General features: G+C 65.2%; 54 protein-coding genes (2 of these 54 running past the window's edge). 15 read left to right on the plus strand and 39 right to left on the minus strand.

The window, feature by feature from the left end; genetic code table 11:
- On the minus strand, positions 1 to 96 hold the start of the coding sequence (locus CH305_RS22335; protein ID WP_032377844.1) for an ABC-F family ATP-binding cassette domain-containing protein. 1,536 nt of this gene lie to the left of the window's left edge; only the first 96 of its 1,632 coding nucleotides appear in the window; the start codon lies at positions 94 to 96; its stop codon lies beyond the left edge, outside the window.
- 155 nt (positions 97 to 251) lie between these two features.
- Here CH305_RS22335 and CH305_RS22340 point away from each other — a divergent pair, with 155 nt between their 5' ends.
- Genes CH305_RS22340 through CH305_RS22350 form a run of 3 tightly spaced genes read left to right on the plus strand, consistent with a single transcriptional unit; the run spans position 252 to position 3,178 of the window.
- On the plus strand, positions 252 to 1,040 hold the full coding sequence (locus CH305_RS22340; protein ID WP_032377843.1) for an SDR family oxidoreductase: 789 nt from the start codon (positions 252 to 254) through the stop codon (positions 1,038 to 1,040).
- Positions 1,037 to 2,182 (plus strand): lycopene cyclase family protein, encoded by a 1,146-nt coding sequence (locus CH305_RS22345; RefSeq protein WP_094704917.1) that lies wholly within the window; start codon positions 1,037 to 1,039, stop codon positions 2,180 to 2,182. Before CH305_RS22340 ends, CH305_RS22345 begins: the two co-directional genes overlap by 4 nt.
- Positions 2,183 to 2,233: 51 nt before the next feature.
- On the plus strand, positions 2,234 to 3,178 hold the full coding sequence (locus CH305_RS22350; protein ID WP_094704918.1) for a Ku protein: 945 nt from the start codon (positions 2,234 to 2,236) through the stop codon (positions 3,176 to 3,178).
- A 21-nt stretch (positions 3,179 to 3,199) separates the two neighbouring features.
- Here CH305_RS22350 and CH305_RS22355 read toward each other — a convergent pair whose 3' ends face one another.
- The 7 genes from CH305_RS22355 to CH305_RS22385 are packed head-to-tail and all read right to left on the minus strand — an operon-like array spanning position 3,200 to position 9,544.
- Complete coding sequence (locus CH305_RS22355; protein ID WP_032403382.1) at positions 3,200 to 3,577, minus strand: metal-sulfur cluster assembly factor; 378 nt, start codon at positions 3,575 to 3,577, stop codon at positions 3,200 to 3,202.
- On the minus strand, positions 3,574 to 4,071 hold the full coding sequence (gene sufU / locus CH305_RS22360; RefSeq protein WP_094618362.1) for a Fe-S cluster assembly sulfur transfer protein SufU: 498 nt from the start codon (positions 4,069 to 4,071) through the stop codon (positions 3,574 to 3,576). The genes CH305_RS22355 and sufU overlap by 4 nt, the downstream gene beginning before the upstream one ends.
- Entirely contained in the window at positions 4,072 to 5,364 is a 1,293-nt protein-coding gene (locus CH305_RS22365) for a cysteine desulfurase (RefSeq protein WP_094704919.1), read from the minus strand.
- Between the two features lie 2 nt (positions 5,365 to 5,366).
- Positions 5,367 to 6,143, minus strand: coding sequence for a Fe-S cluster assembly ATPase SufC (sufC, locus tag CH305_RS22370; protein WP_032403380.1), 777 nt, complete (start codon positions 6,141 to 6,143; stop codon positions 5,367 to 5,369).
- Between the two features lie 39 nt (positions 6,144 to 6,182).
- Positions 6,183 to 7,373, minus strand: coding sequence for a Fe-S cluster assembly protein SufD (sufD, locus tag CH305_RS22375; RefSeq protein ID WP_094610433.1), 1,191 nt, complete (start codon positions 7,371 to 7,373; stop codon positions 6,183 to 6,185).
- Between the two features lie 24 nt (positions 7,374 to 7,397).
- Positions 7,398 to 8,843 (minus strand): Fe-S cluster assembly protein SufB, encoded by a 1,446-nt coding sequence (gene sufB / locus CH305_RS22380; RefSeq protein WP_032398021.1) that lies wholly within the window; start codon positions 8,841 to 8,843, stop codon positions 7,398 to 7,400.
- Positions 8,840 to 9,544, minus strand: coding sequence for a helix-turn-helix transcriptional regulator (locus CH305_RS22385; protein WP_371828268.1), 705 nt, complete (start codon positions 9,542 to 9,544; stop codon positions 8,840 to 8,842). Before CH305_RS22385 ends, sufB begins: the two co-directional genes overlap by 4 nt.
- A 346-nt stretch (positions 9,545 to 9,890) precedes the next feature.
- On the opposite strand from CH305_RS22385, the gene mptB reads away from it, so the two are divergent.
- The 4 genes from mptB to CH305_RS22405 are packed head-to-tail and all read left to right on the plus strand — an operon-like array spanning position 9,891 to position 14,341.
- Positions 9,891 to 11,561: a polyprenol phosphomannose-dependent alpha 1,6 mannosyltransferase MptB gene (gene mptB / locus CH305_RS22390; protein WP_373454582.1), complete on the plus strand. Its 1,671-nt coding sequence runs from the start codon at positions 9,891 to 9,893 to the stop codon at positions 11,559 to 11,561.
- Positions 11,558 to 12,502 carry an ABC transporter ATP-binding protein gene (locus CH305_RS22395; RefSeq protein WP_094704921.1) on the plus strand — a complete coding sequence of 315 codons (945 nt, stop codon included), beginning with the start codon at positions 11,558 to 11,560 and terminating at the stop codon, positions 12,500 to 12,502. The genes mptB and CH305_RS22395 overlap by 4 nt, the downstream gene beginning before the upstream one ends.
- Complete coding sequence (locus tag CH305_RS22400; RefSeq protein ID WP_094704922.1) at positions 12,499 to 13,299, plus strand: ABC transporter permease; 801 nt, start codon at positions 12,499 to 12,501, stop codon at positions 13,297 to 13,299. Before CH305_RS22395 ends, CH305_RS22400 begins: the two co-directional genes overlap by 4 nt.
- 55 nt (positions 13,300 to 13,354) lie before the next feature.
- Positions 13,355 to 14,341 (plus strand): heme A synthase, encoded by a 987-nt coding sequence (locus CH305_RS22405; protein ID WP_094704923.1) that lies wholly within the window; start codon positions 13,355 to 13,357, stop codon positions 14,339 to 14,341.
- A 138-nt stretch (positions 14,342 to 14,479) separates the two neighbouring features.
- Here the strand turns inward: CH305_RS22405 and CH305_RS22410 are convergent, their stop codons facing one another.
- Positions 14,480 to 14,851 (minus strand): hypothetical protein, encoded by a 372-nt coding sequence (locus CH305_RS22410; RefSeq protein WP_094705266.1) that lies wholly within the window; start codon positions 14,849 to 14,851, stop codon positions 14,480 to 14,482.
- Positions 14,852 to 14,987: 136 nt separating this feature from the next.
- Here CH305_RS22410 and CH305_RS22415 point away from each other — a divergent pair, with 136 nt between their 5' ends.
- Positions 14,988 to 15,953 carry a quinone oxidoreductase gene (locus tag CH305_RS22415; RefSeq protein WP_094704924.1) on the plus strand — a complete coding sequence of 322 codons (966 nt, stop codon included), beginning with the start codon at positions 14,988 to 14,990 and terminating at the stop codon, positions 15,951 to 15,953.
- Positions 15,954 to 15,976: 23 nt separating this feature from the next.
- On the opposite strand, the gene CH305_RS22420 is transcribed toward CH305_RS22415, so the two are convergent.
- Positions 15,977 to 16,984 carry a heme o synthase gene (locus CH305_RS22420; protein WP_094705268.1) on the minus strand — a complete coding sequence of 336 codons (1,008 nt, stop codon included), beginning with the start codon at positions 16,982 to 16,984 and terminating at the stop codon, positions 15,977 to 15,979.
- Positions 16,985 to 17,402: 418 nt separating this feature from the next.
- On the opposite strand from CH305_RS22420, the gene tkt reads away from it, so the two are divergent.
- From tkt to pgl, 5 genes are read left to right on the plus strand one after another with little or no spacing between them, the layout of a single operon-like run.
- The gene (gene tkt, locus CH305_RS22425; RefSeq protein WP_032377829.1) at positions 17,403 to 19,502 is read left to right on the plus strand and encodes a transketolase; all 2,100 of its coding nucleotides are present in this window, start codon (positions 17,403 to 17,405) and stop codon (positions 19,500 to 19,502) included.
- 3 nt (positions 19,503 to 19,505) lie between these two features.
- The gene (tal, locus tag CH305_RS22430) at positions 19,506 to 20,630 is read left to right on the plus strand and encodes a transaldolase (RefSeq protein ID WP_032403373.1); all 1,125 of its coding nucleotides are present in this window, start codon (positions 19,506 to 19,508) and stop codon (positions 20,628 to 20,630) included.
- Between the two features lie 6 nt (positions 20,631 to 20,636).
- Entirely contained in the window at positions 20,637 to 22,193 is a 1,557-nt protein-coding gene (zwf, locus tag CH305_RS22435) for a glucose-6-phosphate dehydrogenase (RefSeq protein WP_032377827.1), read from the plus strand.
- Positions 22,190 to 23,098, plus strand: coding sequence for a glucose-6-phosphate dehydrogenase assembly protein OpcA (gene opcA, locus CH305_RS22440; RefSeq protein ID WP_373454577.1), 909 nt, complete (start codon positions 22,190 to 22,192; stop codon positions 23,096 to 23,098). The genes zwf and opcA overlap by 4 nt, the downstream gene beginning before the upstream one ends.
- A complete protein-coding gene (pgl, locus tag CH305_RS22445) occupies positions 23,091 to 23,837 on the plus strand; it encodes a 6-phosphogluconolactonase (RefSeq protein ID WP_032403371.1) in 747 nt (248 codons plus the stop codon). Before opcA ends, pgl begins: the two co-directional genes overlap by 8 nt.
- Before the next feature lie 10 nt (positions 23,838 to 23,847).
- On the opposite strand, the gene CH305_RS29180 is transcribed toward pgl, so the two are convergent.
- The 17 genes from CH305_RS29180 to rpe all read right to left on the minus strand — a co-directional run bounded on the left by CH305_RS29180 (position 23,848) and on the right by rpe (position 40,706).
- The gene (locus CH305_RS29180; RefSeq protein WP_155289296.1) at positions 23,848 to 24,009 is read right to left on the minus strand and encodes a hypothetical protein; all 162 of its coding nucleotides are present in this window, start codon (positions 24,007 to 24,009) and stop codon (positions 23,848 to 23,850) included.
- A 61-nt stretch (positions 24,010 to 24,070) separates the two neighbouring features.
- Positions 24,071 to 24,460, minus strand: coding sequence for a hypothetical protein (locus CH305_RS22450; RefSeq protein ID WP_143545327.1), 390 nt, complete (start codon positions 24,458 to 24,460; stop codon positions 24,071 to 24,073).
- Positions 24,461 to 24,538: 78 nt separating this feature from the next.
- Positions 24,539 to 27,370 carry a phosphoenolpyruvate carboxylase gene (ppc, locus tag CH305_RS22455; protein WP_094704926.1) on the minus strand — a complete coding sequence of 944 codons (2,832 nt, stop codon included), beginning with the start codon at positions 27,368 to 27,370 and terminating at the stop codon, positions 24,539 to 24,541.
- A gap of 51 nt (positions 27,371 to 27,421) precedes the next feature.
- A complete protein-coding gene (secG, locus tag CH305_RS22460; protein WP_027497008.1) occupies positions 27,422 to 27,655 on the minus strand; it encodes a preprotein translocase subunit SecG in 234 nt (77 codons plus the stop codon).
- Positions 27,656 to 27,773: 118 nt separating this feature from the next.
- Positions 27,774 to 28,559 (minus strand): triose-phosphate isomerase, encoded by a 786-nt coding sequence (gene tpiA / locus CH305_RS22465; protein ID WP_032403368.1) that lies wholly within the window; start codon positions 28,557 to 28,559, stop codon positions 27,774 to 27,776.
- 3 nt (positions 28,560 to 28,562) lie between these two features.
- Entirely contained in the window at positions 28,563 to 29,774 is a 1,212-nt protein-coding gene (gene pgk, locus CH305_RS22470) for a phosphoglycerate kinase (RefSeq protein ID WP_032377823.1), read from the minus strand.
- 5 nt (positions 29,775 to 29,779) lie between these two features.
- Complete coding sequence (gap, locus tag CH305_RS22475) at positions 29,780 to 30,799, minus strand: type I glyceraldehyde-3-phosphate dehydrogenase (protein ID WP_094704927.1); 1,020 nt, start codon at positions 30,797 to 30,799, stop codon at positions 29,780 to 29,782.
- A 120-nt stretch (positions 30,800 to 30,919) separates the two neighbouring features.
- Positions 30,920 to 31,903, minus strand: a complete 984-nt coding sequence (whiA, locus tag CH305_RS22480; protein ID WP_032377822.1) for a DNA-binding protein WhiA — start codon at positions 31,901 to 31,903, stop codon at positions 30,920 to 30,922.
- Positions 31,894 to 32,919, minus strand: a complete 1,026-nt coding sequence (gene yvcK / locus CH305_RS22485) for a uridine diphosphate-N-acetylglucosamine-binding protein YvcK (protein ID WP_094704928.1) — start codon at positions 32,917 to 32,919, stop codon at positions 31,894 to 31,896. The genes whiA and yvcK overlap by 10 nt, the downstream gene beginning before the upstream one ends.
- Positions 32,916 to 33,782, minus strand: coding sequence for an RNase adapter RapZ (gene rapZ, locus CH305_RS22490; protein ID WP_094610452.1), 867 nt, complete (start codon positions 33,780 to 33,782; stop codon positions 32,916 to 32,918). Before rapZ ends, yvcK begins: the two co-directional genes overlap by 4 nt.
- Positions 33,783 to 33,865: 83 nt before the next feature.
- Positions 33,866 to 35,956 carry an excinuclease ABC subunit UvrC gene (gene uvrC, locus CH305_RS22495; protein WP_094610451.1) on the minus strand — a complete coding sequence of 697 codons (2,091 nt, stop codon included), beginning with the start codon at positions 35,954 to 35,956 and terminating at the stop codon, positions 33,866 to 33,868.
- A gap of 86 nt (positions 35,957 to 36,042) precedes the next feature.
- Positions 36,043 to 36,501, minus strand: coding sequence for a PH domain-containing protein (locus tag CH305_RS22500; protein ID WP_032403661.1), 459 nt, complete (start codon positions 36,499 to 36,501; stop codon positions 36,043 to 36,045).
- Positions 36,502 to 36,530: 29 nt separating this feature from the next.
- Complete coding sequence (gene ribH, locus CH305_RS22505; RefSeq protein ID WP_032377819.1) at positions 36,531 to 37,028, minus strand: 6,7-dimethyl-8-ribityllumazine synthase; 498 nt, start codon at positions 37,026 to 37,028, stop codon at positions 36,531 to 36,533.
- Positions 37,025 to 38,278, minus strand: coding sequence for a bifunctional 3,4-dihydroxy-2-butanone-4-phosphate synthase/GTP cyclohydrolase II (locus CH305_RS22510; protein WP_032378466.1), 1,254 nt, complete (start codon positions 38,276 to 38,278; stop codon positions 37,025 to 37,027). Before CH305_RS22510 ends, ribH begins: the two co-directional genes overlap by 4 nt.
- A gap of 87 nt (positions 38,279 to 38,365) precedes the next feature.
- On the minus strand, positions 38,366 to 38,977 hold the full coding sequence (locus tag CH305_RS22515) for a riboflavin synthase (protein ID WP_037150514.1): 612 nt from the start codon (positions 38,975 to 38,977) through the stop codon (positions 38,366 to 38,368).
- Positions 38,978 to 40,009, minus strand: a complete 1,032-nt coding sequence (gene ribD, locus CH305_RS22520) for a bifunctional diaminohydroxyphosphoribosylaminopyrimidine deaminase/5-amino-6-(5-phosphoribosylamino)uracil reductase RibD (protein ID WP_032403365.1) — start codon at positions 40,007 to 40,009, stop codon at positions 38,978 to 38,980. It abuts the gene before it with no gap.
- A 22-nt stretch (positions 40,010 to 40,031) separates the two neighbouring features.
- Positions 40,032 to 40,706 carry a ribulose-phosphate 3-epimerase gene (gene rpe / locus CH305_RS22525; RefSeq protein ID WP_032377816.1) on the minus strand — a complete coding sequence of 225 codons (675 nt, stop codon included), beginning with the start codon at positions 40,704 to 40,706 and terminating at the stop codon, positions 40,032 to 40,034.
- Between the two features lie 35 nt (positions 40,707 to 40,741).
- Between rpe and CH305_RS22530 the strand changes: the two genes are divergently transcribed.
- On the plus strand, positions 40,742 to 41,131 hold the full coding sequence (locus tag CH305_RS22530; RefSeq protein ID WP_094704929.1) for an MmcQ/YjbR family DNA-binding protein: 390 nt from the start codon (positions 40,742 to 40,744) through the stop codon (positions 41,129 to 41,131).
- Positions 41,132 to 41,147: 16 nt separating this feature from the next.
- Here the strand turns inward: CH305_RS22530 and CH305_RS22535 are convergent, their stop codons facing one another.
- The 3 genes from CH305_RS22535 to CH305_RS22545 form a co-directional block, all read right to left on the minus strand.
- Positions 41,148 to 42,617, minus strand: a complete 1,470-nt coding sequence (locus CH305_RS22535) for an RsmB/NOP family class I SAM-dependent RNA methyltransferase (protein ID WP_094704930.1) — start codon at positions 42,615 to 42,617, stop codon at positions 41,148 to 41,150.
- Positions 42,614 to 43,537 (minus strand): methionyl-tRNA formyltransferase, encoded by a 924-nt coding sequence (fmt, locus tag CH305_RS22540; RefSeq protein WP_094704931.1) that lies wholly within the window; start codon positions 43,535 to 43,537, stop codon positions 42,614 to 42,616. The genes CH305_RS22535 and fmt overlap by 4 nt, the downstream gene beginning before the upstream one ends.
- Before the next feature lie 88 nt (positions 43,538 to 43,625).
- A complete protein-coding gene (locus CH305_RS22545) occupies positions 43,626 to 44,459 on the minus strand; it encodes a PadR family transcriptional regulator (protein WP_371828261.1) in 834 nt (277 codons plus the stop codon).
- Positions 44,460 to 44,660: 201 nt separating this feature from the next.
- Between CH305_RS22545 and CH305_RS22550 the strand changes: the two genes are divergently transcribed.
- Entirely contained in the window at positions 44,661 to 46,391 is a 1,731-nt protein-coding gene (locus CH305_RS22550) for a GGDEF domain-containing protein (protein WP_094704932.1), read from the plus strand.
- On the opposite strand, the gene CH305_RS22555 is transcribed toward CH305_RS22550, so the two are convergent.
- The 9 genes from CH305_RS22555 to carB form a co-directional block, all read right to left on the minus strand.
- Positions 46,307 to 47,158 carry a cyclase family protein gene (locus tag CH305_RS22555; protein WP_032403360.1) on the minus strand — a complete coding sequence of 284 codons (852 nt, stop codon included), beginning with the start codon at positions 47,156 to 47,158 and terminating at the stop codon, positions 46,307 to 46,309. The genes CH305_RS22550 and CH305_RS22555 overlap by 85 nt on opposite strands.
- 79 nt (positions 47,159 to 47,237) lie before the next feature.
- Entirely contained in the window at positions 47,238 to 49,205 is a 1,968-nt protein-coding gene (locus CH305_RS22560) for a primosomal protein N' (RefSeq protein WP_179278393.1), read from the minus strand.
- Between the two features lie 150 nt (positions 49,206 to 49,355).
- Positions 49,356 to 50,570: a methionine adenosyltransferase gene (metK, locus tag CH305_RS22565; protein ID WP_032377810.1), complete on the minus strand. Its 1,215-nt coding sequence runs from the start codon at positions 50,568 to 50,570 to the stop codon at positions 49,356 to 49,358.
- Between the two features lie 184 nt (positions 50,571 to 50,754).
- Positions 50,755 to 52,008: a bifunctional phosphopantothenoylcysteine decarboxylase/phosphopantothenate--cysteine ligase CoaBC gene (coaBC, locus tag CH305_RS22570; protein ID WP_094704933.1), complete on the minus strand. Its 1,254-nt coding sequence runs from the start codon at positions 52,006 to 52,008 to the stop codon at positions 50,755 to 50,757.
- A gap of 23 nt (positions 52,009 to 52,031) precedes the next feature.
- On the minus strand, positions 52,032 to 52,337 hold the full coding sequence (rpoZ, locus tag CH305_RS22575; protein ID WP_032377808.1) for a DNA-directed RNA polymerase subunit omega: 306 nt from the start codon (positions 52,335 to 52,337) through the stop codon (positions 52,032 to 52,034).
- Between the two features lie 72 nt (positions 52,338 to 52,409).
- Positions 52,410 to 53,021, minus strand: a complete 612-nt coding sequence (gene gmk, locus CH305_RS22580; RefSeq protein ID WP_052058391.1) for a guanylate kinase — start codon at positions 53,019 to 53,021, stop codon at positions 52,410 to 52,412.
- 5 nt (positions 53,022 to 53,026) lie between these two features.
- On the minus strand, positions 53,027 to 53,347 hold the full coding sequence (mihF, locus tag CH305_RS22585) for an integration host factor, actinobacterial type (protein ID WP_094705272.1): 321 nt from the start codon (positions 53,345 to 53,347) through the stop codon (positions 53,027 to 53,029).
- A gap of 194 nt (positions 53,348 to 53,541) precedes the next feature.
- Positions 53,542 to 54,369 carry an orotidine-5'-phosphate decarboxylase gene (gene pyrF / locus CH305_RS22590; protein ID WP_094704934.1) on the minus strand — a complete coding sequence of 276 codons (828 nt, stop codon included), beginning with the start codon at positions 54,367 to 54,369 and terminating at the stop codon, positions 53,542 to 53,544.
- Positions 54,366 to 57,671, minus strand: the 3' portion of a protein-coding gene (gene carB, locus CH305_RS22595; RefSeq protein ID WP_032403357.1) for a carbamoyl-phosphate synthase large subunit. It continues 36 nt past the right edge of the window; only the last 3,306 of its 3,342 coding nucleotides appear in the window; its start codon lies beyond the right edge, outside the window; the stop codon is at positions 54,366 to 54,368. Before carB ends, pyrF begins: the two co-directional genes overlap by 4 nt.

The following is a 57,671-nucleotide window of genomic DNA, read 5'->3' on the forward strand; positions in this document are numbered from 1 at the left end:
GATGCGGTCGCCTGCCTGTACACGGAGCGCGGGCCCCTCGGTGGACAGAAGGGTCCGCACACCGGCACGAACTTCCAGGTCGGTGGCGGTGATCACGCGTGAGCTCCTAGCGATTGCCGAACAAGATCGTTGCCCGTCGACCGACGAGCGAACACAGGTGCGCCGAACGACGGCACAGCAAACTCCCATTTTAGCTCAGCATTCACGTGCCCTCACCCAGGAACGACGGTGACACCGGTAACGTCTGGTCGATGACCGACGCCTCCGAAACAGTCACCCAACGCAGCGCACCGATTCCCGACCTCACCGGGCGTACCGCACTCGTCACCGGCGGCAGCCGGGGCATCGGCAAGGCAATCGCCGCAGAGCTGCTCGCTCGCGGCGCGAATGTCGCCATCACCGCACGTAAGCGCGAACCTCTCGTGGCGGCAGCAGCAGAACTGGGTGACTCCGTGCTTGCACTGGACGGCAATGCAGGCGATCCGGACCATCGACGCGACGCCGTGGCGCAGACCGTGGAGACCTTCGGTTCGCTGGACATCCTGGTGAACAACACCGGTATCAATCCCGTCTACGGCTCGCTGATGGATGCCGATCTGACCGGCGTGAGCAAGATCTTCGATACGAACGTCGTCGGCACCCTCGGCTTCGTCCAGCAGGCATTTCACGCCTGGATGGGACAGCACGGCGGCGCGATCGTCAACATTGCCAGCGTGGCAGGCATTCGCTCCACCGGCGTGATCGCGGCTTACGGTGCGTCCAAAGCCGCCCTGATACGGCTCACCGAGGAGCTTGCCTGGCAACTGGGTCCCAAGATCCGAGTGAATGCCGTGGCACCGGGCGTCGTGAAGACCAAATTCGCCGAGGCCCTCGTCGCCAACGGCGAAGACGCGGCGGCCGCCGGCTACCCGATGAAGCGTCTCGGAAACCCGGAGGATGTGGCGGCGCTTGTCGCCTTCCTGGTGTCGGATGCGTCGTCCTGGATCACCGGCGAAACCGTGCGGGTGGACGGTGGTCTGCTCGCCACCGGCGGAATGTGAACGATTTCTCGGCCGACGTCGCGGTGGTGGGTCTGGGTCCCGCAGGAAGAGCAGTCGCTCACCGCTGTTCCGCGGCGGGCCTGGACGTGCTGGCCCTCGATCCACACCCGTCGCGTACGTGGACGCCGACGTACTCGGCCTGGGCGGACGAACTGCCATCGTGGCTACCCGAGACCGCAGTCGCCTCGACCGCGCTCGAGCCCGCGGTGTGGACCGACCGCCATCGGACCATCGATCGCACGTACTGCGTGCTGGATACATCTGCGCTGCAGAGCACTCTGGCTCTCGATCGAGTGCAGGTGCTCGCTGGAACGGCCGTCGACGTCACCGGTTCCCGCGTGACCACGTCCGACGGGACGATCATCGACGCTGGTCACGTCGTCGATGCCCGAGGGACGTTCGATTCGCGTGACCTCGCGCAGCAGACCGCATACGGCATCGTCGTCGAACGTCGACGCGCCGAACCGATCCTCGAGGGCACCGACGCCTGGTTCATGGATTGGCGCACCGACAACGGCGCGTCGCCCGGCGAAGCTCCCAGCTTTCTGTATGCCGTGGCGCTCGATGACGATCGTGTCCTGCTCGAGGAGACCTGTCTCGTCGGTCGACCTGCGCTCGGCTTGGATGTTCTCCGTACGCGATTGCACCACCGGCTGTCTCAGCGCAATCTCGAACCCACTGGGCACGAGGCCGTCGAGCGAGTCCGCTTCTCGGTCGAACCGCCGCCGCGTTCGCGAGTACACACCGGACGAGGAGGTCCTGTGCTCTTCGGATCCCGGTCCAACCTGATGCACCCTGCCACTGGGTACAGCGTCGCGGCATCGCTGGCTTCCGCGGACCACTTGGTAGAGAGGTTCCGCGACGGCGGTCATCCGCGACGAAGCCGTGCGGTGCACATCTGGACGGTCCAGAAGCTGCGCAATCTCGGCCTCCGCACCGCGCTCGGTCTGGAACCGGAGATGGTGCCCCAGTTCTTCTCCAGTTTCTTCTCGCTCCCGGTCGAACTCCAGCGTTCTTATCTCTCCGGACACGACGACGCAATCGGCACGATGACCGCAATGCTGAAGATGTTTCCCACGCTTCCGGCCTCGGCCAGGGTCGCAATCGCGCGCACGATAGCTCGACCGCTGCACAGAGCCTGACTTTCCTGCCAACGGTCGACACGCGGGTGCTCGGTCGGCGATCATGGACAGATGCGCAGCATATGGAAGGGCTCGATCGCCTTCGGACTGGTCAATGTTCCGGTGAAGGTCTACTCGGCCACCGAGCAGCACGATATTCGGTTCCATCAGGTGCACGCGAAGGACGGCGGTCGGATCAAGTACGACCGCATCTGTCAGGAATGCGGAAAGTCGGTACAGTTCGCCGACATCGACAAGGCCTACGACTCCCCCGACGGCGAACGTGTGATTCTCACCGACGACGACTTCGACAAACTTCCGGCGGCCGAGAAGCACGAGATTCCGGTTCTCGAATTCGTACCGACCGAGCAGATCGATCCGATTCTCTACGACAAGAGCTACTTCCTCGAGCCGGACTCCGCGTCACCGAAGGCGTACGTTCTGCTGCGAGAGACGCTGGAAGAAACCGAACGCACTGCGCTCGTTCATTTCACGCTGCGGCAGAAGACCCGATTGGCCGCGCTGCGGGTGCGTGACGACGTGTTGGTGATTCAGACGCTGCTGTGGCCGGATGAAGTCAGAGCAGCCGAGTTCCCGTCACTCGAGGATGCACCGTCGGCGCGTCCGCAAGAGGTGAAAATGGCCACGTCACTGGTGGAGAGCATGTCCTCGGAGTTCGACCCCACCGAGTACACCGACGACTACCAGATCGAGCTGCGCAAGCTGATCGACGAGACCCTCGCCAACGGGGGCGAGAAGGTCGTCCACACCGAGGCCGAGAAAGACGACGACGGTGAGGACGCCGAGGTCGTCGATCTGGTCGCAGCGCTACAGCGCAGTGTCGAGGCGGCCGGAAAGAATGCGAAGTCGGGATCGTCGTCGACCTCGACTCCCGCCAAGAAGGCACCCGCAAAGAAAGCGGCAGCGAAGAAGGCCCCGGCCAAGAAAACTGCAGCGAAGAAGTCTGCACCCGCCAAGTCCGCGGAGTCGAAAACCGACGAAGCGAAAGGTGCCTGACCGAGCGGAACCGTCGTGGGATCAGACGGTGAAGCCGAGTGCCCTGAGCTGCTCGCGGCCGTCGTCGGTGATCTTGTCCGGACCCCACGGCGGCATCCACACCCAGTTGATCTTCAAGTCCGCGGCCAGTCCGCTGCGCACAAGAGCGCCGCGGGCCTGATCCTCGATGACATCGGTCAGCGGGCACGCCGCCGAGGTCAACGTCATGTCGACCGTGACGATGTCGTCGGCGTCGATCTTGATGTCGTACACCAGACCCAGATCGACGACATTGATTCCGAGCTCGGGATCGACGACGTCACGCATGGCCTCTTCGAGGTCTTCGAGCACCTTGATCTCGTCGGCGGTCAATGCCACCGGCGTGGCTTCGGCCGGCGTCGTCTCTGTTGCATCGGTCATGATTGTTGTCCTCCGGAAAGTGCCGACTGGGCGGTCTCGCCCGTCGTAGCTGTCGAATCTGCGTCCACTACTTGAACAACCGCATCCTTGAAAGCCATCCAACCCAGCAACGCGCACTTCACGCGAGCCGGATACTTGGCCACACCGGCGAACGCAATGCCATCGCCGATGACGTCCTCGTCACCCTCGACGGTACCTCTGCTGCCGACCATGTCGCTGAACGCGTCGACCGTCTTCAGCGCATCGACCACACTCAGACCGACGACCTGATCGGTGAGAACCGACGTCGCTGCCTGACTGATCGAGCATCCCTGGCCGTCGTACGAGACGTCCGCAACGGTGCCGTTGTCCACGTGAACCCGCAGAGTGACCTCGTCGCCACACGTGGGGTTGACGTGGTGTACCTCTGCACCGAACGGCTCGCGCAGTCCGCGACCGTGCGGGTGCTTGTAGTGATCGAGGATCACTTCCTGATACATCTGTTCCATCCGCATCTAGAGTTCCCCTCCCCCGCCCTGGTCGGTGGTTCCGAAGAACGATTGCGCGCGGCGGATCGCCTGTGCGAGAACCTGTACTTCCTCGAGCGTGTTGTACAACGCGAACGAGGCGCGCGCTGTCGCGGCCACACCGAACCGTCGATGCAGCGGCCACGCGCAGTGATGACCGACGCGAATGGCGACACCCTCGTCGTCCAGGATCTGTCCGAGGTCGTGGGCGTGGATACCGTCGACGACGAACGACACCGCGGAACCACGGTCGACATTCTCTGTCGGGCCGATCACGCGTACCCCGTCGATCTTCGCGAACTCGGCGAGAGTTGCTGCGACCAAGGCCTTCTCGTGCGCGGCGATGACGTCGATACCGATGTTCTCCAGATACCGCACGGCTGCGCCCAGTCCGACGACCTGCGAGGTCATCGGCACCCCGGCCTCGAATCGTTGCGGAGGCGCGGCGAACGTCGTCTTCTCCATGGTGACGGTCTCGATCATCGAGCCGCCGGTGATGAAGGGAGGCATCGCCTCGAGGAGTGCAGCCTTGCCGTACAACACGCCGACTCCCGAGGGACCGAGCATCTTGTGACCCGAGAACGCGGCGTAGTCGACGTCGAGATGGTGGAAATCGACCTTCATGTGCGGCACCGACTGGCACGCGTCGAGAACGACGAGCGCGCCCACAGCCCTGGCCCGACGCACCAATTCCTCGACCGGAGCAACGGCACCGGTCACATTGGACTGGTGCGTGAACGCGAGAACCTTGACGGCCGAGGACAATTCGAGTGAATCGAGGTCGATACGGCCGTCGTCGGTCACGCCGTACCACCGCAGCGTTGCACCGGTGCGGGCCGCAAGCTCTTGCCACGGAACGAGATTGGCGTGATGTTCGAGTTCGGTGACGACGATCTCGTCCCCGGGTCCGAGGTGGCGATCGAAGCGTTGATCGGCCAGGACGTACGTCACGAGGTTGAGCGACTCGGTCGCGTTCTTGGTGAAGACGATCTCGTCGACGTCTGCACCGACGAACGTGGCGATGGCCGCCCTGGCTCCCTCGTACGCGTCGGTGGCTTCCTCGGCCAGCTGATGCGCCCCGCGGTGCACAGCGGCATTGCACGTGGTGAGGAACTCGCGTTCGGCGTCGAGTACCTGCACCGGCCGCTGCGAGGTGGCACCGGAATCCAGGTACACCAACGGCTTTCCGTCACGGACGGTGCGCGAAAGGATGGGGAAATCGCGGCGAACGGCAGCGACATCGAACGATGCCGCCACCGCTACAGCTGCCGGCGCAGCCATGCTCATGCTCCGGTAGTCGCGGCCTGGGTGTAGCCGGCGTATCCGTTGGCTTCGAGCTCGTCTGCCAGCTCGGCACCGCCGGACTTCACGATCTCACCGTTGACGAAGACGTGCACGAAATCGGGCTTGATGTAGCGCAGGATGCGGGTGTAGTGCGTGATCAGCAGCACTCCGCCGTCCTCGCGTTCCTTGTACTTGTTGACGCCCTCGGACACCACGCGCAGCGCGTCGACGTCGAGACCGGAATCGGTCTCGTCCAGGATCGCAATCTTGGGCTTGAGCAGTCCCAGCTGCAGGATCTCGTGACGCTTCTTCTCGCCACCGGAGAACCCTTCGTTGACGTTGCGCTCGAGGAAGTTGGCCTCGATCTCCAGTTCGCTCATGGCGGTCTTGGCTTCCTTGACCCAGTGCCGCAACTTGGGAGCTTCGCCGCGTACTGCGGTGGCGGCGGTGCGCAGGAAGTTCGACATCGAGACTCCCGGCACCTCCACCGGGTACTGCATAGCCAGGAACAGGCCGGCGCGGGCGCGCTCGTCGACGCTCATCTCCAGGACGTCTTCACCGTCGAGGGTGATCGTGCCGGAGGTGACGGTGTATTTCGGATGGCCTGCAATGGCGTACGACAAGGTGGACTTGCCGGAACCGTTGGGCCCCATGATCGCGTGCGTCTCGCCGGACTTCACGGTCAGATCGACACCCTTGAGGATGTTGATCGGCTCGGCGGACGAGTCGGTGTTGGCGACGCTGACGTGCAGGTCGCGGATTTCGAGTGTGGACATCACAGTTCCTTTGTGCAGTCGAGAGTAGTTCGGGTGGACCTACGCGCCGGCGACGGCGAGTTCGGTCTCGATGGCGGCGTCGAGACGCTCGCGTACGGCGGGGACCGGAATCTTGTCGATGATCTCGTGGAAGAAACCGCGGACGACGAGTCGACGAGCGACCTCCTCCGAGATGCCGCGAGCACGCAGGTAGAACAGCTGCTCGTCGTCGAAGCGACCGGTCGCACTCGCGTGCCCGGCTCCGACGATCTCGCCGGTTTCGATTTCCAGGTTCGGCACCGAGTCGGCGCGAGCGCCGTCGGTGAGCACCAGGTTTCGGTTCAGCTCGTACGTCTCGGTGCCCTCGGCCTCGGCACGAATCAGAACATCGCCGATCCAGACGGTGTGCGCGTCGACGGTGCCGGGTCCGGTTTCGCCCTGCAGCGCGCCCTTGTACATGACATTGGACTTGCAGTGCGGTGCCGAGTGGTCGACGAGCAGTCGCTGCTCGAGGTGCTGGCCTGCGTCGGCGAAGTACACACCGAGTAGGTTCGCATCGCCGCCGGGCGCGCTGTACCGCACTGTCGGGCTGATGCGGACCAGATCGCCGCCGAGACTGACGTTGTAGTGCCGCAACACGGAGTCGCGACCGAGCAGCGCGTGATGCGCAGCCACGTGTACGGCGTCGGACTGCCAATCCTGGATCAGCACGACGTGCAGTTGCGAGCTGTCGCCCAGAACGAACTCGATGTTCTCGGCGTACGTTCCGCTCCCGCGCTGATCGATCACGACGGTCGCACGAGCGAACGTGCCCAGCGCAATCTGCACGTGCCCGTACGCAACGTGTTCCGCGCCGGGGCCGTCGATGGTGATCTCGATTGGATCGGCCACCTCCACCTCGTTCGGCACGGTGACGACAGTGGCCTCGGAGAAGGCCGAGAATGCCTGAGCTGCAATGCGATCGGCCGGTACTCCGGCCTTGCCGAGGCGCTCGTCATCGCGTCCGACGGTTTCCACGACCACCGAGTCCGGCGCCCCGACGGTGACCTGAGCGGCCCCGTCGGCGACGGCGGAACCGTCGTGCAGTCCGCGAAGACGACGCAGTGGCGTGAAGCGCCACAGCTCGTCACGGCCCGACGGCACCTCGAACGCGTTCACGTCGTACGACGTGAACTGAGCGCCCTTGTTCGCGACGAGCTTCGACTTGTCTTCCTTGGCGGAATCGGGGTTCTCGGATGCCACGGCACCCATGACTCCGGTGAGGGGGTTGTTCACTTATCCGACCGACCCTTCCATCTGCAACTCGATGAGCCGGTTGAGCTCGAGCGCGTATTCCATCGGCAGTTCGCGAGCGATCGGCTCGACGAATCCGCGGACGACCATCGCCATCGCCTCGTCCTCGGTCATGCCGCGGCTCATCAGGTAGAACAGCTGATCGTCGCTGACCTTCGAGACCGTGGCCTCGTGACCCATCGACACGTCGTCCTCACGGATGTCGACGTACGGGTACGTGTCCGAACGGCTGATCGTGTCGACGAGCAACGCGTCGCACTTGACCGTCGAGCGCGAACCGTGCGCACCCTTGTTGATCTGGATCAGACCGCGGTACGACGTCCGGCCACCACCACGGGCGACGGACTTGCTGACGATGTTCGACGACGTGTGCGGAGCGAGGTGCAGCATCTTCGAGCCGGTGTCCTGGTGCTGGTCCGGGCCGGCGAACGCGACCGAGAGAACCTCGCCCTTGGCGTATTCGCCGGTCATCCACACAGCGGGGTACTTCATGGTGACCTTGGAGCCGATGTTGCCATCGACCCACTCCATCGTCGCGCCTGCTTCTGCCTTGGCGCGCTTGGTGACCAGGTTGTAGACGTTGTTCGACCAGTTCTGAATGGTCGTGTAACGGCAACGGCCACCCTTCTTGACGATGATCTCGACCACGGCGGAGTGCAGCGAATCCGACTTGTAGATCGGGGCGGTGCAGCCCTCGACGTAGTGCACGTATGCACCCTCGTCGACGATGATCAGCGTCCGCTCGAACTGACCCATGTTCTCGGTGTTGATCCGGAAGTAGGCCTGCAGTGGGATGTCCACGTGGACGCCCGGCGGGATGTAGATGAACGACCCACCGGACCACACCGCGGTGTTCAGTGCGGAGAACTTGTTGTCGCCTGCGGGGATGACGGTGCCGAAGTACTCGCGGAACAGCTCCGGCTGCTCCTTGAGGGCGGTGTCGGTGTCGAGGAACAACACTCCCTGAGCCTCGAGGTCCTCACGGATCGAGTGGTAGACGACCTCGGACTCGTACTGGGCGGCGACACCGGAGACGAGGCGCTGCTTCTCCGCCTCGGGGATGCCGAGCTTGTCGTACGTGTTCTTGATGTCCTCGGGCAGGTCTTCCCACGTTGCAGCCTGCTTCTCGCTGGAGCGCACGAAGTACTTGATGTTGTCGAAATCGATGCCGTCGAGGTCGGAACCCCAATTCGGCATCGGCTTGCGCTCGAACGTCTTGAGCGCCTTGAGGCGCGCCTCGAGCATCCACTCGGGCTCGCTCTTCTTCTGCGAGATGTCGCGGACGACGGCCTCGGAGAGACCGCGCTTGGCGCTTTCACCGGCTACGTCCGAGTCGGCCCAGCCGTATCCGTAGGTGCCGAGCGAGGCGATGGTCTCGTCCTGGGTCAGCGGCGCGGTGGGTGTCACCTGGTCTGGTGTGACGGTCATGCGGGCTCCTTCCGGAGGCTTGGGCGTTCTCCGACACGGGGCTGCGCGTCGGGAGTCTTCTTGTCGGAACTATCGGTGTTCGAGTACCGCGTCGGTGACAGCGGTACGTGCGTCGTGCAGGCGCAGTTGCCGTTGGCGATGGTCGCCAAACGCTGCACATGTGTGCCGAGAATCTCTGCGAACGCGGACTGTTCCGCTTCGCACAACTCCGGAAACTCCGAGGCGACGTGCGATACCGGGCAGTGGTGCTGGCAGATCTGCACGCCGTTACCCACCTGGCGCGTGGTGGCTGAGAACCCGGCCGCGCTGAACGCATCGGCGATTCGCTCTGCCGCATCCTCCACGGAGTGCGCATCGGACCCCGATGCCGGTTCGACATCGGCCACGATGGTGTTCACGCGTTGCCGGGCGAACGTCTCGATGGCCGCGTCCCCGCCGATCTTGCGGAGCTGCCGCATTGCGGCACCGGCGAGATCGTCGTAGGTGTGACCGAGGCGGTTACGTCCGGCGGCCGTGAGCTGAAAGTACTTGGCCGGTCGACCACGGCCACGCTGCCGCGCCCCTGCCGGGGTGGTGATGCGAGCCTCGCCGGCATCGATGAGCGCATCGAGATGACGTCGGACCCCTGCCGCACTCAATCCCAGCCGCGTGCCGATGTCGGAGGCCGTGATGGGGCCCTCTTCCAGCAGTAGAGTGACCACTGCACCCCTGGTCTGTCCTTCGGGGAGCGAGGCCTGTCGAACCGACGGCGCGCCTGCGCCGGCGGCCGAGGAATCGACACTCCCCGGACGCGCGAACGTGCTTTCGGTTGTTTTCACAACACCAGTGTGACGGAATTGTATTGCCTGGTCCACCAAGGGTGCCCTATGCCGGTCTCGATCCTCGCACCGTCTCGGTCGGGAGGACGGTGCGGGCGTCGGACATGAGCACAGCTACGCTCCCACTGTGTCATCGACCGACAGTGAGCAGAGTTCCGAAGGCTCACGATTCACGGGCAGAGCACGTCGGCCGACCGGTACCGACGACTCGAGATGGGCGCTCGGACAGATTCTCCACCGATACGTGGTGGCCCCCGCACGCCGAGTGATCGGACTCGAACCCACTCCGCCGGGTGGCGTGGTGGCCACCCTGCACGGCGACGAGCAGGAGGCGCCCGGGCTGAACCCGGCGGAAACGGTTCAGCTCAGGAACATCCGCCGTTTCGGTGCCGCGGGCGCACTGCTGATGGCGATCGGCGCCCTCGGCGCAGGCGCGCAGCCGGTGCTGCAGAATCCCGTCTTCGGCGTTCGATTCCTCAGCCTGCCGTCCCGCATGGCCACCTCTGCCCTGACGGTCACGATGACCGGCACCGTCATCGTGGTGATCGCCTGGTTGCTGTTGGGCAGGTTCGCCCTCGGTCGGACGCGATCCGGCACCATTCCGCGGCGACTCACCAGATCGCAGATGGACCGCACGCTGCTGCTGTGGATTCTGCCGCTGTGTGTTGCGCCACCGATGTTCTCGCGTGACGTCTATTCGTATCTTGCGCAGAGCGAGATCACCGCGCGCGGGCTCGACCCCTACGAAGTCGGCCCCCAGACTGCGCTCGGTGCGGACAATGTGCTGACCCGCACCGTTCCGAACATCTGGCGCGAAACTCCGGCGCCCTACGGTCCGCTGTTTCTGTGGATGGGCCGCGGAATCACCTACCTGACCGGTGAGAACATCGTCGCCGGCATCTTTCTGCATCGCCTCCTCGCGCTGGCGGGCGTCGCGCTGATCGTCTGGGCTCTGCCGCGTCTGGCCCGGCGCTGCGGGGTGGCCTCGGTGAGTGCGCTCTGGCTCGGTGCCGCCAATCCGCTGCTGCTGTTCCATCTGGTTGCCGGAATTCACAACGAGGCCCTGATGATCGGCCTCATGCTCGCGGGCACCGAGCTCGCGCTTCGGGCCGTCGAACACTCAGGAGCTATGCGGAGGACCGATGTCGCCTTCCTCGTCGGCGGAGCGGCGTTGATTGCGCTGTCGTCGACGATCAAGATCCCTTCTCTGATCGCGCTCGGCTTCGTGGGAATGGCGCTGTCGAGGCGGTGGGGCGGGACCCTCCGATCCGTGGTGTACGTGGCAGTCCTCCTCGGCACGATCGCCGTCGCGGTCCAAGTCGCCGTCAGCCTGGGTAGCGGACTCGGATTCGGTTGGATCAACACTCTCGGGACAGCAGGCGTCGTACGCAGCTGGATGTCCATACCCACGATTCTCGGCCTGGGCACCGGATTCGTGGGAGTGCTGCTCGGCCTCGGCGACCACACCACCGCCGTGTTGGGTCTCACTCGTCCTATCGCGGCCGTCGTCGCCGCCGTCATCGTCGTCCGCATGCTGGTCGCGGTTCTGCGGGGTCGACTGCATCCGGTCGGCGCACTCGGCGTGGCTCTGGGCGCGGTCGTACTGCTGTTTCCGGTGGTACAACCCTGGTATCTGTTGTGGGCGGTGATTCCGCTGGCCGCCTGGGCCACCACGCCGTCGTTCCGGCGACCTGCGATCGCCTTCTCGTCTCTGGTCAGCGTCATCCTGATGCCGAACGGCAGTGAGTACTTGCCGTTTCAGATCGTGCAGGCCGCGGTGATGACGATCCTGACCATCGCAGTGTTGTATCTGCTGACCCGAAACCGTATGCCGTGGCCCACACGCACCGGACCACCGGCACGCGACCGCGGGGCCGACGAATACGCTGAGTCCTCGTGATCTCCGGGACGTCGAAAGCGGCGCAACCTGTCGTACAGCTGAGCGACGTGCGCAAGTCGTACGACGGCGTCACCGCTGTCGACGGCCTCAGCCTCGATATCGGCCCCGGCGAGGTCCTGGCGCTCCTCGGCCCGAACGGTGCGGGCAAGACCACCACCGTCGAAATGTGCGAAGGCTTCGTCGTCCCCGACAGTGGCTCGGTCCGCGTCCTGGGGCTCGACCCCATCGCAGAGTCGGCGCAGCTGAGGCCGCGTATCGGCGTCATGCTCCAGGGCGGCGGCGCGTATCCCGGTTCCAAAGCCGGTGAGATGCTCGAGCTCGTTGCGTCGTACTCGGCCGATCCGCACGACCCGGCGTGGCTGCTCGACTGCCTCGGTCTGACCGCGGCTGTTCGCACCCCGTATCGGCGCCTCTCCGGCGGACAGCAGCAGCGACTCGCGCTGGCCTGCGCCATCGTCGGGCGTCCCGAACTGGTGTTTCTCGACGAACCGACTGCTGGTCTCGACGCGCAGGCCCGGCTGCTGGTGTGGGAGCTGATCGACGCATTGCGGCGCGACGGTGTGGGCGTGCTGCTCACGACGCATCTCATGGACGAGGCCGAGCAGCTGGCGGATCGGCTGACGATCATCGACAACGGTCGCGTCGTGGCGTCGGGTTCGCCGTCGGAACTGACCAAACAGGGTGCCGAGGGCCAACTGCGCTTCACCGCTCCCCCTGGTCTCGAACTCTCGATGCTCGACGCGTCTCTCCCCCCGGGGTACGTACCGTCGGAACCGACGCCCGGGTCCTACGTGGTGTCGGGTGTGATCGAGCCGCAGATACTGGTGATCGTCACGTCCTGGTGCGCCCAGCAGGACGTCCTGGCCACCGAGTTGCAGGTCGATCAGCGCCGTCTCGAGGACGTGTTCCTCGAACTGACCGGTAGAGAATTGAGGAAGTGACGGTGCGCAGAGAAGCCCGGCTCGCCGACAACCGATTCGAGACAGGTCTGTTCGCGCCTCGTCCACAACCGGCCTCGGCATCGCGAATGCTGTTCGCGCAGACCCGCCTCGAACTGAAGTTGCTGCTACGCAACGGCGAACAGTTGCTGCTTACGATGTTCATCCCGATCACGTTGCTGATCGGTCTCACGCTGCTACCGTTCGGCGCACTGGGCGACGACCGAGTTGCCCAGGTGGTGCCTGCCGTGATGATGGTGGCCATCATGTCGACGGCGTTCACCGGCCAAGCCATCGCGGTCGGTTTCGACCGCCGCTACGGCGCGCTGAAACGGCTCGGTGCAACACCGCTTCCGCGCTGGGGAATCATCGGCGGCAAATCCGCCGCCGTGGTGATCGTCGTGATCCTGCAGTCGATTCTGCTCGGCTCCATCGGCGTCGGCCTCGGTTGGCGCCCGACCGCCACGGGCCTGTTGCTCGGTGCCGTGATCATCGCTCTGGGCACCGTCACGTTCGCGTCCATGGGATTGCTGCTCGGCGGCACGCTGCGGGCGGAGATCGTGTTGGCGCTGGCGAACATCGCCTGGTTCGTGATGCTCGGCATCGGCAGCGTGGTATTCGTCGACGATCAAATTCCCCAGGGCGTGCAGAACGTTGCTCGCATCGTTCCGTCCGGAGCGCTCGGTGAGGCACTGAGCCGAGGCGTCTCGTCGTCCTTCGACGTTTTCGGTGTGGTCGTGCTGCTGGTGTGGGCAGCGGTGTGCAGCACTCTCGCCGTCCGCACGTTCAAGTTCACCTGAACCAGCGGGTTGCCCCAACGACGCTGTGTAGTTGATCGGCGTTTACCATCGTGGGGTGCTGTACAGAGCGTTCTTGCGCGTCGTCGACCTTCTGCCACTGCCGTCGCTTCGTGTGCAGCGAATTCTGGCGTTCATCGCGATACTGACCCAGGGCGGTATCGCCGTCACCGGTGCCGTCGTCCGAGTGACCGGCTCCGGTCTCGGGTGTCCCACCTGGCCGCAATGCTTCCCCGGTAGCTTCACACCGGTCGGTGTGTCCGAGGTCCCCGTGCTGCATCAGGCCGTGGAGTTCGGCAATCGCCTACTCGCGTTCGTCGTCGTCATTTCCGCTGCAGCAGTAGTACTGGCAGTCGTGCGCGCTCGTCGGCGCCGAGAGGTGCTGTTCTTTGCGTGGTTGATGCCCCTCGGCACCGTCGTGCAGGCAGTGATCGGCGGATTCACCGTGCTGACGGGACTGCTGTGGTGGACGGTCGCCATTCACCTCGTCGTCTCGATGGCCATGGTCTGGCTGGCCACATTGCTGTACGCCAAGGTGGGCGAGAGCGACGCGGTATCCGAATCGACCCCTACCGTCCCGGCCGCGCTGCGCGCTCTCGTCGGACTCTCCGGGGTCGCCCTGACCGGTGTACTGATCGCGGGCACGATGGTCACCGGCGCCGGCCCACACGCCGGTGACAAGAGCATCGAGGAGCCCGTACCGCGCCTCGGAATCGAGATCGTGACGCTGGTCCACGCACATTCGCAATTCTTGGTCGGTTACCTCGCCCTGCTCGTCGGGCTGGGATTTGCTCTGTACGCGGTTCGTGCGCCGCACGCGGTGAAGGTCCGCCTCCACGTGTTGATCGCCCTGGTGCTGGCTCAGTCGCTGATCGGACTGGTGCAGTACTTCACCGGCGTTCCGGCAGTGCTCGTGGCGTTTCACGTCGCCGGAGCGGGAGCGTGCACTGCTGCGACTGCGGCCGTCTGGGCTGCCTGCCGCACTCGTGGCCCACTAGCGACGGATGACATGGAGACGGTAGAGGACGCCGCAGTCCACTCGTGACGAGCGGTGCGGCTTCGAACAGAGTGGAGGGGCAGCCGACCTCCCCCTCAGATGGCCGACTGCCCCTCCACTGACTTCGACGCACCGGGTTCCGAGATGGTTCCCGCCCGATCGAACAAATTTCGGAAGGTTTTTCGCTCAGACGATCGCCTGGTTGCGGGCCTTCGGGAACTTCTTCTGACGGGCGACCCAGCCGGCCATCTTCTCGTAGTGTCCCGGTGCCGGATTGACGGAGCTGACCAGCTCACGATCCCATTCGGCCTCGGTCAGTTCGTCGAGATCGTCGACGATCGCCCGAGCGATGGCGTGGGTGGCAACCACCTGGTCACCGAGAACTCCGTCGGCACCGACCATGGTGAGTCGGGTTCCGGCGCGACCTATGGGCTGAATCACGACCTGAGCAGAATTGCCATGATCGGCGAGGAAACTCTTCACTGCTGCGAGTGTTCCCTTGGGAACGTCGTTCGACTCGTTCTTCTCGATGCCCGCACTGTCGATTTCGGTAGCCATGCCGACACGATACCGAGGCCGTCCACCTCGCCTGCGTCGACCCAACGAGTCGTTACTGATCGGTAACTTCAACCGCGCGTGTGCATCGACCGAATCTGTGCCCGCGGCTGCCCTCGGTCCGTGTAGAACGGTGTTCATGCGCGCGATTCGAATAGACAACACCGGCGGACCCGAGGTCATGAAGGGGGTCGATCTCCCCGTACCGACCCCAGGACCCACCCAGCTCCTGGTCCGGACGGACGCCATCGGCATCAACTACATCGACACCTACTTCCGCCGCGGCCTGTACCCGCGCGCGTTGCCGTACGTTCCCGGCGACGAAGGGTCAGGGGTGATCGATCAAATCGGCTCGGACGTCATCGACTTCGCTCCAGGAGATCGCGTCGCCTGGGCCGCAGCACCCGGTAGCTACGCCGATTACGTACTGGTCGACGCCTCGTCGGCCATCGCGGTTCCCGACGGCGTCCCTGCCGATCAAGCCGCGTCGGCGCTGTTGCAAGGCATGACAGCGCACTATCTGATCGAATCCACGTACCCCGCCCAACAGGGTGACACCGTGCTGGTGCACGCGGGCGCAGGTGGCGTCGGACTGATGTTGACGCAGATGGCGGTGGCTAAGGGCGTGAACGTGATCACCACGGTCTCCACGGATGCAAAGGCCGAGCGGTCGACGCAGGCCGGTGCCGCCCATGTGTTGCGATACGACGAGAACATCGCCGCCCGCGTACGCGAGATCACCTCGGGTGAAGGCGTGCATGCGGTGTACGACGGCGTCGGTGCAGATACGTTCGAGGCAAGTCTTGCGTCACTTCGGATCAGGGGCACGCTTGCCCTGTTCGGTGCCGCCAGCGGGCCGGTGCCACCCCTGGATCCGCAGCGTCTCAACGGTGCGGGTTCGCTGTTCCTCACCAGGCCCACGCTCGCGCATCACATACGGGACCGAGCCGAACTGGAGTGGCGGGCCGGTGACGTGTTCGCAGCGATGGCGAATGGAACGCTCACGGTCCAGGTAGGTGCACGCTATGCACTCGAGGACGCGGCGCAGGCCCATATCGATCTCGAGTCACGCAAGACGACCGGATCCATCGTTCTGGTTCCCTGATCCGACTCTCGGCGGACGCTCGCTCAGGAGAAGATCTGGGCGAGCGTGTGCCAGCCGAGCACCGAGTCCACGGCAAGGCCACAGAACACCAGGGCCAGGTACTCGTTGGAAAGGATGAACAACTTCAGCGGTTTGACCGGAGTTCCGGCTCGAACTCCCGCGTACAGGCGATGAGCGACGACGAGGAACCATGCTCCGGAAGCCATGGCGACGACGGCATAGATGACGCCCGAGCCCGGTGCCAGGGCCAGCGTGGCAGCCACGGTCGCCCATGCGTAGAGCACGATGTGCTTGGTGACCTTGGTTTCCGAGGCGACTGCCGGCAGCATCGGCACGTTCGCGGCCTGATAGTCCTCTTTGTAGCGCAACATCAGCGCCCAGGTGTGCGGTGGTGTCCACAGGAAGATGACCAGGAACATCACCAGCGCCTGCCAGCCGATCGTTCCTGTCACAGCGGACCAGCCGATCATCACCGGCATGCATCCGGCCGCGCCGCCCCACACCACGTTCTGTGAGGTGCGCCGCTTGAGGATCAGGGTGTAGACGAAGATGTAGAAACAGATCGTCACGACCGCGAGCACGCCGCTGAGCAGGTTCGTGGTGGCCCACAACCAGAAGAACGAGAACACACCGAGCACGAGCCCGAAGACCAGAGCGTGCGACACCGGCATGGCACCGCGGGCGAGCGGGCGCTTCTCGGTGCGCTTCATGACCTTGTCGATGTCGGCGTCGACCACCATGTTCAGGGTGTTCGCACTGGCCGCAGCCAGCATGCCACCGAAGAGCGTGGTGAGGATCAGCCATGGATCGACGTGACCGCGGTCGGCCAACAGCATCGCGGGGATGGTTGTCACCAGAAGGAGTTCGATGACGCGAGGCTTCGTCAGCGCGACGTACGCGAGGAGGAGAGCGAACGCTCGACGCGGGGCGGACGTCACCGGTGCGGCCTGCGCGGACTCACCCTGATCGTCGGCTCCGAATCCGGGGCCGCCGGCGAATCCGTGTCCGCCCGGCTGCTGCCCAATTCGCACTGCGTCTCCTTGCACGACTGTCATTCTCTGGCGCTGGGCCACTTGCTCGCGCGCCACCGGCACACGGGTTCACTCTGCACGACGACCATGGACGCCAGCGCGCACGTCAGGTCGCCACGATCCGGAAAACCTGGCTCCGAATCCGACGCACATGCACCTACTACAGACGATGGTAGACGGCAGGGTTTGCACCTCCAATTCGCAGGGCACCCAAAGTGGGGAAATATGTCGTCTGCGAGTAACCCGCGTGCAATCGGCCGGGGGAAGGCACGACAGTAGGGTCGGACAGAACTAGGCTGGTGGAGGACGTCCTTCGGCACCGACCATGTGCGCGCTCAACGCAGGCGCACGGCAGTCGCGGCCGAGCGACGAATTCCACAGAGCCACAACTCGAACGAATGTCAGGAGATTTCTGCTCGTGTCGATCACAGACGATATTGACGTCCTCACCACGGCGCACCACCCGAGCGACTGGACGGACCTGGACACCCGAGCGGTCGACACCGTTCGTGTTCTGGCAGCGGACGCAGTACAGAAGGTCGGCAACGGCCACCCCGGAACCGCGATGAGCCTGGCTCCCCTCGCCTACACCCTCTTTCAGCGCACCATGCGCCACGATCCCACCGATACGCACTGGATCGGGCGCGACCGGTTCGTCCTCTCGTGTGGACACTCGAGCCTGACGCTCTACCTGCAGCTGTACTTGGGCGGCTTCGGTCTCGAGCTCGCCGATATCGAGGCGCTGCGTACCTACAAGTCGAAGACTCCCGGACATCCCGAGTTCCGTCACACCGACGGCGTCGAGATCACCACCGGCCCGCTCGGTCAGGGACTCGCCTCCGCCGTCGGCATGGCAATGGCGGCTCGCCGCGAGCGCGGACTGTTCGATCCCGAGCCCGCCCTCGGTGAGAGCCCGTTCGATCACTTCATCTACGTGATCGCCTCCGACGGCGACATCGAAGAAGGCGTCACGTCCGAGGCTTCGTCCCTCGCGGGCACTCAGCAGCTCGGCAACCTGATCCTGTTCTACGACGACAACAAGATCTCGATCGAGCACTCGACCGATATCGCTCTCTCCGAGAACACGGCTGCCCGTTACGAGGCCTACGGCTGGCACGTGCAGGTGGTCGAGGGCGGCGAGAACGTCACCGCGATCGAAGAGGCCATCGAAGCGGCCAAGGCCGTCACCGACAAGCCGTCGATCATCGTGCTGCGCACCATCATCGGCTTCCCGGCCCCCACCATGATGAACACCGGCGCCGTCCACGGAGCTGCACTCGGCGACGAAGAGATCGCCAAGGTCAAGCAGGCACTCGACTTCGACCCCGCCAAGACCTTCGAGGTCACCGACGAGGTGATCGGGCACACCCGCAAGCTGCAGGAACGTGGCCGTGCGGCCCATACCGAGTGGACCACCCAGTTCGACGCCTGGGCTGCACGCGAGCCCGAGCGCAAGAAGCTGCTGGATCGCCTGACACAGGGCACGTTGCCCGAGAACTGGACCGACGTTCTTCCCACCTGGGAGCCCGGCAGCAAGGCCGTCGCGACACGTGCGGCGTCGGGCGAGGTCCTCAATGCCGTCGGACCTGTTCTTCCCGAACTGTGGGGTGGCTCCGCCGACCTCGCAGGCAGCAACAACACCACCATCAAGGGTGCCAAGTCCTTCGGCCCCACGTCGATCTCCACCGACGACTGGGACGCCGAGCCCTACGGCCGCACGCTGCACTTCGGCATTCGTGAGCACGCGATGGGTGCCATCCTGTCGGGCATCGTCATGCACGGACCGACCCGTGCCTACGGCGGAACGTTCATGCAGTTCAGCGACTACATGCGGCCTGCCGTTCGGCTCGCATCCCTGATGGACATCGATCCCATCTACGTGTGGACCCACGATTCCATCGGCCTCGGCGAGGACGGCCCGACGCACCAGCCGGTCGAGCACCTCGCCGCACTGCGGGCGATCCCCAACCTGTCGGTCGTGCGTCCGGGTGACGCCAACGAAACCGCCTTCGCCTGGCAGGCAGTGCTGGCCAAATCCAGCAGCAGCGGACCCGTCGGTCTCGCCCTGACGCGTCAGGGCATCCCGATCCTCGACGGCACCAGCTTCGAGGGCGTCTCGAAGGGTGGATACATCCTCGTCGAGTCCTCCAAGGCGACACCGGACGTCGTGTTGATCGGTACCGGCTCGGAGCTGCAGTATGCAGTGGAAGCGCAGAAGCAGCTCGAGGCCCAGGGCATTGCTGCCCGCGTCGTCTCGATGCCGTGTGTCGAGTGGTTCGAGAGCCAGGATCAGAACTACCGCGACCAGGTCATCCCCCCGACCGTCAAGGCGCGCGTGTCGATCGAAGCAGGCATCGCCATGCCGTGGTGGAAGATCGTCGGCGGTTTCGGCGAAATCATCTCGCTCGAGCACTACGGCGAATCTGCCGATGCTGCAACACTTTTCCGTGAGTTCGGCTTCACCGCCGAGGCCGTCACCGCAGCCGCTCAGCGCTCCATCACCAACGTGAAGGGATAATCCATGACCCAGAACAAGAATCTCGCAGAGCTCTCCGCAGCAGGCATCTCGGTATGGCTGGACGACCTCTCTCGTGACCGCATCCGTTCGGGCAACCTGAAGGACCTCATCGACACCAAGAGCGTCGTGGGCGTCACGACCAACCCGTCGATCTTCCAGGCCGCCCTGAGCAAGGGCGACGCCTACGACGAGCAGGTCACCAAGCTGGCCGGCGAAGGTGCCGACGTCGAGACCACGATCCGCACCGTCACCACGGACGATGTCCGTGAGGCGTGCGACATCCTGATGCCCCAGTACGAGGCCAGTGCAGGCGTCGACGGACGCGTATCCATCGAGGTCGATCCCCGTATGGCCCACGACGCGGACAAGACGTACGAGCAGGCCGTCGAACTCTGGAAGATCGTCGACCGACCCAATCTGCTGATCAAGATTCCGGCGACCGAAGAAGGCATCCCTGCCATCGCCAAGGTGGTCGGTGAAGGTATCAGCGTCAACGTGACGCTCATCTTCTCCGTCGAGCGGTACGAGCTGGTGATGAACGCCTACCTCGAAGGTCTGGAGGCCGCGCGCGCTGCCGGTCACGACCTCGACAAGATCCACTCGGTGGCATCGTTCTTCGTCTCCCGTGTCGACAGCGAGATCGATTCCAGGCTCGACGCGATCGGTACGCCGGACGCCGAAGAGCTCAAGGGCAAAGCCGCTCTGGCCAACGCTCGTCTCGCCTACGTGGCGTACCAGCAGGTCTTCGAGGTCGCTCCTCGGTTCCGCGAGCTCGTCGGTAGCGGCGCGCGTCCGCAACGGCCGCTGTGGGCCTCGACGGGCGTCAAGTCCGACGCCTACCCCGACACGATGTACGTCACCGAGTTGGTATCTCCCAACACCGTGAACACCATGCCGGAGAAGACGATGGACGCGGTTGCCGATCACGGCGAGATCGTCGGCGACACCGTCTCGGGCAAGGGACCGGAATCGCAGGAGATCTTCGATCGCATCTCGGCTCTCGGGATCGACATCACCGATGTCTTCCTGACGTTGGAGAACGAAGGCGTGCAGAAGTTCGAGTCGGCCTGGAACGAATTGCTCGAGGCCACCGGAGAGCAGCTGCGCCAAGCGGGTCAGAAGAGCTGACCGACTGTGCCCACCGCAGAAACCGAACCTCTCCATTCAGCGGACTGGCTCAACCCACTCCGCGACGCGCGAGACAAGCGGCTCCCCCGCATTGCGGGCCCGTGCAGCATGGTCATCTTCGGGGTGACCGGCGATCTCGCTCGTAAGAAGCTCATGCCTGCGGTGTACGACCTGGCGAACCGGGGGCTACTACCCCCCGGTTTCGCCTTGGTCGGGTTCGCGCGGCGGGAATGGCAGAACCAGGATTTCGCACAGATCGTGCACGATTCCGTTCGTGATCACGCGCGAACTCCGTTCAGCGAAGAGGTATGGAACACCCTCGCCGAGGGGTTCCGATTCGTTCAAGGTTCGTTCGACGACGACGACGCCTTCGACGAGCTCTCACGAACTCTGACCGAGCTGGACGAAACCCGCGGCACCGGGGGCAACCACGCCTTCTACCTGTCCATCCCGCCCAGCGCGTTTCCCGTTGTGCTCGAACAACTGTCGCGTTCCGGCCTGGCTCAGAGCCAGGACGGGAATTGGCGACGGGTGGTCATCGAGAAGCCGTTCGGCCACGACCTGCAGAGTGCGAAAGAACTCAATGCGATCGTGAATCGAGTGTTTCCCGAGGACACCGTGTTCCGCATCGATCACTACCTGGGCAAGGAGACAGTGCAGAACATTCTGGCACTGCGCTTCGCGAACCAGTTGTTCGATCCGATCTGGAATGCGCACTACGTCGACCACGTTCAGATCACGATGGCCGAGGACATCGGATTGGGCGGTCGCGCAGGGTATTACGACGGCATCGGTGCGGCCCGCGACGTCATCCAGAATCACCTTCTCCAGCTACTCGCCATCACGGCGATGGAGGAGCCGGTGAGCTTCAACCCCAAGGAGCTGCAGTCCGAGAAGATCAAGGTGCTGTCGGCTACGAAACTCGCCGAGCCGCTCGATCGGACGTCCGCCCGCGGTCAGTACTCCGCGGGGTGGCAGGGCAGCCAGAAGGTGAAGGGGCTCAAGGAGGAAGAGGGTTTCGACTCCGAGTCCAACACCGAAACCTACGCGGCCATCACCCTCGAGGTCGACACTCGACGATGGGGTGGAGTGCCGTTCTATCTCCGCACCGGCAAGGCACTCGGGCGTCGAGTCACCGAGATCGCGATGGTGTTCAAGCGCGCACCACACCTCCCCTTCGACGCCACGATGACCGAGGAGCTCGGCCAGAATGCGCTGGTCATTCGAGTTCAGCCGGACGAGGGTGTGACCATGCGGTTCGGCTCCAAGGTTCCCGGATCGGGCATGCAGGTGCGCGACGTCAGCATGGACTTCAGCTACGGCCAGGCATTCACGGAATCCTCGCCGGAAGCGTACGAGCGTCTCATTCTCGACGTGTTGCTCGGGGAGCCGTCGCTCTTCCCCGTCAACGCCGAGGTCGAACTGTCGTGGAAGATTCTCGATCCGATTCTCGACTTCTGGGCCTCGGGCGGTACGGCGGAACCGTACGAGGCCGGCACCTGGGGTCCCTCCTCGGGTGACGAGATGATGCAGCGCACCGGACGCGAATGGAGAATGCCGTGATTGTCGACATCCCCGCCACGACGACGGCCGAGGTCGGCAAGAAGTTGGTGGAGGTTCGCGAGGCAGGCGGCGCGGTGACCATCGGCCGCGTGTTGACCTTGATCGTCGCCAGTCGCGATCCGGCGAAGGCCGAACGGGCGATCGACGCAGCGAACGAAGCGAGCCGCGAGCATCCGTGCCGCGTGATCGTGCTCATCCACGGCGACCGATCGGCCGAGTCGAGTCTCGACGCACAGATCCGCGTCGGGGGTGACGCCGGTGCGTCGGAGGTCGTGGTGCTGCGTCTCAACGGCGAACTCGCCGATCACGAGCACAGTGTGGTCATCCCGTTCCTGCTGCCCGACACTCCGATCGTGGCGTGGTGGCCGGACGAAGCACCCGCCGTTCCAGCAAAGGATCCGTTGGGACGCTTGGCAATTCGACGAATCACCGATGCCACGAATTCGCCCGACACCACAGCTGCGATCAAGGGACGGCTGAGCAGCTACACCGAGGGCGACACCGATCTCTCCTGGAGTCGCATCACGTACTGGCGCGGCCTGTTGGCCACGGCCCTGGACCAGGCTCCGTTCGAGGCCGTCGTCTCGGCAACGGTGTCGGGACTGGCAGAGGAGCCGGCACTCGACATCTTGGCCGGTTGGCTTGCCGCGAAACTCGACGTGCCGGTGTATCGCCGCGCGGGTGAGCTGAAAGTGGAGCTGATCAGAGAGAGCACCAGTATCTCGCTGACGCGTCCGCAGACCGGGAAGACCGCAACGTTACGGCGCACCGGGCAGCCCGACGCCGAAGTCGCACTGGCACGGCGCAACACGCGAGAGTGCCTGGCCGAGGAACTGCGCCGACTCGACACCGACGAGATCTACGAGCTTGCCCTGCACGGACTGTCGAAAGTGAGCTATGAGTAAGACATCGGTCCTTCAGTACCTGGACGCGCAGGCTTTGGTCGATGCCGCGCGATCTCGTTTCGTCGAGGTCGTCACCGCCGCGCAGGCCGAGCGAGGCTCGGCTTCGGTGGTGCTCACCGGCGGTGGCACGGGTATCGCATTACTGGAGGCGCTGCGCCACGATTCCGGATCCATCGATTGGGGCAAGGTCGACATCTTCTTCGGCGACGAGCGCTTCCTGCCCTCGGGTGACCCAGAGCGCAACGAGGTGCAGGCCGCCGAGGCACTGCTCGACCACGTCGACGTTCATCCTGATCGTGTCTTTCGAATGGCTGCGTCCGACGGGCCACACGGAAGCGATCCCGAGGTGGCCGCAGCGACGTATGCGCAGATCCTGCATTCTCGCTCCGAGGGAGAGCCGACACCTGCATTCGACATCCACCTGTTGGGTATGGGAGGCGAGGGTCATATCAACTCGCTGTTCCCCCATACGGATGCCGTGCGTGAAGAGCATCGCTATGTCGTTGCGGTCGAGGACTCCCCCAAGCCTCCACCGGTTCGCATCACGCTCACGCTGCCCGCGGTTCGCCGCGCACAGCACGTGTGGCTGCTCGTATCGGGAGCGAACAAGGCCGACGCTGTCGCAGCCGCGGTAGGTGGGGCCGATTCGGACGAGGTCCCGTCGGCCGGCGCACTGGGTACCGAGGCAACCGTGTGGTTCCTCGACTCCGGCGCAGCCTCCAAGCTGGACGCTGTCTGATCCCACCCGACTAGTCGGTCTCGGCAACGTCGGGGTCCCGTCCCATCCGCTCGCCGTCGTAGTAGCCGGCGTCCCAGGCTCGTCCTGGTTCCGGGTGACCGATCCGCCTATCGCTGGTGCGGTAGGCGGATCCGTCGCGCCAGGCATCGGTGTCGTTTCTGCACTGCCTCATACCTCGTTGGACGCGATCCGCCGGCGGCCGGTTCCGCGAAGCGCGAGCCCGCTACACACGGTCAGAACATCCACGCGAACAGCGACCCGAGCGGAATGACGGTCCATACCATCGCGTATGCCAGGCCGAACGCGTGTGCGATTCCCACGGCCACCACGACGGTCGTCCACGCCCACACGGTGACCCGTGCAGACTCGGTGCGGTCGTGTACGTCCGCCACCGTCCGTATGGCAAGCGACCAGAACCCGATCCACAGCACCCACGCCGCAACGGCCACCAGTTGCGTCCCGAACAGGTGCAGCATGTTCGGTTCGGACTCCGCCACGACGGACCATGCTGCGGCACCGGAGAACAGTCCCAGTATCGGTGCACCGATCGCGCAACCCACAGTGCCGAGAACCCGTAACCGGAACCGTCTTTCGGACACTCGCACCTGCGTCGATATCGTCATGGACAACACTGTGCTCGACGACATCGACGTGGCGCGCGAGTAGAACTACTCGATCGAGGTGCGCCGACTACTCACGCGCTAGCCGCTGTTACGCAGTGCCGTCGCGAGGCCGTTCATCGTCAGCAGGATGCCGCGCTTGACGCGTTCGTCGTCGTCACCGTTGCGATAGCGTCGCAACATCTCGACCTGCATCTGATTCAGCGGTTCCAGGTAGGGGAATCGGTTGTGCACCGAGCGCTCGAGCGACGGGTTGTCTTCCAACAGACGACTGTGGCCGGTGATCTTCAGATACATCCGGACGGTCGTGGTGTGTTCGGCCTCGATCATGCCGAAGATCCGCGCCCGTAGGTCTGTGTCGGGCACCAGTTCGGCGTACCGGGCCGCGATCCCCAGATCGGACTTGGCCATTACCTGCGCGAGGTTGGACAAGACGGTCTGGAAGAACGGCCACTTGCGGTACAGATCCGACAGCACCTCGAGTTTACCGTCGTCGTCGCCTACCCACTCCTCGAACGCAGACCCGGTGCCGTACCAACCGGGCAGCATGACGCGGCACTGACTCCACGACATCACCCATGGGATCGCTCGGAGGTCGTACACCGAGTTCGTGGGCTTCCGTGACGCAGGCCGAGAGCCGATGTTGAGCTCACCGACCTCGGCGACCGGAGTCGAGGTGCGGAAGTACTCGACGAATCCGGGCTCCTCGTGCACCAGACGGCCGTATGCCGCGCGGGCTTTCGCGGCGAGATCGTCCAGAATGTCGTAGGCAGCCTCCGCGCCGTCACCCAGGCCCTCGACATCGAGGAGAGTCGATTCCAGGGTTCCCGCAACGAGGGATTCGAGGTTGCGACGCGCCATGGACGGTTCGGCGTACTTCGCCGCGATGATCTCACCCTGCTCGGTGAGTCGCAGCGATCCCTGCACTACTCCGGGCGGCTGCGCCAGAATGGCGTCGTAGCTGGGACCGCCGCCGCGGCCGACCGTCCCGCCGCGACCGTGGAAGAGCCGCAAGCGAATACCCGTTTTGCGTGATGCCTCGAGCAGATCCAGCTCGGCGCGATACAAGGCCCAGTTGGCTGCGAGATACCCGCCGTCCTTGTTCGAGTCCGAATACCCGAGCATGACTTCCTGATTCATTCCGCGCCCGGCCACCAGAGCGCGGTAGATCGGAACGTCGAGGGTGGCGAGCAACGTCGCTGCGCCCTGCTGAAGATCCTCGATGGTCTCGAACAGCGGCACCACACCCACCGTGGACGTAGGCGACGCCCCGTCGGTGCCGGGGTCGAAGATGCCGGCTTCTTTGAGCAGCAAGGCAGCCTCGAGCATGTCACTGACCGACTGACACATGCTGATGATGTAGTTCTGGATCGTGTCGGGTCCCAGGTGGTCGATGGCTTCCTTGGCTGCCCTGACGATGCCCAATTCTTTGGTTGCGAGTTCACTGAGCTGCGCATTGGGGCCGATGAGCGGGCGCCGAGTGGCGAGTTCCTGCGACAGTACGGAGACCCGTTCATCCTCCCCGAGGGACATGTAGTCCGGGTGTACACCGGCCCACGCCAGCAGCTCGGCGACCACTTCCTCGTGGGTCTCGGAGTTCTGCCGCATGTCCAGAGCCTGTAGATGGAATCCGAACGTCTCGACCGATTGCCTGAGCCGGAGCAGGCGATCGTCGGCGATCAATCCGTCTCCGTCGGCCCGCAGGGCGCGATCGATGACGTCGAGGTCGTCGAGAATGTCTTGTGGACCGTCGTATTTCTCCGCCCCGAGGTCGATGCCGGACACCGGAACCGCGTCGAGCACAGCACGAGCGGTGGCAGTCAGCCTGGCCCGGATGCCGACGACGGCTACCCGGTACGGCTCGTCCGCCCGCCGATCGTCCGGTTCCGCCGATGCACCGGCCAGAGCAATGAGCTCCTCGGTCACATCCACCAGACGCGCAGACATGGACAGTTCCTTCTCGAGCGCCACCAGTTCGTCCAGATAGTGCTCGAAGGCGACGTAGCCCGCCTGGTGCGTCGCGGTGTGCACCACTTCTCCGGTGACGTTCGGGTTGCCGTCTCGATCGCCGCCGATCCACGATCCCGGGCGAAGGATGGGGCGGGGCAGCAGGTCGTCCTCGGGCCACCGTGCCCGCAGCGCTGCGCGCACATCAGCATTGAGGGCCGGCATGACGTCGAACAGCGAGGACTCGAAATAGCGAAGACCGACTTCGATTTCATCCTGAATTCGCAAGCGCGACAACCGAATCAGAGCGGTCTCCCACAGGGTCAGCACTTGCCGGCGAATCTGCACGTCGATGACGGCCAATTCCTTCGTCGCGCTCGCAGCCTTGCCCTCGAGAGCTGCGGTGGCCACATCGCGCCGGCGCATCAGTTCGGTGATCTTCGACTGCACGTCGAAGACGGTCCGTCGGCGTGTTTCGGTGGGATGGGCGGTGATGACAGGAGCCACCAACGCATCGGTCAACGCCGCGGCCACCTGCTCGCGCGTCGGGGCCGCAGCATCGATTTTCAGCCATGTTGCGTCGAGACTGCTGTTCTGCGGCGGATCCTCGCGATCGAGGTGGATCGCACGACGGCGTTCGCGGTGCAGATCCTCGGCGAGGTTGGCCAGGAGCGAGAAATGGCTGAAGGCTCTGATGAGCGGAACCGCTTGCGCCACTTCCACATCGGTGTACCGACCGACCGAGTCGTCACGCTCGATCTCGGACCTGCGTACCGCGAAGGATTCGACTCGCGCCGCTTCGATCAGCTCGAAAACGTCGTCGCCCTCGTGCTCACGAATGATCTCACCCAGGATGCCGCCGAGATAGCGGATGTCCTCACGGAGAGGCTCGGTCAACTCTCGACCCTGAGCTGTCGGTGGGACGAAGGCTGGGGAACCGACTGACTCGTAGGAGGATTCGCTCATCCACCCAGTATCGTCGTTTCGTCACCAACTCGCACTCGGAGCCGAAGTGGATCAGGTGTACTTGATCTCCAGGCCGATTCCGAGGATCGCGATGAGCCAGATCAGGCCGGTGAACACTGTCAGACGATCCAGGTTCTTCTCGACGACCGTGGAACCGGACAGGCTGGACTGCACTCCGCCACCGAACAGACTGGACAATCCGCCACCCTTGCCGCGATGCAGCAGGATCAGCAAGATCAACGCCAGACTGGTGATGACCAGCAGAATATCCAGAAACAGATCCATGTCCACCTCAAACTCGATTCGATGCCTCCAGCAGCCTACCTGGCCCCACGAACGGCTTCGGACACCCCGCCGAAGCGAGGTGTCCGAAAATCGTTCGGTCGGCGTTGCCGACGACCGATCAGGGCAGGGGTCCACCTGCGGCGATAGCCGACAGCGTGGCGAATTCGTCCGCCTTGAGCGACGCTCCCCCGACCAGGGCACCGTCGACATCGGGCTGGCCGACGATCTCGCCGACGTTCTTGGCGTTGACCGAGCCGCCGTACAGCACCCGCACACCCGCCGCGACCTCGTCCGAGGACAGCGCCTTCAGTTCCTCGCGAATCGCCCCGCACACTTCCTGGGCGTCCGATGCCGACGCGACCCGACCGGTGCCGATCGCCCACACCGGTTCGTAGGCGATGACGACCTTGGAGATGTCGTCGGCCGACAGGCCGCTGAGCGAACCACGCAACTGGGCCACGTTGTAGGCCACGTGCTCGCCGGCCTCGCGGATGTTCAGTCCCTCACCGATGCAGACGATGGGAGTGAGGCCGTTCTTCAGCGCCGCCTTCGTCTTGGCCAGCACGACGGCGTCGTCCTCGCTGTGCAGAGTGCGCCGTTCGGAGTGACCCACCACGACGAAGGTGCATCCCAACTTGGCCAGCATCGAACCGCTGATCTCGCCGGTGAACGCTCCCTTGTCCTCGGACGACACGTCTTGCGCACCGTAGGTGAGCAGCAGTTTGTCGCCCTCGACCAGTGTCTGCACACTACGAATGTCGGTGAACGGAGGGATCACCGTCACGTCGACCTTGTCGAAGTACTTCTCGGGCAACGAGAAAGCGATCTTCTGCACCAGCGAAATGGCTTCGAGGTGGTTGAGGTTCATCTTCCAGTTGCCCGCGATGAGCGGCTTACGTGCCATGCGTCATGCCTCCAGGACCGATAGACCGGGGAGCTGCTTGCCTTCGAGGTACTCGAGGGATGCACCGCCTCCGGTGGAGATGTGCGAGAAGCCGTCGTCGGGCAATCCGAGGGTGCGCACGGCCGCCGCGGAGTCGCCGCCGCCGACCACGCTGAACGCGCCCTTCTCGGTGGCTCCGATGATCGCTTCCGCAATGCCCTTGGTGCCGGCCGAGAACTTGTCGAACTCGAACACGCCGGCCGGTCCGTTCCAGAAGACGGTCTTGGCGTTCGAGAGCACGACCGCAAAACGACTGACCGAGTCCGGACCGATGTCCAGACCCATCCAGCCATCCGGAATCTCGGAGGCCTTCACGGTCTTCGCCTCGGCATCCGCCGCGAACTTGTCTCCCACGACGATGTCGACAGGGAGGTGGATCACGTCACCGAAGCGCTCGAGCAAATCCTTGCAGACTCCGATCTGATCCTCCTGAAGAAGCGAGTTTCCGACCGAATAACCCTGTGCCGCAAGGAAGGTGAAGGCCATGCCGCCGCCGATCACCAGGGTGTCGACCTTGGGAGCCAACGCCTCGATGACGCCGAGCTTGTCCGAGACCTTGGAGCCGCCGAGCACCACCGCGTACGGACGTGCCGCATCCTCGGTGAGCTTGGCCAGCACCTCGACCTCGGCAGCGACGAGGGTGCCCGCGTAATGCGGCAGCAACTGCGCCACGTCGTAGACCGACGCCTGCTTGCGGTGCACGACGCCGAATCCGTCGGAGACGAATGCCGCGTCGTCGCCGGCCAGCGCGACGAGCTCACGAGCCAGAGCAGCTCGCTCGGACTCGTCCTTGCTGGTCTCGCGCGGATCGAAGCGAATGTTCTCGAGCAGCAGCACGTCGCCGTCGGTCAGGCCCTCGGCGCGAGCCTCGGCGTCCTGACCCACCACGTCGCCTGCGAGCTGAACGTGGCGTCCGAGCAGCTCGCCGAGCTTCGCTGCGACCGGAGCCAGGCTGTACTTCGCGTCGGGCTTGCCGTCGGGACGACCGAGATGGGCGGTGACGATGACCTTGGCACCCGCCTCGACCAGTGCTCGAAGAGTCGGGATCGACGCCTGGATACGGCCGGGATCGGTGATCGTGCCGTCCTCGAGCGGGACGTTGAAGTCCGATCGCACGAGGACGCCACGGCCTTCGACACCGGCATCGAGCAGATCCTGCAGTGTCTTGACAGCCATCGGTGTCAGAGGGACTTGCCGACGAGACCGATGAGGTCGGCGAGGCGGTTGGAGTAGCCCCACTCGTTGTCGTACCAGGAGACGATCTTGACCTGGTCGTCGATGACCTTCGTCAGCGGCGCGTCGAAGATCGACGAGTGCGGGTCGGTGACGATGTCCGAGGACACGATCGGATCGGTGTTGTACTTCAGGATGCCCTTCAGCGGGCCTTCGGCAGCTGCCTTCATCGCGGCGTTGATGTCGTCCGCGCTGGCCTTCTTCTTCAGCAGAGCGGTCAGGTCGGTGACCGAGCCGGTGGGGATCGGCACCCGAAGTGCGTAGCCGTCGAGCTTGCCGAGCAGCTGCGGGAGAACCAGGCCGATAGCCTTGGCTGCACCGGTACCGGTGGGGACGACGTTCAGCGCTGCAGCGCGAGCGCGACGCAGGTCGCTGTGCGGGCCGTCCTGCAGGTTCTGATCCTGCGTGTACGCGTGGATCGTGGTCATCAGGCCCGAGACGATGCCGAACTCGTCGTCGAGAACCTTGGCGATGGGGCCGAGGCAGTTGGTGGTGCACGACGCGTTGGAGATGATGTTCTGGCTGCCGTCGTACTTGTCGTCGTTGACGCCCATCACGATGGTGATGTCCTCGCCCTTGGCGGGCGCGGAGATGATGACCTTCTTGGCACCGGCGTCGATGTGGCCCTGTGCCTTCGCAGCGTCGGTGAAGATGCCGGTCGATTCGACGACGACGTCGACGCCCAGGTCACCCCACGGAAGTGCGGACGGGCCCTCGCGCAGCGACAGCGCCTTGATCTTCTGTCCGCCGACGACGATGGTGTCCTCGCCCTCGAGCGAGACATCGTGCGGCAAGCGGCCCAGGATCGAGTCGTACTTGAGCAGGTGTGCGAGCGATGCGTTGTCGGTCAGGTCGTTGACAGCAACGATTTCGATGTCGGTGGTACCGAGCGCCCTCTGCGCGTCGACAGCCCTGAAGAAGTTACGCCCGATGCGGCCGAAGCCGTTGACGCCTACCCGGATCGTCACTGTTCGCTCCTAAAAGTTGTGAAAACAGATGTCTGGTCATGCCTGCATGCGGGGTGCCACACGCGGTTCCCACCCTAGTGTGCGCGCAGGCAGAGCGCGCGCATCACTCGTCGGAGGCGGTCAGGCCTCGTCGAGCAGTTCTGCGGTGACCGCGGACTCGGTGTCCGGAATGCCGGTTTCCTTCGCCTTGCGGTCGGCCATGGACAGCAGCCGTCGGATTCGGCCCGCCACCGCGTCCTTCGTCATCGGCGGGTCGGCCAACTGCCCGAGTTCTTCCAAGGAAGCCTGGCGATGCTGTACTCGGAGCGAACCCGCAGCAGCAAGATGATCTGGCACGTCCTCACCGAGGATGTTCAGGGCTCGCTCGACCCGCGCTGCGGCGGCAACGGCCGCCCGCGCCGAGCGCCGGAGGTTGGCGTCGTCGAAATTGGCGAGTCGGTTCGCCGTGGCTCGCACCTCGCGCCGCATTCGACGTTCTTCCCAGACGAGCCTGGTGTCCTGTGCTCCCATGCGGGTGAGAAGCGCTCCGATCGCCTCGCCGTCGCGCACCACCACTCGATCGGTTCCGCGCACCTCGCGGGCCTTCGCGGCCACTCCGAGTCGGCGGGCCGCTCCGACGAGCGCCAGAGCTGCTTCCGGTCCTGGGCAGCTGATCTCGAGCGCCGAGGATCGGCCCGGCTCGGTGAGCGAGCCGTGTGCGAGGAACGCACCGCGCCACGCTGCTTCGGAATCCCCCACCGTGCCACCGACCACCTGGGCGGGCAGGCCACGAACCGGGCGCCCGCGCAGATCCAGCAGTCCGGTCTGGCGAGCCAGGGCCTCCCCGTCCTTGGCCACCCGGACCACGTAACGCGAGGTCTTGCGCAGTCCGCCGGCACCGAGCATGTGCACGTCGGAGGAGTAGCCGTACAGCTCGAAGATCTCGCGACGCAGCCGCCTCGCGATGGACCCGAGATCCACTTCCGCCTCGACCACCACCCGACCGGCCACGATGTGCAATCCACCGGCGAATCGCAGGAGCGCGGACACCTCTGCCTTGCGGCAACTGACCTGACTGACGGTGAGCCTGCTCAGCTCGTCCTTGACCTCCGCTGTCATGGCCACGAAGTGATCCCCTCTCTGCCTGCAGCAGTCGATGCAGTGCCGCCGGTGGGCGTCACGATGGAGCCGAGAGCTGCAGCAAGCTTTCCGTAATGATGTGCGTGAGTGCCGTTTTCGGCAACATCGACGTAAACGACCTCGGCACCGAGCCGGGCCGCTGCCCGCGCTACGTGTTCGCGGTTGCTGCCCTCCGGGACCGAGGCGGAATCGACCAACACGTAGTCGATTCCCAAATCAGGTGCGTGTTGGGAGAGTACGTGGACATGGCGCTCGGCGGAGAATCCGGTGGTCTCCCCCAGCTCCGGCGCCAGGTTCAGCACGAGCACTTTCGGCGCGGAAGTACGTGCCAGGGCGGCCAGCTGATCCGGCACCAGAACGTGTGGAATGACACTCGAGAACCAGGATCCGGGACCGAGCACCACCAGATCGGCCTCGTCGATCGCCGCGAGGGCATCTGCCGAGGCAGGCGGGTCGGGTGGCAGCAACCGCACGCGCCGAACCTTGCCGGGGGTCGTCGCAACCGCCACCTGTCCGCGAATGACGCGGCTGACTCGGGGGTCGTCCTCGAGGCCGGAGACGTCCGCTTCGATGTCGAGTGCGATGGGCGACATCGGCAGCACTCGGCCGTCGATTCCGAGCATCCGCACCATCTCGTCGAGTGCAGCGATGGGGTCACCGAGCACCTCGGTGAGTCCGGCGAGGATGAGGTTGCCCACCGAGTGTCCGGCCAGCGCACCGGTACCCCCGAACCGATGCTGCAGCACATCGGTCCACAGCTGCGTTCGTTCGTCGGAGCGCGCCAGCGCAGCCAGCGCCATACGTAGATCTCCGGGAGGAATGACGCCGAGCTCGGCCCGCAGACGCCCCGACGATCCTCCGTCGTCGGCGACTGTGACGATGGCGGTGACGTCGTGGCCGAGCAGCCTGGCCGCGGACAGGGTGGCGTACAGACCGTGACCGCCCCCGAGGGCGACGATCTTCGGGCCCGGTTCCTGCGTTGCGGTGCCGGTTTCGCTCATTCGCGACCCAGATCGCGATGCAGCACGCGCACGGACACATCACCCTGCTCGGCGAGAATGCCGGCCAACGCTTCGGTCATCGCAACACTTCGATGCTTACCTCCGGTGCAGCCGACGGCTACCGTCATGTACCTCTTGCCTTCCCGCACGTATCCCTCGATCGTCAAATTCAGCAGGTGCGTGTACGTCTGCAGATAGTCGCGGGCTCCGTCCTGTCCCAAGACGTAATCGCGTACGTCTGCGTCCTGTCCCGTGTGGTCGCGGAGCTCGGGCACCCAATGTGGATTGGGCAGAAAGCGGACGTCGCAGACCAGATCGGCGTCCATCGGCAAGCCGTACTTGAAGCCGAACGACTGCACGGTGACGCCGACGCCGCTGGTGTTCGCGTCACCGAACACCGTCTCGATCTTGCGCCTGAGCTGGTGCACCGACAGCGACGTGGTGTCGACCGTCAGATCGGCCGCAGCCTTGACCTGGGCGAGCCGCAGGCGTTCCGCAGTGATGCCCTCGGTCAGCGTTCCGTCCTGACCGTCGTTCTGCAACGGATGGCTGCGCCGATTGGACTCGAATCTGCGAATGAGCACGGCGTCGGACGCGTCCAGGAACAGCACTCGGTTGCGCACACCCTTGGAGTCGAGCTCTTGGACAACCCAGCCCAGATCCCCTGTGAACAGCCGGCTTCGGACGTCCATCACCAGTGCGAGTCGCTCGATGCGGGGCTGGGATTCCAGTCCGAGGTCGACCATCTTCGAGATGAGCTCGGGGGGCAGGTTGTCCGCGACGTACCAGCCGAGGTCCTCGAGAATCTTGGCTGCGGTGCGCAGCCCTGCGCCGGAGACGCCGGTGACCAACGCCACCTCTATCCCGTCATGCCGCGATTCCGCCTCGGAAGGCGGTTCGAGATGCTCGTCGGATGGCGGATGTCTCTGTGTCTGGTGTTCGCTCACTACGAAGCCTGTCCCGCCGATTCCACGCGCGGCGCAATCGCATGTTCCGTCGTGTTCTCGCCCGATGTCGTTGCAGTTGCGTTGCCATCATCGCCTACATCGGCCTCGTCCGTGTCCGAACCGAGCGCCGCCAGCACCGACTTCGCGGTGGTCTCACCGATTCCCGGCACCTCGACGATCTCCGCGACCGTCGCGCGCTTGAGATTGGCTACCGAACCGAAGTGTGCGACCAGGGCCGTTCGCCGCGATTCACCGAGTCCACGGACCGAATCCAGTGCCGAGGCCGTCATCCGACGGGACCGCTTGCTGCGGTGGAACGTGATCGCGAATCGGTGTGCCTCGTCGCGAACTCGCTGCAGCAGATAGAGGGACTCGCTCGTTCGCGGCAGGATGACCGGGTCCTCCTCGCCCGGCACCCACACCTCTTCGAGTCGCTTGGCGAGACCGACCACCGCCACATCGGTCACGCCCAATTCGTCCAGCACAGCTGCGGCTGCGGCCACCTGAGGGGCACCGCCGTCCACGACGAACAGGTTCGGTGGGTAGGCGAACTTTCGAGGTCTGCCGGTCTGGGGATCGAGCGCGGCTTCCGGAGCCAGATCGCCTCCGCTCGCTTCGGTCGACCCATCGGCGGAGTGTCGGAGGAATCGACGCCGAGTCACCTCGGCAATGCTGGCGACGTCATCGGAGTGTCCGTCACCGGCCGCTTCCTTGATCGCGTAGTGGCGGTAGTCGCTCTTGCGAGGCAGCCCGTCCTCGAAGACGACGAGAGATGCCACCACATCGGTTCCCTGTACATGGGAGATGTCGATGCACTCGATGCGCAGCGGTGCCGAATCGAGATCGAGAGCTTCCTGAATCCCCTGCAGCGCAGCGGATCTCGATGTGAAATCTCCCGCTCGCTTCAGCTTGTGTTGCTGCAGGGCCTCCTTGGCGTTGCGCTCGACGGTCTCGGCCAACGCCTTCTTGTCGCCGCGCTGAGGAACGCGCAGGGTCACGTTGGACCCTCGAAGCTCGCTGAGCCACGTCTGGACCTCGTCGGCGTTGTCCGGCAGAACGGGCACCAGCACTTCGCGCGGAACTGCATTGGAACCGCCGTCGTCGCCACCCGGCGCCTGCGCAGTCAGCGCGGCCTGCTCGCCGTAGAACTGGGTGAGAAACTGCTCGACCAGTGCGGGCAGATCTGCCTCGTCCTGCCGTTCGATCACTTCGCCTGCCTTCTCCACCACCCAGCCGCGCTGTCCGCGAACCCGGCCCCCGCGAACGTGGAACACCTGGACGGCAGCTTCGAGGGCATCGGTGGCGAACGCGACGAGGTCGGCGTCGGTACCGTCGCCGAGCACCACCGCCTGCTTCTCCAATGCTCGACGCAGTGCGCCGACGTCGTCGCGCAGGCGCGCTGCGGTCTCGAAGTCCAAGTCCTCGGATGCCGCCTGCATCTTCTTCTCGAGCTGCCGCACGAGCTTGTCGGTCTTACCGGCCAGAAAGTCGCAGAAATCCTCGACGGTGCGGCGGTGCTCCTCCGCGCTGACCCGGCCCACGCACGGTGCCGAACATTTGTCGATGTACCCCAGCAGGCAGGGTCTGCCGATCTGATTGTGCCGCTTGAACACTCCGGTCGAGCACGTGCGCGCGGGGAACACCCGGAGCAACAGGTCCAGCGTCTCGCGAATCGCCCATGCATGGGCGTACGGGCCGAAGTAGCGCACACCCTTGCGGCGGGGTCCGCGGTACACGAACAGACGTGGGTATTCCTCGTTCATCGTCACCGCGAGCATCGGATAGCTCTTGTCGTCGCGGTAGCGGACGTTGAATCGCGGATCGAATTCCTTGATCCAGTTGTACTCGAGCTGCAGTGCCTCTACCTCGGTGGTGACGACCGTCCATTCGACCGACGCCGCGGTGGTGACCATCTGGCGGGTACGAGGATGCAGCGAGGCGACGTCGGCAAAGTAGGAATTGAGCCGACTGCGGAGGCTTTTGGCCTTACCCACGTAGACGACGCGACCGTGGGGATCTCGAAATTTGTACACACCCGGCTCCACCGGAATGGTTCCGGTGGCCGGGCGGTAGGTAGCGGGGTCGGACACGGCATCCACGTTAGCCGTCGGGTCCGACGTTCTCCGCATCCGCAGCTCAGGTGTGGTGCATGCCCTGCTACGTCAGTCCTGCTAGGTCAGTCCTGATCGACCGCGTCGGTCGGAACGGATGCGGCGGGTGCGTATTTACGTTCGAGTGTCCGGAATTTCCGCACTGCGGCGACCGCGTGCTCACGATCGTTGGACTGGATGGCCATCACGTTGATGAACTCGTCGTCGGGGATGTCGACGCGCGCCCACATCGCCCCGTCGGGAAAGGACAGTCCGCGCACCAGATCCCACTCGATCAGGCGCTCCGAGAGCAGATTACGTACCGCGACACCTGCGGGTCCGACGCGGATTCGCGGGCGGGTCAGCACCAGCGCCAAGCCGCCGAGCAATACTCCGATTCCCGCCATCGCGAGTTGGTCGGCGGTCCGGAAGTACACCCCGGTCGGAGACACCCGGAGCAGGACGGCGACGGTCGAATGCGCCACGACGAGCAACACTGCCGCCGCGATGGCGTAGCGCGCAGACTTGCGGGACTTCACCTGCATGTCCCACTGCGGGGTCGGTTCGCCGTCGGTCACGTGAACTCCTGGTTCGTCCAAGGTTGACGCAGATGCTTCAGAGTCAGTGCCGTGTCGATTGCGGCTGCAGTGGCCTGAGCGCCCTTGTCCTCGAACGAGCCGGGCAGGCCGGCACGGTCGAGCGCCTGCTGCTCGTCGTTGGTGGTGAGCACCCCGTTGGTGACCGGAGTGCCCTCGTCCAGCGATACTCGCGTCAAGCCGGCCGTGACGGCATCGCACACGTACTCGAAATGCGGTGTACCGCCGCGGATGACGACGCCGAGCGCCACGACGGCATCGTGGTTGCGGGCGAGCGCCTGGGCGACCACGGGCAGCTCGATGGCACCGGCGACGCGGATGACCGTGACGTCCCGCACTCCCGCCGACTCTGCCTTGCGCAACGCACCGTCGAGCAGCGCCTCGGAAATCGTTCGATGCCACTGGCCGGCCACGATCGCCAGCTTCAGGTCGTTCGCACCGGCGAGCTGGAGGGTGGGTTCGCCGTCGCCGCTCATGAGGTGACTCCGTTCTCGAAATCGTCGAGACCGGTGAGGTCGTGGCCCATGCGGTCGCGTTTGGTGCGCAGGTACGTGAGGTTCTCGGCGTTGGCGCGCAACGGCATCGGTACCCGCTCGGTCACGTGCAGGCCGTATCCGTCGAGCCCGACTCGCTTGGCCGGATTGTTGGTGAGCAGACGCATCGACGACACACCGAGGTCGACGAGGATCTGAGCACCGATTCCGTAGTCGCGGGAGTCGGCGGGCAAGCCCAGCTGCAGGTTGGCGTCGACCGTGTCGGAGCCGGCGTCCTGGAGCTGATAGGCCTGCAGTTTGTGCAGCAGTCCGATTCCGCGGCCCTCGTGTCCGCGCATGTACAGGACGATTCCGCGTTCCTCGGCGGCGACCATTTCGAGAGCGGCGTCCAGTTGCGGTCCGCAGTCGCAGCGCAGCGAACCGAAGACGTCACCGGTGAGGCATTCGGAGTGCACACGAACGAGTACGTCGTTGCCGTCACCGTCGGGTCCGGCGATGTCGCCGCGCACGAGCGCAACGTGTTCGACCTCGTCGTAGATGCTCTGGTAGCCGACCGCACGGAAGGTGCCGTGGCTGGTAGGGATTCGGGCGTCAGCGACGCGGAGGACGTGCTTTTCGTGCTTGCGCCGCCATGCGATCAGGTCTGCGATCGAGATGAGCGCGAGGTCGTGCTCGTCGGCGAACACGCGCAGTTCGTCGGTCTGGGCCATCGCGCCTTCGTCCTTCTGGCTGACGATTTCGCAGATGACGCCTGCGGGCCGCAGATCGGCCATGCGGGCCAGATCGACGGCGGCCTCGGTGTGGCCGGGGCGACGCAGCACTCCGCCGTCCTTGGCGCGCAGCGGTACGACATGGCCGGGGCGGGTGAAATCGCCGGCTCCGGTGTCGGGGTCGGCGAGCAGTCGCATCGTGGCTGCGCGGTCGGAGGCCGAGATCCCGGTTCCGATTCCCTCGCGGGCATCGACGGTGACCGTGTACGCGGTTCCGTGCTTGTCCTGGTTGGTGGCGAACATCGGCGGCAGGCCGAGTCGGTCGCAGTCCTCACCGGACAGCGGAACACAGAGATAGCCGGAGGTGTAGCGGACCATGAAGGCAACCAGCTCCGGGGTGGCCTTCTCGGCGGCGAAAATCAGATCGCCTTCGTTTTCGCGGTCCTCGTCGTCGACGACCACCACGGCTTTGCCCGCAGCGATGTCCGCAACTGCGCGCTCGATACTGTCGAACCTGGTCACGAAAGTGCGCTCCATAGGTCTCGGGCCTGGCTCAGCACCCTTGGAATGTCTCCGATGCACCGTTACCTGCGTGCACTTCAACAGTACTTACTGTGCGTCGATCGACTGCAGCCGCTCCACGTACTTGGCGATGACATCGACTTCGAGGTTGACCGGTGAGCCGACCTCGGCCTTGCCGAGCGTGGTCAGATCGAGGGTGGTGGGTATCAGCGAGATCTCGAACCAGTGCGAACCGTCGTCAACACCCAGTCCGGACACGGTCAGCGACACTCCGTCGACGGTGATCGAGCCCTTTTCCACGACGTAGCGCGCGACCGAGGTAGGCATGGTGATGCGCACGACGGTCCAGTTCTCGGACGGCGAGCGGCCCGCCACGGTTCCGGTTCCGTCGACGTGGCCCTGGACGAGGTGCCCACCGAGCCTGCTGCCGAGTGCCGCGGCGCGTTCGAGGTTGACGCGGCTGCCGACGTCGAGGGCACCCAGGCTCGATCGGTTCAACGTCTCCTGCATGACATCGGCGGTGAAGCCGCCGTCCGGCAGTACCTCCACGACGGTCAGACACACCCCGTTGACCGCAATGGAGTCCCCATGGCCTGCATCGGAGGTCACCACCGGGCCGCGGACGGTGAAACGAGCGGCGTCGGGCAGTTCGTCCTTGGCCACGATCTCGCCCAGTTCTTCGACGATTCCGGTGAACATCTAATTCGCTCCTTCGGGCACGACGCCGATCAGTATGTCGTTGCCGATCATGGTGACTGTCTCCGTGCGGAACCGAATTGCGTCGGCAATTGTTCCGATGCCTGCATTCTCCACCGCCGCAGGTCCGCTGCCCAACACGGCCGGGGCGACGTATGCCACGACGCGGTCGATCAGCCCGGCAGCGAGAAATGCTCCGGCCAACGTCGGACCGCCTTCGATCTGGACATCGGTGTGTTCGCCGAGAGCCTCGATCACCGCCGCCGGATCGTGTGTGTCGAGAAACACCGTGGGTGCCTCCGACCCGCGAATCGCGGCGTTCGCCGGTATCTGCCGCGATCCGACGACGACGCGCACGGGCTGGTGGAGCGCAAGGGACCCGTCGAGTCGTCGGGCGGTCAGCCGCGGGTCGTCGGCCAGCACGGTCCCGGTTCCCACGACGATGGCGTCGAGCTTGGCCCGCTCGGCGTGCACGTGCGCGCGCGCCTCGGGACCGGTGATCCACTGACTCGTACCGTCCGCGGCGGCGCTGCGTCCGTCGAGAGTCGCGGCATATTTCCAGGTCACGTGTGGCCGCCCGGTGCGTTGCTTGTGCAGCCATGCCCGCAGCGGACCCTGCCGTACCTCGCGTTCCCCGATCCCCTGCTCGACGCGAATGCCCGCGCCGCGCAGAGTCTCGGCTCCGCCTGATGCGAGCGGGTTCGGATCGGCGACGGCGTGCACGACCGTCGCGATGCCGGCCTCGATCAGTGCCTGCGAACAGGGCCCGGTACGACCGGTGTGGTCACAGGGCTCGAGGGTCACCACCGCAGTGCCGCCGCGAGCTCGATCCCCGGCCTCGGCCAGGGCGACGATCTCGGCATGCGGTCCGCCGGGTGGACGCGTGGATCCGACACCCACGACCGTTCCGCGGGCATCGAGAATGACGGCACCGACCGCAGGGTTCGGAGCACTGATACCCCGGGCGGACTCGGAGGCCTCGATGGCGAGGTTCATGGCGTCGGTGATCGACACCGCCCCGCTGTCGACGCTCATGCGACTGCGCCCGGGTTGCCCATCAGGACAGGTGGTGCGATGCGTGGGCGGCCCGGGTGCGAAGGTCACGCACGGCGGCGGCGGGATCGGCGGTGTCGTAGACGGCCGAACCGGCGACGAAGCAGTCGATTCCGGCTTCGGCGGCTTGCTCGATCGTGTCGGAATTGATTCCGCCGTCGATCTCGACCACCAGTCGCAGATCACCTGAATCGACAAGTGCGCGAACAGCTTTCGCCTTCGAGAGCACCTCGGGCATGAACGACTGCCCGCCGAAGCCTGGCTCCACGCTCATCACCAGCAGGGTGTCGAAGTCACGCAAGATCTCGAGGTACGGCTCGATCGGCGTGCCGGGCTTGACCGACAGGCCGGCTTTTGCGCCCGCTGCGCGGATGTCACGCGCCACTGCGGACGGGTCGTCGGTCGCCTCGGCGTGAAAGGTGACGTTGTACGCCCCGGCCTCGGCGTAGGGCGGGGCCCAGCGCGCCGGATCCTCGATCATCAGGTGGCAGTCGAGGGGGATGTTCGTCGCTTTCAGCAGACTCTTCACGACCGGAAGCCCGAGGGTGAGGTTGGGAACGAAGTGCGCGTCCATGACGTCGACGTGCAGCCAATCAGCTCCGGACACCGCCTCGGCTTCGGCGGCGAGCCGTGCGAAATCGGCGGACAGAATGGAGGGGGCAATCATCGGGGAAACCACGATTGACGAGCCTAGCCGAGCGGTATGGTGCGCCCATGGCCACCATCGACTCCGCAACGGCGATGATCGCCGAACTGCCCGGGGTCACCGTGGGCGTCCGGTACGGGCGTTCGTCGTGGGCGGTCGGCAAGAACGTGTTCGCGTGGATTCGCCCGTTCAGCAAAGCCGACCTGAAACGGTTCGGCGACCGGACCCCGCCCCGGGGGCCGATCCTCGCCGTTCGTACCGCGGACCTGCACGAGAAGGAGGCCATCCTCGCTGCACATCCGCGGGCGTGCTTCACCATCTCGCACTTCGACGGGTTCGCCGCGGTGCTGGTGGATCTCGACAACACCGACGACGGCGAACTACGGGAACTGCTGATCGACGGGTGGCTCGTCTACGCCCCGAAGAACGTCGCCGAGACGTTCCTGGCGGGCGGCTGATCCTGCCGCCGTCCGGTCACATCGGTTTGCGTAGCGCCGCCATGAACATCGCATCGGTGCCGTGTCGGTGTGGCCACAGTTGCACGGACGTACCGTCGCCCAGCTTCGGCACGCCCGGCACGAGTTCGCGTGTATCGAGCGGCTCGACGCCGAATCGGCGGACCGCGTCGGCGACGACAGCCGTCGTTTCGGACAGATGCGGCGAGCACGTCGAATAGAGCACCACGCCACCGGGGCGAACCAGGTCGATCGCCGCTGCCAGCAACTCTTTCTGCAGCGTCACCAGGGCCGCGACGTCGGACGGCAGTCGCCGCCAGCGCGCCTCGGGCCGACGACGTAGGGCGCCGAGCCCGGTGCACGGCGCGTCCACGAGCACGCGGTCGTAGCCACCGTCGAGTCCGGATTGCCTGCCGTCGACGGTGTGCACCGTCACCGGAAGGTCCTTGGTCGTCTTGGACACCAGATCGGCGCGGTGCGGCGTCGGCTCGACGGCATCGACTGTGGCACCGTCGATCTCGGCGATGGCACCGAGCAGCGCAGCTTTGCCTCCCGGGCCGGCGCACAGATCCAGCCATCGACCACCGTCCGCACCGACGAGTGGTGCCAGGGTGAGTGCCCGTCCGACGAGTTGACTGCCCTCGTCCTGAACTCCGGCCAGCCCGTCGCGTACGGCGTCGAGCTTGCCGGGATCGCCGCCGTCGAGGTGCACGGCGTACGGGGAATAAGGTCCTTCCTCTCCCCCGGTGATCAGCGCCAGTTCTTCGGCCGAGATCTCTCCGGGCCGAGCGACCAGGTGAACCGAGGGCCGTGCGTCGTCGGCTTCGAGCACGGCAGCGAGTTCACCGGCATCGGCACCGAGTGCGTCGGCGAAAGCCTGCGCGATCCACTTGGGATGTGCGTACTCGAAGGCAAGGTGGCCGACCGGATCGGACGCTGCTGATGGCGCCAGCTCGTCGACCCACTGCGCCGCCGTGCGTTCGGACACGCGCCGCAGCACCGCATTGACGAAACCAGCCTTGCCGGTGCCGAATTCGGACCGGGCCAGATCCACCGACGTGGCGACGGCCGCGTGTGGTGCCACCCGGGTCCGGAGCAGCTGGTAGGAGCCGAGCCGCAGAATGTCGAGCAGAGGCCCGTCTATTTCCGCGGCAGGCCGCCCGGCCGCGTGGGCGATCACCGCGTCGAGCACCCCACGTGCGCGGGACGCGCCGTACGCGAGTTCGGTGGCCAGCGCGGCATCGCGCGAGTCCAGCTTCCGCTCTCGCAGCAAGCCGGGCAGCACCAGGTTGGCGTAGGCATCACGCTCGCGGACCGCCTTCAGTACGTCACGGGCCGCGCGGCGTGCCGGATCGATCGCATCGATTGCGCGGGGCCCAGCGCCCTGCGGAGGCCGGTTTCCTTTGGGACCACGGGCTCCTGGCGACTTCTTCACGAACTTTCTCGGCTGACCGGACTCGCGCTTACGGGGCCTGTCGGGTTCTGTCATCGCGCTACCGCCGTATCGTCCAGCCGAGCGCCGCGCGCCCAGTCGAGTGCCTTCATGACCTTCTTGCCCTGGGGTTGGATATCTCCGAGAACGAGTGCAGTCGTGCCTGTTCCGATGTGCACACCGGATTTGCGTACCTCGATCGCGCCGGGAGGCAACGTATCGGGCACCAGCTGTACCGGGGCGATCTTGACGCGGAGTTCACCGATCGTCGTCCATGCCCCCGGTGCCGGGGTGACCGACCTGATGTGCCGATCGATGTAGGCGGCGGATCGGTTCCAGTCGATGCGCGCCGCGTCGACGGTGACCTTGCTCGCGTACGAAACACCGTCGTCGGGTTGCGGATGGGCGCCTGCGGTTCCGTCTTCTATTGCGTCGAGGGTTGCGTTCAGCAGCTCGGCTCCGCTCGATGCGAGTCTGGTGAGCAGGTCACCCGTGGTGTCGGTCGAGCGAATTCTCTCGGTGACGACGCCGAGCACCGGGCCGGTATCCATCCCCGCATCGAGCAGGAACGTGGAAGCCCCGGTGATTTCGTCGCCTGCGGCGATGGCGGCCTGTACGGGCGCGGCACCGCGCCATGCGGGCAGCAGCGAGAAGTGCAGGTTGATCCAGCCGAAGCGAGGAATGTCGAGGACCGGCTGAGGCAGTAGCGCGCCGTATGCGACAACCGGGCAGACATCGGGTGCGAAGTCGATCAGCTGCGAGACGAAATCCGGGTCCGACGGCTTCGCGGGCGTGAACACCGGAATGCCGTGTTCGTCGGCCAGCAGGCCGACCGGGGAGCGAACGGTCTTCCGCCCTCGACCGGATGCGGCGTCGGGCCGGGTCACCACGGCGATCACCTCGTGGCGTTCGGACTCCAGCAACCTTCGCAGCGATGGGACTGCGGGGTCCGGTGTTCCGGCAAAGACGACGCGCACTGTAGGCAACTCCCTGGGATGGACGAAACGATCTCGGGTGCCCATCCTAGGGAGTGCCTGGAGCTGCGGACGATTCCGCACCCAGCGGTCATGTCGCGTCGGGAGCGTCGACCGTCTCGTCTGGCTGGGCGTCGTTCGGCCCGTCCTCCGCGAGGATGCGGTACATGGACTTCCGCGCCTCGACGAGGATGTCGGCGGCCTGTTCGACCTGTCGGGACGTGCCGACTCCGGCCACCTGGCCGGCCGCACCCATCAACTGTCCGATGAGCGCGCGCAGATCCCGTGCGTCGAAACCGACCGAATCGGCGACGTCGTCCCACGGACTGCCCAGGTCCTCGCGATGCTGCTCGATGTGCGATCTCCCCTCATCGGTGAGAGCTGCCGTCTTGCGTCCGGCCACCTTGTCGATGAGAACCAGGCCCTCGTCCTCGAGCTGAGACAGAGCCGGATAGATCGAGCCGGGGCTCGGCTTCCAGGTGCCGTTGCTCTTGTCGGCGATCTGTTGGATGAGCTCGTATCCGTGCATCGGACGCTCCTCGAGCAGCAGCAGGATTGCCGCACGCACATCTCCGCGTCGACCTCGCCCTCCTCGGCCCCGACCTCGGCCGAAATCTGCATTCGGTCCGAAGCCACCTGCCCCGAAACCGCCGGGACCGAAACCGGGCCGCATGCCCTCGCGGCCGCGTCCGAACCCACCTCCTGCACCGCGCCTGCCGCGTTCACCGTGCCCTCTCTTTCCGCGCCCTCGCTCTCGATGACCGCCCTCGTCCACCGGGACGTCATCGTCGGCCTGGGCAACCCACATCTGAAACGGTGCGCCGCGCATGTGCGCGCGTCCGCCTCCACTGCCTGCGAACGGCCCCATCCGGGGGCCTCCGCGGCGTCCGAATTCGTGTGCGAATCCTTCGAATGCGTAGTTCATGTCGTTCTCCTCTGTATCGATTGACATTTCGACGATATATCGGCAATACAGTTTCCGCAAGATCCCGAGGCCGATTCCTTCTTTTCGGCTCCGATGAGCCCATGGACAACAGCCACCTCTCGGTACGATGAATCGGCCGGTCCGAGCCACCGATCACAGCGACCGGCGGGGCGGCGCGCGCTCACGAACGAGGGGGGCCGCATGGCCGGATCAGCGGGGCGACGGGTTGTCGTCGTGCTCGGCTGCGTTCTCGCCGTCGTCCTCCTGGTCGGATCCGGCGTTCTCGGCCACCGCACCTCGGTGCTGATCGACGACGTCGCACAACTCACAGGCGGAATCGCCGCGACGGTCGTCTGCGGCCGGACCGCCAGGAGTCGGACGGGTTCCGAACGCCAGTGGCGCGTGCTGATGGCCGCGGGAATGGCGTGCTGGAGCGCAGGCATGGCGGTATGGGCCTTCTACCGATCCGTGCTCGACATGCCGCTGCCGACCGCATCGGTCGCAGACGTCGGGTTCTTCCTCTTCCCCGTCTTCGCCGTTCCCGCTTTGTTCGCCTTCGTGGGAGTGTCGCCCCGACGAGCGGCCGCAGGTGCCCGCCACGTCTGGCTGATGTCGCTGCTCGACGGTGCAGTCGTCGTGGGATCACTCTTCGTTCTGTCATGGGCCACCGTGCTCGGTGCGGTCGTGCACTCGTCGGAGTCCGAACCCATCGAGTTCCTCGTGGCCGTCATGTACCCCATCACCGACCTGGTTCTCGTCGCCATGATCGTGCTGCTCATCGCGATTCCGACCATCGCGGCTCGATACAGGTCACAGCTCACCCTGCTCGGGGCAGGGATCCTGATGCTGGCGATCTCGGACAGCATCTACGCGTACCTGGTCGCAATCGGAGCAGAGTTCATGCCCGTCCTGACGGACGGCGGATTCATCGCCGGCACCGCGCTCATCGCGCTCGCAGCCGCCACACCGAGAACCGTCGACAACGGCCCTTCGACGTACAGCCCTTCGACGTACGGCCCTTCGACGTACGGCCAGGAACCCACTTCGTTTGCCGGCACGGACAGCATCGCCGGTGAACGAACGCAGATGCTGCTGCCCTACGCACTGATGGGTGCCATCGGCATCGTGCTGGCGGTTCTGCGTGTGCTGACCGGCACCCTCGACTCGACGGTCATCGTGCTCGGGGTTGCGGTGGTGCTGCTCTCGCTCGTCCGACAGATGATCACCTTGATACAGAACGACAACCTGCTCCGTAGCTTGACTCTGGCTCGGGACGAGCTGACCTACCGCGCGCACCACGACGGACTGACCGGACTACTCAATCGATCGTCGTTCGACGAACACCTGCGCGCGGCGGTGAACGACGCCCGAGCGGGCCGGAATAGCGCAATCCTGCTGCTGATCGACCTGGACAACTTCAAGAGTGTCAACGACCGATTCGGGCACGGCGGCGGCGACGAACTGTTGATCGAACTTGCACGCCGACTCGACAGATGCGTGGTCGAGGGAGTGGTAGCGCGTTTCGGCGGCGACGAGTTCACCGCCTTGGTCCACGCCGACCTCGACACCGGGCGCACCACAGCGGTGCGCATCGCCGAAGCTATGCGCACTCCCCATGAAATCGACGGGCATCCGGTCTCGGTCGGCGCGTGCGTCGGTGTCGTGCAGATAGGCCGCACAACCGGCGTCGACCCCGACGACACCGCACCACGAACCACCGGTGTCGACGAGGACGAGCTGATGCGGCTCGCCGATCGCGCGATGTATCGGGCCAAACGCGAGGGGAAAGCCGGTGTCTACGGCTACGACGCCGTGGGCACGCTCAGCCGAGTACCGATGGACATCGATCAGGACAACCTGGGCACCAAACCGAAAATGGTTGCAGGAGAACCAGATCCGGCACGATTGATGGGACCGCCGACAAGAACGTAGGCACCTGTGGCCGGGATGGACTCCAAATTGGTCAGGTTCTCCAAACTGATCCGACGCCTGTCGTAGAGCTTGACCGACACCGGGTAGGTCTCGTCGTTGCCCAGATCGGGCCCGAAGGTATCCGTGCCGAGCGCGCCTCGATCTGCGAGCTTGCCCGTGTCGATCAGCCACTGAGCCGCCTCCGCAGAGAAACCGGGTTGGTGTGTCACACCGTCCGCGTCTGCGTTGGCGTAAGCGTCGGTGCCCCAACGCGACGACCATCCGGTCCACGCAATGACGGCCGCCCCCGCCGGAATTGGTCCATGCATGGCCTCCCAGCTCTGCAGATCTGCGACCGTGACGGCGTAATCTGCGTCGGCCGCCGCCTGCTCGCGGATATCGATCTTCACCGCGGGCAGAAACAGGTCTTGCGGATCGAGTTGGTCGGCCGTCAGTCCACCCTCCTGAAAATGCGCGGGAGCTCCCCAATGGGTTCCGGTGTGCTCCCCTTCCTTGACGTACTGGAGGTAGAACCCGTCCTCGGCGACAGTGAACGCCGTCTCGAGAGTGAACTCCGGATCGCCGGGAAAGATCGGAGTGAGAGCTGGATCGTTGACGTGCGACAGAGAGACGATCTGCAGCAGGCGATCCAACGGAAAGGCAGGCCCGGCAGGCTGCGCCGAGCCGGTACCGGGCAGGGCGTCGGCGGTGGCAGGCGCAACCAGCCTTGCCCCCACCAGCACTGCCACACCTGTTGTCACTCGGCGAAAAAGCTGCCTTCTCTTCATGTCCCCGACCCCACCTCTCGTCAGCGCCCCATGCGCCTCCCCGACGCAACCTTAAGCCCTGCCGAACCCCGATGGAGCGTCAACCGATACGAATCGGATCTATCTGAATCCGCACTCCCGCACCGAGTTTCTTGGCACTGCGAGATGCCTGCGCAGCGGACAACGCCCGAGCCAGTGCCGCCCCGGTACTGCGGGGTACGCGTATCAGCAGCCGCTGCACATCACCGGAAAGCCCGTCCTCTCCGCTACTTGCAGGAGGGCGTTGGCCGTCCGGCAGATCGACCGGTCCGAGCACTTCCACTGCCTCGGGCAGGTCTGCACTCTCGACCAGCGCAGTGATCGCGTCGGTGGTGCCGTCGATCGCCGCAACGTGCACGGCCGGCGGAAAGCGAACCTCCACACGCTCGTCCAGCTGACTCCTCGCGTGCCACAACGGATCCCAGCGAACCAGAGCCTGCACGGTAGGTATTTCGGATTCGGCCACGACGACCACACGGCCACCGTCCGAACCCGGCCGCACCATGGCTGCGGCCGTCATCCACCGACGCAGCGTCTCCTCCGCGGCGCGCAGATCCGCGCGGCCGAGCAGTGCCCAGCCGTCGAGCAGCAACGCCGCGCCGTAGCCGCCTTCGACCGTCGGCTCGGCACCCACCGTGGACACCACGAGCCCGGCCCCGGGACGGACCGAGTCGAGTACTGTCGCGCCGCCCGAATTGTGCACGGGAACACCAGGAAAGGCCCGCCCCAGTTCCTCGGCGGTTCGACCCGCACCGATCACGACTGCACGTAGGTTGCGCGATCCGCAGACCGTGCACCGATGCGCAGCGTCGGCGATTCCGCACCACGAACACGTCGGGCTGCTGGCACCGTCGCTGCCCGCGGCCGAGGGCAGCGCCAGCGGGCCGTTGCATCGACGACACCGCGCCGGATTCCGGCACTTCGCGCACGCCAGTGACGGCACATAGCCCGCACGCGGAACCTGCACCAGCACAGGTGCGTCGGCCTTCAACGCTGCCCGAGCAGCCTCGAAGGCAATCGCCGGTAATCGTGCCACGCGAGCCGCTGGATCCCGCGCCAGAGCGTGGTCCGAATCGGCCAGCGCAACCACGTGAGGTTGACGCTCTCGGATCAGCTCACGCGGAGCCACCAGGTCGTGGGCCCAGCCGGAGTCGACGAGCGCTTCGGCCTCCGCCGTACGCGAGTGTCCACCGATCACCACCGCCGCCCCGGCGACGTGAGCACGGAGCAACGCCACCTCGCGCGCGTGCGGATACGGGGACCGAGGCTCGGCAAAACTGTTGTCGCCGTCGTCCCAGATCGCGATCATGCCGAGTGTCGACACCGGAGCGAAGACGGCACTACGCGTGCCGACGACGACGACAGGTCCCGATCGCAGACACCGTAGCCACTGCCGATACCGCTTGGCCGGACCCAGTCCGGCCGACAGCGCCACAACATGCTCGGCCCCGAGCAACCCCGTGCATGCCGCCTCCAGGCGATCGAGGTCGCGCTGATCGGGCACTACGACCACCGCGGACCTACCGCCTGCCACCGTCACCGCGGCCGCCTCGGCCAGACGAATCGACCATTGCTCGCCGGGCAGCGCCTGCCACACGGCTCGCGGAAGGCGACCGGACGCCAAGGCGTCGAGGAAATTCGGGCCATGGGTATAGGCGGACCATGCCACGCGGTCGACGGCAGGCTCGCTCGGAGGATCGACGACGGGTGTGGCTTCCGCTTCCACCCTCGCGTGGCGGGCCGGTACGGCCAGACGCAGCACGTCCGCTCGTGTGCCGGCGTAGCGATCTGCAACCACCTCAGCGAGCTCCGCGATTTCGGGAGTCAGAACCTGCTCCGCGGACACCACCCGTTCGAGCCATCCGAGTCTGCCGTCATGGTCGGTCTCGGCCAGCCTGGCCACCACGAAACCGTCGACCAAACGGCCCGCGAACCGCACTCGAACGCGGACGCCGGGTTGCGCATCCGCACCGAACTCCTCGGGTACGAGGTAATCGAATTCGCGGTCCAGATGCGCAAGCGGCAACATCGGGAGAATGCGAGCGATGGGAAGACTCGACGCCGCTACCCGTGCCGAGACCGCCACCGCACCTCCTTCTCGACTTCTTCCGACCTCGATCGACCTGGATGAACCGAGCCGGTGCGAGGGGAGGTACGTACTGGACCGTCTTCGCCCTGTCTACAGACCGGCCGCATCCCGGAGCTTGTCGGCCCGATCGGTGGACTCCCACGGCAGATCGATATCGGTGCGGCCGAAGTGGCCGTACGCCGCGGTGGGAGCATAGATCGGCCGCAGCAGATCCAGGTCGCGGATGATGGCGCCGGGGCGCAGGTCGAACACCTCGCTGATCGCCGCGCGGATCTTCACAGGATCGGTCTTCTCCGTGCCGAAGGTCTCGACGAACAGACCGACCGGCGCAGCCTTGCCGATCGCGTACGCCACCTGGACCTCGATGCGATCGGCGAGGCCGGCCGCGACGGCATTCTTGGCGACCCACCGCATCGCGTAGGCGGCGCTGCGATCGACCTTCGACGGATCTTTACCGGAGAACGCTCCGCCGCCGTGCCGCGCCATGCCGCCGTAGGTGTCGACGATGATCTTGCGTCCGGTCAATCCGGCGTCACCCATCGGGCCACCGAGCACGAACTTGCCAGTGGGATTGACCAACAGGCGCACGTCGGAGGTGTCGAGGGTCGGCACGTTCAGCTCGGCCAGAACCGAACCCAGAACCTTCTCGCGAATGTCGGGCGTGAGCAGGTTGTCGAGGTCGATGTCGGCCGCATGCTGAGTCGAGATCACCACGGTGTCCAGACGAACAGCGTTGTCGCCGTCGTACTCGATCGTCACCTGAGTCTTGCCGTCCGGGCGCAGGTACGGCAGCACTCCACTCTTGCGAACCTCGGTCAGCCGCCGTGCGAGACGGTGGGCCAACGCGATCGGCAACGGCATCAGCTCGGGCGTGTCGGTGTTGGCGTACCCGAACATCAGGCCCTGGTCCCCCGCGCCCTGCCGGTCGATCTCGTCGTCGGACAGCCCTTCGACGCGAGCCTCGTGAGAATGGTCGACGCCCTGAGCAATTTCCGGAGACTGCGCACCGATGGCGACGTTCACCCCGCACGAGTTACCGTCGAAACCCTTTGCCGACGAGTCGTATCCGATCTCGAGGACCTTCTCGCGCACGATCTTCGGGATGTCGGCATACGCTGTGGTGTTGACCTCACCCGCAACATGAACCTGCCCGGTTGTGACCAACGTCTCGACGGCGACCCGGGCACGCGGATCCTCCGTGAGCAGAGCATCGAGAATCGAATCGCTGATGGCGTCACAGATCTTGTCGGGATGACCCTCTGTAACGGACTCGCTGGTGAAAAGCCGACTACCGGACGTGCTCACGGACTTCCTCTCGACGCATGTTCCTGCCCGACCCGGCGCCGTGCGCCGGTCGGGCACTCCACGAAAATTGACGTTCCCTCGGTGTTATCGCCCCTGCCGGAACGCGGCAAACCTGATTTCTACGATCGGTACAGCAGGTGCCCAGCACAGTAGCCGGGACGACATCGCTCGTGCACCCTTGGCATCATCGGGGATTCGAAGTCGGTCGAGGGCTCCTCGTATCGAGCATCTGCACCACCGAATCCAGGACGCGGCTCGCGAGGAGGGCTTTCGAGCCCTCTCCCAATGCAGCCTCGGAACCATCGGCTCCGAGCAACCAACCATCGTTGTGGTCCACCTCGAATGCCTTGCCGTCACCGACCGCGTTCACCACGAGCAGATCGCAGCCCTTGCGTTCGAGCTTGGCCCGCGCGTATGTCAGCACATCGCCGTCTGCGTCGCCTGTCTCCGCGGCGAACCCGACGATGACGGTCGATGTTTCGATGTCGCCGTCTCGTCGAGCTGCGACCAGGCCGGCGAGTATGTCGTCGTTACGGATCAACGGGATCGAGGACGGCTCGTTCGCGCCCTTCTTGATCTTGCTTCCCGCGATGGACTCGGGGCGGAAATCCGCAACCGCGGCCGCCATGACCACTGCATCGACGCCGACGGCATGTTTGCGAACAGCGTCCTGCATGTCCGAGGCGGTCTTGACGTTCACCACGTCGACTGCAGCCGGCGCGTCGAGGTCGCTGGTGTATCCAGCAACCAAGGTCACCTGGGCACCGCGCTGCGCGGCGACCCTGGCCAGCGCATATCCCTGCTTGCCCGAACTCCGATTACCCAGAAAACGAACCGGGTCCAGGGGCTCACGGGTGCCTCCGGCGGACACCAGAACACGACGCCCCTCGAGATCTCGTGGCAGCGCATCGGCTCTCTCGCTCACGAGCATCGACAGTGCGAATATCTCGTCCGGTTCCGGAAGCCGCCCCGAACCGGTGTCGCGTCCGGTCAACCGCCCGGACGCCGGCTCGATCACGTGTGTGCCACGCGATCGAAGCGTGGCGACGTTGGCGACAGTGGCCGGGTGCTCCCACATCTCGGTGTGCATCGCCGGTGCGAGAACAACCGGGCAGCGGGCAGTGAGAAGAGTTGCGGTGAGCAGGTCGTCCGCACGCCCTCCTGCTATCCGGGCCATCAGGTCCGCGGTGGCCGGTGCCACGACGACGAGGTCCGCCTCCTGGCCCAGACGCACGTGAGGAACTTCCGGAACGTCCGCGAAGACGCCGGTGTGCACAGGTTGGCCGGAGAGTGCCTCGAACGTCGCACGTCCGACGAACTCGAGCGCGGATTCGGTCGGAATCACTCGAACCCGATGCCCGCTCTCGGTGAAGCTGCGAATGAGCGAACAACTCTTGTAGGCGGCGATACCTCCGCCTACTCCGACGACGACATGCAAGTCAGATGTCCTCTGTGAGGTTCTTATTCGCCTTCGGTGTGCTCGAGGAGATCTGCATGGATCTCTCGCAGTGCGATCGACAGCGGCTTCTCCTGCAGGCCTGGCTCGACCAGGGGTCCCACGTACTCGAGGATGCCGTCACCGAGCTGGTTGTAGTAGTCGTTGATCTGGCGTGCGCGCTTGGCTGCGTAGATGACCAATGCGTACTTGGACGAGGTGCGGGCAAGCAACTCGTCGATGGGCGGATTCGTGATGCCGAGCGGCGTGTCGTAGGCCGGCAGAGCGCTGCGTCCGTCGAAGTCGGAAACGGCCGCTGAAATGCTGCTCACTGATGATCTCCTGAAATTGCATCGTTGGTGCTACGAACTAGCTGGTCGGGGCCTCGTGCGCCGTGGGAATGGTCAGCTGTTGCCGACCGACGACCTACCGACCAACAAGGATACCAACTGTTCGCACGAATGGTCGACATCGGTATTGACAACCACTGTGTCGAACTCGTCCTGCGCGGCCAATTCCACCCGCGCTGTCTCCAGTCGACGCTCCGTGGCCGCGCTTTCCTCGGTCGCGCGTCCGACCAACCGGGAGACGAGGTCTTCCCATGTGGGCGGAGCCATGAAGACCAGTAGAGCCTCTGGTTTGGACACGCGCACCGCCCGGGCACCCGCCAGGTCGAGCTCGAGCAGAACCGGACTGCCCGCCTCGAGAGCGGCCTCGACGGGCGCGGCCGGAGTGCCGGACCGCTGCAGGCCACCGTGGATGCTCGCCCACTCGAGCAGCTCGCCGTCGGCGATCATCCGGTCGAACTCGTCGGCGGAGACGAAGTGATAATCCTGTCCGTCGGTCTCTCCGGGTCGGGGTGACCGAGTCGTGACCGACACGCTGAACACGAGCTCGGGCAACGCCGCGCGCACGAGCCGAACAACACTGGACTTGCCGACGCCCGAGGGACCGGAGAGCACCACCAATCGACCCCGCTCGTTCGATGGGGCCGATGAAGTCGCAGTGTCAGCCACTGTGGTCAGGCCTCGAAATCGAACTTCGTCAGCAGCGCCTTGCGCTGCCGATCTCCGAGACCACGAAGGCGACGCGTCGGTGCGATCTCCAATTCCGTCATCAGCTCCGCGGCCTTGACCTTGCCTACCTTGGGCAACGCCTCGAGCAACGCGGACACCTTCATCTTTCCGAGAATCTCGTCCGTCTCGGCATCTTTGAGCACCTGCTTGAGATCGGTGCCGCGACGCTTGAGTCGCTCCTTGAGCTCGGCGCGCGCTTTCCGTGCGATCGCTGCCTTCTCGAGGGCAGCGGCACGCTGCTCGGGGGTCAACTGGGGAAGGGCCACTGTCGGTTCCTCCGTCTTCTCGTTCTGGGTGGTACGACGCATACGATCGCTGTCGGAACGTCGACCATCGGTGTACCACTGCCACGGACCGGTCATCGGCGATCTGCACTGTTCGTCGGCAGCGCTAGCGACCGTACCGACGACTCGCGTTCACCGCTAACTCGCCCCCGAGTGCCGGAGCGCAGCAGCGTCGACTATGCGAGACCGGCTTCGATCTCGTCGCGCAACCGCGTCGCCGCGTCGCGTAATGCCGTCACCGACGGGCCTGCGGCCAGGACACCCCGAGACGAGTTGGGCAGCAACAGCTCACGCGAATCACGGAAGATCTCCGCGAGATCGGCCACCGTCGCTCCCTGCGCTCCCAGACCCGGCGCGAGGATCGGTCCGGTGTAATCCGACAGATCGAGACCGTGGTCACGCGTCGCACCGACGACCAAGCCCACTGTGTCGGCATCGACGCGATTACGCGTCGCCGCCGCGTCGACGATCGACTGAGCCACCGACCCACCGTTCGACGTTGCCGCCTGCTGCAGATCCGAGCCTTCCGCATTCGAGGTACGGGCCAGCACGAACAGCCCGCGCTGGTGTCGCACTGCTCGGTCGACGGTCTCCCCCAGCGAGTCGAAGCCCAGGTACGGCGACACCGTGACAGCATCCGACGACAACGGTGAATCGGGCTCGAGCCAGGCCTGCGCGTATGCATCCATCGTCGTGCCGATATCGCCGCGCTTGGCATCGGCGATCACCAGGGTGCCGGCGTCGCGCAACACACTGACGGTGCGCTCGAGAACCGCATACCCCGCGGATCCGTATGCCTCGAAGAACGCCACCTGCGGCTTGACGATCGCGACTTCGCCGACGAACGCCTCGACGCACAGCTCGGCGAACACCTCGAGACCGTCGGCCGAGCGCGGCAACTCCCAGGCGTCGAGCAGGGCTGGATGTGGATCGATGCCGACGCAGAGCCGACCGCGCGCACTCACCGCCGAACGCAACCGATCCGACCAACCGAGATGACTCATGGCACGACCAGACCTTCCTTCAGTCCCGCATGCAGGTCCTGGAGCGAGCGAACACCGATTCCACCGGCGATACCGGCCTCGATGCCCTGCACTGCCGCCGACGCACCCTGCACCGTGGTGATGCACGGGATGTTCTGTGCCACTGCCGCGCTGCGAATCTCGTACCCGTCGACGCGGGGGCCGGAGTTGCCGTACGGGGTATTGATCACCATCGCGATGTCGCCGGCCAGGATGCGGTCGACGATGGTCTGCTCGCCCTCCGGGACGTCCTCGCCCGACTGCTTGTACACCTGCTCGCACTTGATTCCGTTGCGACGCAGCACATCTGCGGTGCCTTCGGTTGCCAGGACGGTGAATCCGAGATCCGCGAGCCGCTTCACCGGGAAGATCAGCGAGCGCTTGTCCTTGTTCGCCACCGATACGAACACCGCGCCACCTGCGGGCAACGATCCGTATGCGGCGGTCTGGCTCTTGGCAAAGGCGGTACCGAAATCGAAGTCGATTCCCATCACCTCACCGGTGGACTTCATCTCGGGGCTGAGCAGAGTGTCGACGCCGGTGCCGTCCGCGCGGCGGAACCTGTTGAACGGCAACACCGCTTCCTTGACGGCGATGGGAGCTCCGGCCGGGACGGTGCCACCGTCTCCGGTCTCCGGCAGGATTCCCGCAGTCCGAAGTTCGGCGATGCTCTCCCCCAACATCACCCGTGCACAGGCCTTCGCCAGCTGCACGGCGGTTGCCTTCGACACGAACGGCACCGTCCGGCTCGCACGGGGGTTGGCTTCGAGGACGTACAGAATGTCGTCCTTGAGCGCGTACTGCACGTTCAGCAGGCCCTGAACACCGATTCCCTTCGCGAGGGCTTCGGTGGATCGCCGCACGTTCTCGAGGTCGGTCTTGCCGAGTGTGATGGGCGGCAGCGCGCACGCCGAGTCGCCGGAGTGGATGCCGGCCTCCTCGATGTGCTCCATGATGCCGCCGATGTACACCTCGGTGCCGTCGCACAGCGCGTCGACGTCGATCTCGACAGCATCTTCGAGGAAGCGGTCGACCAGAACCGGGCGATCGTCCGAGATCTCCGTCGCGTTGGAGATGTACGTCGCGAGAGACGCCTCGTCGTACACGATTTCCATCCCGCGTCCGCCGAGTACGTACGACGGACGGACCAGTACCGGGTAGCCGATACCCGACGCGATCTCGCGGGCCCCGTCGAACGTGGTCGCCGTGCCGTACTTGGCAGCGGGCAGCCCGGCCGCGTCGAGGACCTTGCCGAACTCACCACGGTCCTCGGCGAGATCGATGGCCTCGGGGGATGTTCCGACGATAGGAACGCCCGCGGCCTTCAGCCGCTTCGCCAGGCCCAGCGGAGTCTGGCCGCCCAGCTGCACGATCACCCCGCGCACCGTTCCTGAGGCGGCCTCGGCCCGGTACACCTCGAGAACGTCCTCGAAGGTCAGCGGCTCGAAGTACAGGCGATCGGCGGTGTCGTAGTCGGTGGAGACGGTCTCGGGGTTGCAGTTGACCATGACCGTCTCGTAGCCGGCCTCGGACAGCGTCAGCGCCGCGTGCACACAGCTGTAGTCGAATTCGATGCCCTGACCGATACGGTTGGGACCGGATCCGAGGATCAGGACCTTGGGCCGGTCCGGCTGCGGGGCAACCTCGGTCTCGGCTTCGGGGTCGAGCTCGTAGGTGCCGTAGTGGTACGGGGTCTTGGCCTCGAACTCCGCCGCACAGGTGTCGACGGTCTTGTACACCGGGTGCACGCCGAGCTCGTCACGCAGCGCACGCACACCGTCCTCGCCGTCGAGTTCGGGTCGCAACGCGGCGATCTGGCGGTCGGACAGCCCGTGGTACTTCGCCTGTCGCAACAGCGCCTCGTCGAACTCGGCCGCCTCGCGAACCTGGACGCCGAGTTCGTGGATCTGTTGGAACTGATCGAGGAACCACGGATCGATCTTGGTCGCCTCGAAGAGCTGCTCGAGAGTGGCACCCATCGCGAACGCCTTCTCGATTCCGTACATCCGACCGTCCTGAGGAACGGACAGGTCCTTCAGCAGCGCGTCGAGGCTCTCTGCCTCGACCTCGGGGCCGGTCCAGTACCCCGCGCGCTTGGTTTCGAGCGAGCGCATCACCTTGCCGAACGCCTCGGTGAAGTTGCGGCCGATGGACATCGCCTCACCGACGGACTTCATCGTCGTGGTCAGCGTGCCGTCGGCTCCGGGGAACTTCTCGAACGCGAACCGCGGTGCCTTGACGACCACGTAATCCAGGGTCGGCTCGAAGCACGCCGGGGTCTCGCGGGTGATGTCGTTGACGATCTCGTCGAGGGTGTAGCCGATCGCCAGCTTGGCGGCCATCTTCGCGATCGGGTAACCGGTGGCCTTCGACGCCAGCGCCGACGAGCGCGACACGCGTGGATTCATCTCGATGACAACGAGTCGGCCGTCGGCCGGATCCATCGCGAACTGGATGTTGCAGCCGCCGGTGTCGACGCCCACCTCACGCAGGATGTCGATGGAGAGATCGCGCATCTTCTGGTACTCGCGGTCGGTCAGCGTCATCGCGGGTGCGACGGTCACCGAGTCGCCGGTGTGCACGCCGACCGGGTCCACGTTCTCGATGGAACAGACGATGACCACGTTGTCGCGGCCGTCGCGCATGAGCTCGAGCTCGTATTCCTTCCAACCGAGGATGGACTCCTCGATGAGGACGTTCGCGGTGGGCGAGGCCGCCAGGCCGCCGCCCGCGATCCGGGTCAGGTCCTCGTCGTTGTAGGCCAACCCCGATCCGAGACCGCCCATGGTGAACGACGGACGCACGACAACCGGGAAGCCGAGCTCGGCAACGGTCTCGCGCACTTCGTCCATCGTGTAGCAGACAGCCGACTTGGCGGACTCGCCACCGACCTTGGCGACGATGTCCTTGAACTTCTGTCGATCCTCACCGCGCTGGATCGCGTCGAAATCGGCACCGATCAGCTCGACACCGTACTTGGTGAGAATGCCCTGATCGTGCAGTGCGACGGCGGCGTTGAGGGCCGTCTGTCCACCGAGGGTGGCGAGCACAGCTTGGATGGGGTGCCCCTGCTCGGCCTCGCGGGCGAAGATCTTCTCGATGAACTCCGCCGTGATGGGCTCGACGTAGGTGGCGTCGGCGAACTCGGGATCGGTCATGATCGTCGCCGGGTTGGAGTTGACGAGGCTGACGCGGAGGCCTTCCTCGCGCAGCACTCGGCAGGCCTGGGTGCCGGAGTAGTCGAACTCGCAGGCCTGACCGATGACGATCGGGCCCGATCCGAT

Origin of the sequence: Rhodococcus sp. 15-649-2-2, assembly GCF_002258645.1 — a bacterium.
Lineage (GTDB): Bacteria > Actinomycetota > Actinomycetes > Mycobacteriales > Mycobacteriaceae > Rhodococcoides.

Bases quoted from the DNA above. Each gene is read 5' to 3' on its own strand.
- CH305_RS22545 (WP_371828261.1), bottom strand. From the start codon at position 44,459: ATGAACTACGCATTCGAAGGATTCGCACACGAATTCGGACGCCGCGGA.
- CH305_RS22555 (WP_032403360.1), bottom strand. From the start codon at position 47,158: ATGAAGAGAAGGCAGCTTTTTCGCCGAGTGACAACAGGTGTGGCAGTG.
- CH305_RS22535 (WP_094704930.1), bottom strand. From the start codon at position 42,617: ATGACAGAACCCGACAGGCCCCGTAAGCGCGAGTCCGGTCAGCCGAGA.
- CH305_RS22530 (WP_094704929.1), top strand. From the start codon at position 40,742: ATGGCCACCATCGACTCCGCAACGGCGATGATCGCCGAACTGCCCGGG.
- CH305_RS22500 (WP_032403661.1), bottom strand. From the start codon at position 36,501: ATGCAGGTGAAGTCCCGCAAGTCTGCGCGCTACGCCATCGCGGCGGCA.
- CH305_RS22415 (WP_094704924.1), top strand. From the start codon at position 14,988: ATGCGCGCGATTCGAATAGACAACACCGGCGGACCCGAGGTCATGAAG.
- ribH (WP_032377819.1), bottom strand. From the start codon at position 37,028: ATGAGCGGCGACGGCGAACCCACCCTCCAGCTCGCCGGTGCGAACGAC.
- CH305_RS22550 (WP_094704932.1), top strand. From the start codon at position 44,661: ATGGCCGGATCAGCGGGGCGACGGGTTGTCGTCGTGCTCGGCTGCGTT.
- CH305_RS22410 (WP_094705266.1), bottom strand. From the start codon at position 14,851: ATGGCTACCGAAATCGACAGTGCGGGCATCGAGAAGAACGAGTCGAAC.
- pgk (WP_032377823.1), bottom strand. From the start codon at position 29,774: ATGGCTGTCAAGACACTGCAGGATCTGCTCGATGCCGGTGTCGAAGGC.
- tal (WP_032403373.1), top strand. From the start codon at position 19,506: ATGACCCAGAACAAGAATCTCGCAGAGCTCTCCGCAGCAGGCATCTCG.
- tpiA (WP_032403368.1), bottom strand. From the start codon at position 28,559: ATGGCACGTAAGCCGCTCATCGCGGGCAACTGGAAGATGAACCTCAAC.
- CH305_RS22450 (WP_143545327.1), bottom strand. From the start codon at position 24,460: ATGACGATATCGACGCAGGTGCGAGTGTCCGAAAGACGGTTCCGGTTA.
- CH305_RS29180 (WP_155289296.1), bottom strand. From the start codon at position 24,009: ATGAGGCAGTGCAGAAACGACACCGATGCCTGGCGCGACGGATCCGCC.
- CH305_RS22560 (WP_179278393.1), bottom strand. From the start codon at position 49,205: ATGTTGCCGCTTGCGCATCTGGACCGCGAATTCGATTACCTCGTACCC.
- sufU (WP_094618362.1), bottom strand. From the start codon at position 4,071: ATGCGGATGGAACAGATGTATCAGGAAGTGATCCTCGATCACTACAAG.
- ppc (WP_094704926.1), bottom strand. From the start codon at position 27,370: ATGAGCGAATCCTCCTACGAGTCAGTCGGTTCCCCAGCCTTCGTCCCA.
- CH305_RS22365 (WP_094704919.1), bottom strand. From the start codon at position 5,364: ATGGCTGCGCCGGCAGCTGTAGCGGTGGCGGCATCGTTCGATGTCGCT.
- CH305_RS22340 (WP_032377843.1), top strand. From the start codon at position 252: ATGACCGACGCCTCCGAAACAGTCACCCAACGCAGCGCACCGATTCCC.
- ribD (WP_032403365.1), bottom strand. From the start codon at position 40,009: ATGAGCGTCGACAGCGGGGCGGTGTCGATCACCGACGCCATGAACCTC.
- secG (WP_027497008.1), bottom strand. From the start codon at position 27,655: ATGGATCTGTTTCTGGATATTCTGCTGGTCATCACCAGTCTGGCGTTG.
- CH305_RS22350 (WP_094704918.1), top strand. From the start codon at position 2,234: ATGCGCAGCATATGGAAGGGCTCGATCGCCTTCGGACTGGTCAATGTT.
- pyrF (WP_094704934.1), bottom strand. From the start codon at position 54,369: ATGAGTCATCTCGGTTGGTCGGATCGGTTGCGTTCGGCGGTGAGTGCG.
- CH305_RS22515 (WP_037150514.1), bottom strand. From the start codon at position 38,977: ATGTTCACCGGAATCGTCGAAGAACTGGGCGAGATCGTGGCCAAGGAC.
- pgl (WP_032403371.1), top strand. From the start codon at position 23,091: ATGAGTAAGACATCGGTCCTTCAGTACCTGGACGCGCAGGCTTTGGTC.
- CH305_RS22355 (WP_032403382.1), bottom strand. From the start codon at position 3,577: ATGACCGATGCAACAGAGACGACGCCGGCCGAAGCCACGCCGGTGGCA.
- yvcK (WP_094704928.1), bottom strand. From the start codon at position 32,919: ATGAGCGAAACCGGCACCGCAACGCAGGAACCGGGCCCGAAGATCGTC.
- sufB (WP_032398021.1), bottom strand. From the start codon at position 8,843: ATGACCGTCACACCAGACCAGGTGACACCCACCGCGCCGCTGACCCAG.
- sufC (WP_032403380.1), bottom strand. From the start codon at position 6,143: ATGTCCACACTCGAAATCCGCGACCTGCACGTCAGCGTCGCCAACACC.
- sufD (WP_094610433.1), bottom strand. From the start codon at position 7,373: ATGGGTGCCGTGGCATCCGAGAACCCCGATTCCGCCAAGGAAGACAAG.